This window comes from Acinetobacter sp. GRABPA_MV_2, from assembly GCF_056725885.1.
This window is the reverse complement of record NZ_JBWZNA010000002.1, coordinates 115343-172103: the sequence shown is the minus strand read 5'-3', so window position 1 is coordinate 172103 and position 56761 is coordinate 115343. Positions and strand designations below refer to the sequence as shown.

At 37.0% G+C, this 56761-nt stretch carries 56 protein-coding genes, 4 tRNA genes and 1 pseudogene (2 of these 61 cut by a window edge); 41 read left to right on the top strand and 20 right to left on the bottom strand.

The window, feature by feature from the left end:
- On the top strand, positions 1 to 860 hold the 3' portion of the coding sequence (gene tsaD / locus ACXM0J_RS02615; RefSeq protein WP_086265868.1) for a tRNA (adenosine(37)-N6)-threonylcarbamoyltransferase complex transferase subunit TsaD. Its footprint begins 151 nt before the window's first position; the window shows 860 of its 1011 coding nt (coding positions 152-1011); its start codon lies off the left edge, out of view; it ends in the stop codon at positions 858 to 860.
- 2 nt (positions 861 to 862) lie between these two features.
- Here the strand turns inward: tsaD and ACXM0J_RS02610 are convergent, their stop codons facing one another.
- Together ACXM0J_RS02610 and ACXM0J_RS02605 are read right to left on the bottom strand one after the other, a co-directional pair.
- Positions 863 to 1966 carry a DUF6670 family protein gene (locus ACXM0J_RS02610; protein WP_139841484.1) on the bottom strand — a complete coding sequence of 368 codons (1104 nt, stop codon included), beginning with the start codon at positions 1964 to 1966 and terminating at the stop codon, positions 863 to 865.
- A gap of 103 nt (positions 1967 to 2069) precedes the next feature.
- The gene (locus ACXM0J_RS02605; RefSeq protein ID WP_032052273.1) at positions 2070 to 2951 is read right to left on the bottom strand and encodes an ATP-binding protein; all 882 of its coding nucleotides are present in this window, start codon (positions 2949 to 2951) and stop codon (positions 2070 to 2072) included.
- A 177-nt stretch (positions 2952 to 3128) separates the two neighbouring features.
- Between ACXM0J_RS02605 and ACXM0J_RS02600 the strand changes: the two genes are divergently transcribed.
- The 8 genes from ACXM0J_RS02600 to ACXM0J_RS02565 all read left to right on the top strand — a co-directional run bounded on the left by ACXM0J_RS02600 (position 3129) and on the right by ACXM0J_RS02565 (position 7396).
- Complete coding sequence (locus tag ACXM0J_RS02600; RefSeq protein WP_005073515.1) at positions 3129 to 4637, top strand: DUF3336 domain-containing protein; 1509 nt, start codon at positions 3129 to 3131, stop codon at positions 4635 to 4637.
- Positions 4624 to 5439 (top strand): protein kinase domain-containing protein, encoded by an 816-nt coding sequence (locus ACXM0J_RS02595; protein ID WP_213034449.1) that lies wholly within the window; start codon positions 4624 to 4626, stop codon positions 5437 to 5439. The genes ACXM0J_RS02600 and ACXM0J_RS02595 overlap by 14 nt, the downstream gene beginning before the upstream one ends.
- A 92-nt stretch (positions 5440 to 5531) precedes the next feature.
- Positions 5532 to 5616 (top strand) — tRNA-Leu (locus ACXM0J_RS02590).
- A gap of 55 nt (positions 5617 to 5671) precedes the next feature.
- Positions 5672 to 5745 (top strand) — tRNA-Trp (locus tag ACXM0J_RS02585).
- A 27-nt stretch (positions 5746 to 5772) separates the two neighbouring features.
- Positions 5773 to 5857 (top strand) — tRNA-Leu (locus tag ACXM0J_RS02580).
- 67 nt (positions 5858 to 5924) lie between these two features.
- Positions 5925 to 5998: transfer RNA gene (locus tag ACXM0J_RS02575), tRNA-Trp, on the top strand.
- 439 nt (positions 5999 to 6437) lie between these two features.
- The gene (locus ACXM0J_RS02570) at positions 6438 to 6647 is read left to right on the top strand and encodes a cold-shock protein (protein ID WP_086265869.1); all 210 of its coding nucleotides are present in this window, start codon (positions 6438 to 6440) and stop codon (positions 6645 to 6647) included.
- A gap of 278 nt (positions 6648 to 6925) precedes the next feature.
- Complete coding sequence (locus tag ACXM0J_RS02565) at positions 6926 to 7396, top strand: AnBLUF65 family BLUF photoreceptors (RefSeq protein ID WP_005073517.1); 471 nt, start codon at positions 6926 to 6928, stop codon at positions 7394 to 7396.
- On the opposite strand, the gene ACXM0J_RS02560 is transcribed toward ACXM0J_RS02565, so the two are convergent.
- Together ACXM0J_RS02560 and ACXM0J_RS02555 are read right to left on the bottom strand one after the other, a co-directional pair.
- Complete coding sequence (locus tag ACXM0J_RS02560; RefSeq protein WP_005073518.1) at positions 7397 to 7720, bottom strand: hypothetical protein; 324 nt, start codon at positions 7718 to 7720, stop codon at positions 7397 to 7399.
- A gap of 705 nt (positions 7721 to 8425) precedes the next feature.
- Positions 8426 to 9577, bottom strand: coding sequence for an alpha/beta fold hydrolase (locus ACXM0J_RS02555; RefSeq protein WP_086265870.1), 1152 nt, complete (start codon positions 9575 to 9577; stop codon positions 8426 to 8428).
- 359 nt (positions 9578 to 9936) lie between these two features.
- On the opposite strand from ACXM0J_RS02555, the gene gltS reads away from it, so the two are divergent.
- The gene (gltS, locus tag ACXM0J_RS02550) at positions 9937 to 11172 is read left to right on the top strand and encodes a sodium/glutamate symporter (RefSeq protein WP_086265871.1); all 1236 of its coding nucleotides are present in this window, start codon (positions 9937 to 9939) and stop codon (positions 11170 to 11172) included.
- A 193-nt stretch (positions 11173 to 11365) separates the two neighbouring features.
- A complete protein-coding gene (locus ACXM0J_RS02545; RefSeq protein WP_086265872.1) occupies positions 11366 to 13201 on the top strand; it encodes a monovalent cation:proton antiporter-2 (CPA2) family protein in 1836 nt (611 codons plus the stop codon).
- Between the two features lie 148 nt (positions 13202 to 13349).
- Here ACXM0J_RS02545 and ACXM0J_RS02540 read toward each other — a convergent pair whose 3' ends face one another.
- The 3 genes from ACXM0J_RS02540 to ACXM0J_RS02530 form a co-directional block, all read right to left on the bottom strand.
- Positions 13350 to 14183 carry an SDR family NAD(P)-dependent oxidoreductase gene (locus ACXM0J_RS02540; protein ID WP_086265873.1) on the bottom strand — a complete coding sequence of 278 codons (834 nt, stop codon included), beginning with the start codon at positions 14181 to 14183 and terminating at the stop codon, positions 13350 to 13352.
- A 30-nt stretch (positions 14184 to 14213) separates the two neighbouring features.
- A complete protein-coding gene (locus ACXM0J_RS02535; RefSeq protein ID WP_017386491.1) occupies positions 14214 to 14615 on the bottom strand; it encodes a DoxX-like family protein in 402 nt (133 codons plus the stop codon).
- 197 nt (positions 14616 to 14812) lie between these two features.
- Positions 14813 to 15451 (bottom strand): TetR/AcrR family transcriptional regulator, encoded by a 639-nt coding sequence (locus tag ACXM0J_RS02530; RefSeq protein ID WP_017480795.1) that lies wholly within the window; start codon positions 15449 to 15451, stop codon positions 14813 to 14815.
- 583 nt (positions 15452 to 16034) lie between these two features.
- On the opposite strand from ACXM0J_RS02530, the gene csuAB reads away from it, so the two are divergent.
- From csuAB to csuE, 6 genes are all read left to right on the top strand, one after another.
- Positions 16035 to 16571, top strand: a complete 537-nt coding sequence (gene csuAB / locus ACXM0J_RS02525; protein WP_002049140.1) for a Csu fimbrial major subunit CsuAB — start codon at positions 16035 to 16037, stop codon at positions 16569 to 16571.
- 73 nt (positions 16572 to 16644) lie between these two features.
- Positions 16645 to 17193, top strand: a complete 549-nt coding sequence (locus ACXM0J_RS02520) for a spore coat protein U domain-containing protein (RefSeq protein ID WP_086265874.1) — start codon at positions 16645 to 16647, stop codon at positions 17191 to 17193.
- A 4-nt stretch (positions 17194 to 17197) separates the two neighbouring features.
- Positions 17198 to 17716, top strand: a complete 519-nt coding sequence (locus ACXM0J_RS02515; protein WP_032055540.1) for a Csu type fimbrial protein — start codon at positions 17198 to 17200, stop codon at positions 17714 to 17716.
- On the top strand, positions 17710 to 18543 hold the full coding sequence (csuC, locus tag ACXM0J_RS02510; RefSeq protein ID WP_152684064.1) for a Csu fimbrial biogenesis chaperone CsuC: 834 nt from the start codon (positions 17710 to 17712) through the stop codon (positions 18541 to 18543). The genes ACXM0J_RS02515 and csuC overlap by 7 nt, the downstream gene beginning before the upstream one ends.
- Positions 18540 to 21038, top strand: coding sequence for a Csu fimbrial usher CsuD (gene csuD / locus ACXM0J_RS02505; RefSeq protein ID WP_086265875.1), 2499 nt, complete (start codon positions 18540 to 18542; stop codon positions 21036 to 21038). The genes csuC and csuD overlap by 4 nt, the downstream gene beginning before the upstream one ends.
- A complete protein-coding gene (csuE, locus tag ACXM0J_RS02500; protein WP_032005358.1) occupies positions 21035 to 22054 on the top strand; it encodes a Csu fimbrial tip adhesin CsuE in 1020 nt (339 codons plus the stop codon). Before csuD ends, csuE begins: the two co-directional genes overlap by 4 nt.
- Before the next feature lie 88 nt (positions 22055 to 22142).
- On the opposite strand, the gene ACXM0J_RS02495 is transcribed toward csuE, so the two are convergent.
- A complete protein-coding gene (locus tag ACXM0J_RS02495) occupies positions 22143 to 22376 on the bottom strand; it encodes a hypothetical protein (protein WP_005803604.1) in 234 nt (77 codons plus the stop codon).
- Between the two features lie 412 nt (positions 22377 to 22788).
- Here ACXM0J_RS02495 and ACXM0J_RS02490 point away from each other — a divergent pair, with 412 nt between their 5' ends.
- Positions 22789 to 23880, top strand: a complete 1092-nt coding sequence (locus ACXM0J_RS02490) for a DUF6670 family protein (RefSeq protein ID WP_086265876.1) — start codon at positions 22789 to 22791, stop codon at positions 23878 to 23880.
- 679 nt (positions 23881 to 24559) lie between these two features.
- On the top strand, positions 24560 to 25114 hold the full coding sequence (locus ACXM0J_RS02485) for a TetR/AcrR family transcriptional regulator (RefSeq protein WP_086265877.1): 555 nt from the start codon (positions 24560 to 24562) through the stop codon (positions 25112 to 25114).
- A 64-nt stretch (positions 25115 to 25178) separates the two neighbouring features.
- Here ACXM0J_RS02485 and ACXM0J_RS02480 read toward each other — a convergent pair whose 3' ends face one another.
- The 3 genes from ACXM0J_RS02480 to aspT form a co-directional block, all read right to left on the bottom strand.
- Positions 25179 to 25607 (bottom strand): hypothetical protein, encoded by a 429-nt coding sequence (locus ACXM0J_RS02480; protein ID WP_017398561.1) that lies wholly within the window; start codon positions 25605 to 25607, stop codon positions 25179 to 25181.
- 191 nt (positions 25608 to 25798) lie between these two features.
- Positions 25799 to 27397, bottom strand: coding sequence for a bifunctional aspartate transaminase/aspartate 4-decarboxylase (locus ACXM0J_RS02475; protein WP_002116631.1), 1599 nt, complete (start codon positions 27395 to 27397; stop codon positions 25799 to 25801).
- Positions 27398 to 27453: 56 nt separating this feature from the next.
- Positions 27454 to 29139 (bottom strand): aspartate-alanine antiporter, encoded by a 1686-nt coding sequence (gene aspT / locus ACXM0J_RS02470; protein ID WP_032005367.1) that lies wholly within the window; start codon positions 29137 to 29139, stop codon positions 27454 to 27456.
- A 1005-nt stretch (positions 29140 to 30144) separates the two neighbouring features.
- Between aspT and ACXM0J_RS02465 the strand changes: the two genes are divergently transcribed.
- From ACXM0J_RS02465 to ACXM0J_RS02450, 4 genes are read left to right on the top strand one after another with little or no spacing between them, the layout of a single operon-like run.
- Entirely contained in the window at positions 30145 to 30753 is a 609-nt protein-coding gene (locus ACXM0J_RS02465) for a paraquat-inducible protein A (RefSeq protein ID WP_005068380.1), read from the top strand.
- Positions 30750 to 31559 carry a paraquat-inducible protein A gene (locus tag ACXM0J_RS02460; RefSeq protein ID WP_086265878.1) on the top strand — a complete coding sequence of 270 codons (810 nt, stop codon included), beginning with the start codon at positions 30750 to 30752 and terminating at the stop codon, positions 31557 to 31559. Before ACXM0J_RS02465 ends, ACXM0J_RS02460 begins: the two co-directional genes overlap by 4 nt.
- A gap of 7 nt (positions 31560 to 31566) precedes the next feature.
- Positions 31567 to 33234: a PqiB family protein gene (locus ACXM0J_RS02455; RefSeq protein ID WP_086265966.1), complete on the top strand. Its 1668-nt coding sequence runs from the start codon at positions 31567 to 31569 to the stop codon at positions 33232 to 33234.
- On the top strand, positions 33224 to 33931 hold the full coding sequence (locus ACXM0J_RS02450) for a PqiC family protein (protein ID WP_199976161.1): 708 nt from the start codon (positions 33224 to 33226) through the stop codon (positions 33929 to 33931). The genes ACXM0J_RS02455 and ACXM0J_RS02450 overlap by 11 nt, the downstream gene beginning before the upstream one ends.
- Positions 33932 to 34036: 105 nt before the next feature.
- Here ACXM0J_RS02450 and ACXM0J_RS02445 read toward each other — a convergent pair whose 3' ends face one another.
- Entirely contained in the window at positions 34037 to 34492 is a 456-nt protein-coding gene (locus ACXM0J_RS02445; RefSeq protein WP_086265879.1) for an Rrf2 family transcriptional regulator, read from the bottom strand.
- Between the two features lie 106 nt (positions 34493 to 34598).
- Between ACXM0J_RS02445 and ACXM0J_RS02440 the strand changes: the two genes are divergently transcribed.
- Together ACXM0J_RS02440 and ACXM0J_RS02435 are read left to right on the top strand one after the other, a co-directional pair.
- On the top strand, positions 34599 to 35504 hold the full coding sequence (locus ACXM0J_RS02440) for an NAD(P)/FAD-dependent oxidoreductase (protein ID WP_086265880.1): 906 nt from the start codon (positions 34599 to 34601) through the stop codon (positions 35502 to 35504).
- 21 nt (positions 35505 to 35525) lie between these two features.
- Positions 35526 to 35724, top strand: a pseudogene (locus tag ACXM0J_RS02435) (hypothetical protein); the annotation flags it as partial.
- 59 nt (positions 35725 to 35783) lie between these two features.
- Here the strand turns inward: ACXM0J_RS02435 and uraH are convergent.
- Together uraH and ACXM0J_RS02425 are read right to left on the bottom strand one after the other, a co-directional pair.
- Positions 35784 to 36185: a hydroxyisourate hydrolase gene (uraH, locus tag ACXM0J_RS02430; protein WP_000167347.1), complete on the bottom strand. Its 402-nt coding sequence runs from the start codon at positions 36183 to 36185 to the stop codon at positions 35784 to 35786.
- A 10-nt stretch (positions 36186 to 36195) separates the two neighbouring features.
- On the bottom strand, positions 36196 to 36663 hold the full coding sequence (locus ACXM0J_RS02425) for a GlcG/HbpS family heme-binding protein (RefSeq protein ID WP_086265968.1): 468 nt from the start codon (positions 36661 to 36663) through the stop codon (positions 36196 to 36198).
- Between the two features lie 125 nt (positions 36664 to 36788).
- Here ACXM0J_RS02425 and ACXM0J_RS02420 point away from each other — a divergent pair, with 125 nt between their 5' ends.
- The 10 genes from ACXM0J_RS02420 (at position 36789) to ACXM0J_RS02375 (ending at position 47104) form a co-directional block, all read left to right on the top strand.
- Positions 36789 to 37460 carry a heavy metal response regulator transcription factor gene (locus ACXM0J_RS02420; RefSeq protein ID WP_086265881.1) on the top strand — a complete coding sequence of 224 codons (672 nt, stop codon included), beginning with the start codon at positions 36789 to 36791 and terminating at the stop codon, positions 37458 to 37460.
- Positions 37457 to 38860 carry a heavy metal sensor histidine kinase gene (locus tag ACXM0J_RS02415; protein ID WP_086265882.1) on the top strand — a complete coding sequence of 468 codons (1404 nt, stop codon included), beginning with the start codon at positions 37457 to 37459 and terminating at the stop codon, positions 38858 to 38860. The genes ACXM0J_RS02420 and ACXM0J_RS02415 overlap by 4 nt, the downstream gene beginning before the upstream one ends.
- A gap of 96 nt (positions 38861 to 38956) precedes the next feature.
- A complete protein-coding gene (locus ACXM0J_RS02410) occupies positions 38957 to 39520 on the top strand; it encodes a lipocalin family protein (RefSeq protein WP_000770558.1) in 564 nt (187 codons plus the stop codon).
- A 119-nt stretch (positions 39521 to 39639) separates the two neighbouring features.
- Entirely contained in the window at positions 39640 to 40611 is a 972-nt protein-coding gene (locus ACXM0J_RS02405) for an acyl-CoA desaturase (RefSeq protein WP_086265883.1), read from the top strand.
- On the top strand, positions 40608 to 41870 hold the full coding sequence (locus ACXM0J_RS02400; RefSeq protein WP_086265884.1) for an NAD(P)/FAD-dependent oxidoreductase: 1263 nt from the start codon (positions 40608 to 40610) through the stop codon (positions 41868 to 41870). Before ACXM0J_RS02405 ends, ACXM0J_RS02400 begins: the two co-directional genes overlap by 4 nt.
- Before the next feature lie 21 nt (positions 41871 to 41891).
- On the top strand, positions 41892 to 42683 hold the full coding sequence (locus ACXM0J_RS02395; protein WP_086265885.1) for a DUF1365 domain-containing protein: 792 nt from the start codon (positions 41892 to 41894) through the stop codon (positions 42681 to 42683).
- Positions 42680 to 43879 (top strand): SAM-dependent methyltransferase, encoded by a 1200-nt coding sequence (locus tag ACXM0J_RS02390; protein ID WP_086265886.1) that lies wholly within the window; start codon positions 42680 to 42682, stop codon positions 43877 to 43879. Before ACXM0J_RS02395 ends, ACXM0J_RS02390 begins: the two co-directional genes overlap by 4 nt.
- A gap of 29 nt (positions 43880 to 43908) precedes the next feature.
- Positions 43909 to 44688 carry a DUF1295 domain-containing protein gene (locus ACXM0J_RS02385; RefSeq protein WP_078221117.1) on the top strand — a complete coding sequence of 260 codons (780 nt, stop codon included), beginning with the start codon at positions 43909 to 43911 and terminating at the stop codon, positions 44686 to 44688.
- A gap of 8 nt (positions 44689 to 44696) precedes the next feature.
- The gene (locus tag ACXM0J_RS02380) at positions 44697 to 45743 is read left to right on the top strand and encodes an SAM-dependent methyltransferase (RefSeq protein ID WP_086265887.1); all 1047 of its coding nucleotides are present in this window, start codon (positions 44697 to 44699) and stop codon (positions 45741 to 45743) included.
- Between the two features lie 32 nt (positions 45744 to 45775).
- A complete protein-coding gene (locus tag ACXM0J_RS02375; RefSeq protein WP_078221115.1) occupies positions 45776 to 47104 on the top strand; it encodes a sensor histidine kinase in 1329 nt (442 codons plus the stop codon).
- Here ACXM0J_RS02375 and ACXM0J_RS02370 read toward each other — a convergent pair.
- The 4 genes from ACXM0J_RS02370 to ACXM0J_RS02355 form a co-directional block, all read right to left on the bottom strand.
- On the bottom strand, positions 47101 to 47796 hold the full coding sequence (locus tag ACXM0J_RS02370; protein WP_000526530.1) for a response regulator transcription factor: 696 nt from the start codon (positions 47794 to 47796) through the stop codon (positions 47101 to 47103). The genes ACXM0J_RS02375 and ACXM0J_RS02370 overlap by 4 nt on opposite strands.
- Before the next feature lie 17 nt (positions 47797 to 47813).
- Positions 47814 to 48308, bottom strand: coding sequence for a chalcone isomerase family protein (locus ACXM0J_RS02365; protein ID WP_086265888.1), 495 nt, complete (start codon positions 48306 to 48308; stop codon positions 47814 to 47816).
- Positions 48275 to 48847, bottom strand: coding sequence for a nuclear transport factor 2 family protein (locus ACXM0J_RS02360; protein WP_213034450.1), 573 nt, complete (start codon positions 48845 to 48847; stop codon positions 48275 to 48277). The genes ACXM0J_RS02365 and ACXM0J_RS02360 overlap by 34 nt, the downstream gene beginning before the upstream one ends.
- A 166-nt stretch (positions 48848 to 49013) precedes the next feature.
- Positions 49014 to 49508: a GNAT family N-acetyltransferase gene (locus tag ACXM0J_RS02355; RefSeq protein ID WP_086265889.1), complete on the bottom strand. Its 495-nt coding sequence runs from the start codon at positions 49506 to 49508 to the stop codon at positions 49014 to 49016.
- 137 nt (positions 49509 to 49645) lie between these two features.
- On the opposite strand from ACXM0J_RS02355, the gene ACXM0J_RS02350 reads away from it, so the two are divergent.
- From ACXM0J_RS02350 to ACXM0J_RS02335, 4 genes are all read left to right on the top strand, one after another.
- A complete protein-coding gene (locus ACXM0J_RS02350; protein ID WP_479750195.1) occupies positions 49646 to 50335 on the top strand; it encodes an aspartate/glutamate racemase family protein in 690 nt (229 codons plus the stop codon).
- A gap of 67 nt (positions 50336 to 50402) precedes the next feature.
- Positions 50403 to 50822, top strand: coding sequence for a PH domain-containing protein (locus ACXM0J_RS02345; protein ID WP_086265891.1), 420 nt, complete (start codon positions 50403 to 50405; stop codon positions 50820 to 50822).
- Positions 50823 to 50994: 172 nt separating this feature from the next.
- The gene (locus tag ACXM0J_RS02340; RefSeq protein ID WP_086265892.1) at positions 50995 to 52368 is read left to right on the top strand and encodes a PQQ-dependent sugar dehydrogenase; all 1374 of its coding nucleotides are present in this window, start codon (positions 50995 to 50997) and stop codon (positions 52366 to 52368) included.
- A gap of 27 nt (positions 52369 to 52395) precedes the next feature.
- Positions 52396 to 52830: a GNAT family N-acetyltransferase gene (locus tag ACXM0J_RS02335; protein ID WP_086265893.1), complete on the top strand. Its 435-nt coding sequence runs from the start codon at positions 52396 to 52398 to the stop codon at positions 52828 to 52830.
- A 70-nt stretch (positions 52831 to 52900) separates the two neighbouring features.
- On the opposite strand, the gene ACXM0J_RS02330 is transcribed toward ACXM0J_RS02335, so the two are convergent.
- The gene (locus ACXM0J_RS02330) at positions 52901 to 54103 is read right to left on the bottom strand and encodes an MFS transporter (RefSeq protein ID WP_213034451.1); all 1203 of its coding nucleotides are present in this window, start codon (positions 54101 to 54103) and stop codon (positions 52901 to 52903) included.
- 137 nt (positions 54104 to 54240) lie between these two features.
- Here ACXM0J_RS02330 and ACXM0J_RS02325 point away from each other — a divergent pair, with 137 nt between their 5' ends.
- Both ACXM0J_RS02325 and ACXM0J_RS02320 read left to right on the top strand, forming a co-directional pair.
- On the top strand, positions 54241 to 54813 hold the full coding sequence (locus ACXM0J_RS02325) for a TetR/AcrR family transcriptional regulator (protein WP_086265894.1): 573 nt from the start codon (positions 54241 to 54243) through the stop codon (positions 54811 to 54813).
- A gap of 449 nt (positions 54814 to 55262) precedes the next feature.
- On the top strand, positions 55263 to 56561 hold the full coding sequence (locus tag ACXM0J_RS02320; protein ID WP_086265895.1) for a dicarboxylate/amino acid:cation symporter: 1299 nt from the start codon (positions 55263 to 55265) through the stop codon (positions 56559 to 56561).
- 165 nt (positions 56562 to 56726) lie between these two features.
- Here the strand turns inward: ACXM0J_RS02320 and ACXM0J_RS02315 are convergent, their stop codons facing one another.
- Positions 56727 to 56761, bottom strand: the final stretch of a protein-coding gene (locus ACXM0J_RS02315; protein ID WP_002119766.1) for a hypothetical protein. It continues 169 nt past the right edge of the window; only the last 35 of its 204 coding nucleotides appear in the window; its start codon lies beyond the right edge, outside the window; its stop codon occupies positions 56727 to 56729.

The following is a 56761-nucleotide window of genomic DNA, read 5'->3' as shown; positions in this document are numbered from 1 at the left end:
ATGTTCGTAAATTAATTCCTTTAATGAATCAATTGCTTGAACAAAGTGGTGTAACAAAACAAGAGATTGATGCGGTTGCTTATACGCGTGGTCCTGGCTTAATGGGAGCATTAATGACAGGTGCACTGTTTGGCAGAACTTTAGCTTTTTCTTTAAATAAACCTGCAATTGGTGTTCACCATATGGAAGGTCATATGTTGGCCCCATTACTTTCAAGTCAACCACCTGAATTTCCGTTTGTAGCATTGTTAGTTTCAGGTGGACATACACAATTGATGGCAGCCCACGCTATTGGTCAATATGAACTATTGGGTGAGTCTATTGATGATGCTGCGGGCGAAGCTTTTGATAAAGTTGCAAAAATGATGAGCTTGCCATATCCGGGTGGGCCAAATATCGCAAAACTTGCATTATCTGGTGATTCATTAGCTTTCGAGTTTCCAAGACCTATGCTTCATCAAGGTCTAGATTTTTCTTTTAGTGGTTTAAAAACAGCTGTGTCTGTTCAATTGAAAAAATTGAATGGCGAAAACCGTGACGCTGACATCGCTGCTTCATTCCAAGAGGCAATTGTAGATACCTTGGTAAAAAAATCAGTAAAAGCTTTAAAGCAAACCGGACTTAAGCGTTTAGTGATTGCAGGTGGAGTTAGCGCAAATTTAAGACTACGCGAGCAATTAGAAACTTCTTTGGCGAAAATTAAAGCGCAAGTTTATTATGCCGAACCTGCTTTATGTACTGATAATGGGGCAATGATTGCATTTGCTGGTTATCAACGTTTAAAAGCAGGTCAGCATGATGGTTTAGCTGTAACGACCACGCCGCGCTGGCCGATGACTGAACTTACTATTCCTGAGTAAGATTATTCATCTTCAAAGGCTTGTTGATTTTCGATATCAATATATTCGATGTAACCACGGCCTTGAACTTCATTGCCAAAACAATGACCTGTAAATATATAGCTACTCGCATAACCTCGCCCATGACCATAACGGAATGGGCAGTCAATTTCTGCCTGAATGTTTAAGATAATTTGCTTTGCATCATTTAGAGCGATCCAAGAAAAATATTTTGGAAGTCGCATTTTTTGCCCAGTAGGTGAAACGAAGTCATCAACTTGATGCGAAATAATATCAAAGCTTACATCTGTATAAATTTCAGCTGGCTGGTCCAGATGTCTAATATGCAGGGTATATGCAGCTGTTTGTCCTGCAATATCGGCTTTGGTAAGAAGAAGTTGGGTGGTTTCATTTAAATTGATAATTTGATATGTAAAAAAATCAAGTGGCAGTTTATATGCCTCAGGAATAATTTTATTTGTAATGGAGTGAGGACCCGCTGCTCGTGCATATTCGTAAGTGCAAAGTCCTTGGCTTTCAATGCGTTCTGCTTGATAGTTTAAAAAACCTTTAAACGTTGCCAATAAACTAAAATGATCATAGATTGGTGTTTTTATAAACCACGAAACATGTGAAGTAATATCGATATCAAAGTCGAAATCAAATCCATCATAATGTCCATTAATGTGAATTTGAGGGAACTTCCCTTGAATTGAAATTTCCTGACCTAGTTCTATTAAGCTCCCATCTTTATTAATCTTTGTATCTTCGGGAATGATATAGGCCTTCAGTAAAGCTTGTTCCAGAGCAGCTGTGCTTGAAAAGAATGTAGCTGTTTTCCTAGGATTTCCAGTGATGATGTCATCATGGTCAAATGCAAGTGCACCTGGTGTACCGATTAAAATCATAATATTTAAGTAACGATGCGGCTCTGGTAAAAGCGGGAAAAAGATACCGTAATGTGTCCAGCTATAATATTTTTCGTCAACTCGTGGACGGATGCTATGAGCTTGAGTAAAAGGAAGAGTCGAATATTTTTTTGCTTGGTCTAAAACGCCTTGTGCAAGTAATAAACTTTTACCAAGCGCTTTACTGGCTGTAGAAATTTTTGGCAATTGCTTTTTCATATATAAACCTAAAGAAGGGCTATCTTTGTTTTAGGTTATGAAAAACAACTGCCAAAGCTAAGCGGTTTATAGGCCAAAGCTAAGGCTTTGCGGGACATTTTATTTAATTGTTAGACAAATCTTTTAATGCGTTTAAACCAATCCAATGCTTAGAAAACTGATAAGCCGCTCGACCAGAGCGCTGACCACGCATCTGACACCAACGTAAACTTTCAGCACGAACTTCATCATTGAAAGGCATGTTTGCTTTATCAAGATAATGCTCAACGATTTCTAAATATAGGTTTTGATCCATTGGATAAAAAGATAGCCATAGACCAAAACGATCCGACAAAGAGATCTTTTCTTCTATCGCTTCTTGTGGATGTAGTTCAGTATATTGGGGAACATCGACCTTAGTTACAGGTGTATTTTCATGCATGAATTCTGGTAACAGGTGGCGACGGTTACTGGTTGCATAAATAATAAAATTACTTGAACCTGACTGTAATGAACCATCTAATACACTTTTTAGACTACGGTAATTTTCATCTTCGGCATTAAAAGCCAAGTCATCACAATAGACGATATATTTTTCAGGTCGATTTTGAATGAGTTTTTGAATTTTAGGTAAGTCTGATAAATCATCACGTTCAATTTCAATTAAACGTAATCCCTGAGGAGCATACTCAGTGAGTAAAGCACGAACAATAGATGATTTTCCTGTACCACGTGAGCCGGTTAACAGCACATCATTTGCTGGTAGGCCATTTAAAAATTGCAAAGTATTTTGAATAATTTTTTCTTTTTGACGCTCGATGCCTTTTAAGTCATCAAGATAAATATTTTTTGGCGTATAGATGGCATTAAGTTGCTGATTTTCCCATCTAAAAGCAGGTGCAGTAAAATCTGTTTCTTGTCTAGGCTCAGGCAAGACTTGCTGTAACTGATTTAATACAAGTGATAATGTTTGAACTAAATTGTCCGGTAAATCAATGGTAGCCATGGTAAGTCAATCATGTTAAACAGTGTTTGATAGGATACTAACACCGAAATTAACAGGCTGACAAAAAACTTATTGCCTATACACTTTATCGGTTTTGCAATTGATTGAAATGTTCAGACCGAGCATAGTGTTGTGATGTCTATTCAGTAAAATCATCTGTGAAGATGAGGACGAAATATGTTTGAAAAAATACGAAGTGATATGAATCCACATCAGGCTTACCGTATCAAAAAATTACAACGTCAATTAGACATGGCTGAATCTTATGAAGAATGGAAGTCTTTTGCATTAAAACTAGATGAAGAAACAGGTGTGCAAGAGTGGAAATTTGATAATAGTTCACCTTACTTCGATGCCGAGCTCATTTCCTATCGATACACTTTGCTCAAAAGATATCGTCAGCAACATCGGACATTAGACCTCATTTATTTACTTAAAGAAGGTCTAACCTACGATATTGCAAATATTGGTCATCCAATGCTTTTTGCCGCAACACATGTCGGTACAAAAAAGTTAATTGAAGACTATATTGAAGAAGTTAGCCAAAGCTTGGCTTACATTGCTTCAAGTGAATGCATTACGTTTCAAAGAAAAGAAAAAATAGAGTTTTTTGAAAACTGTGAAAAGGCGTATGGACAACCTGCACTTATGTTTTCGGGCGGGGCGACTTTAGGACTTTTTCATACGGGAGTATGTAAGGCTTTAATTGAACAAGACTTAATGCCTAAAGTGCTCTCTGGCTCAAGTGCAGGGGCAATTATGACAGGTATGCTTGGAACCTCTGCCAGTGAAGATATCCAAAACTTATTAAATGGTGAGCAATTTTTTAGTGATGCTTTTCATTTTAGGAAATTCCGTGAACTCATTAAAGGCAATGGTGGAATTGCCGATGTTCAGTATTTGAAAAAATTCCTCATTGAGAACTTAGGTGATCTTACTTTTGAAGAGGCTTTCAAAAAATCTGGTTTAAACATTAATGTGGCAGTAGCGCCGTATGATGCAACAGAAAATCCAAGAATTATGAATGCCATTATGACACCGAATGTTTTGGTTTGGAGTGCTGTATTGGCTTCATGTGCCGTGCCAATTTTATTCCCGCCGGTACGTTTAACCAGTAAACGTTATGACGGTGAACATACACCTTATATGGCAAATACAAAGTGGGTGGATGGAAGTGTACGAAGCGATTTCCCGCAAGAAAGAATGGCGCGGCTTTATAATTTAAACTATACGATTGCGAGTCAGGTTAACCCACATATTGTTCCATTTATGCAAAATGATGCGGATCGCTTCCGTAAAGACGTTTTAAGTTGGCCTGAAAGAATTTTAAGACGCCAAGGTAAAGTGCTTTCAATGGGCATTATGGACTTTACGCGTCAACGACTTGGTTCTATATCTCCAGTTAGAAGATTGTTAGATCATGGCTATGGCGTAATGGGACAGCGTTATTATGGTGATGTGAATATCATTGCTAAATATAGCCTAAGTCACTATACCTATACTTTGCAAAACCCGCGTCCGCATCTGTTTAAGCGTCTGCAAAGAGAAGGGGAACGTGCAACTTGGCCAAAGATTTCTTCAATTGAGACCCATGCTCGTATTGGTAAGACGATTCAGCATTGTTTAGAAGTTTTGCGTTTTGAAGAAAAGAAACAACAGCCTGAGTCTTATTATGCTGAAGCATGATTTTGCTTCGCATATAGAAAATTTAACATGTGTAACAAAGCCAACAAGTGCAGCGTTAGGGCGGTGTTTATGGACATGTACCATAGATGCCAAGAATTACTGGTTAAAATATCACTTGCCTGAAACCCATGCTCAAAGTGAGCAAGATTTCATGCATGAGCAATTATTTTACGAAGAAATTCACTTTAAAAAACCTGCATGGCTTTTATCCTACAAATTCATTGAGGCCAGTTTAATTCCTCAGCTAGACCATTCTTTGGGTAAGGTTTTAATTTTACCTGATACTGACCTGTGGTTTGGTTCATTCACTCATGAAAGTAATTTAACTAATGTATATCTTAAGATTTGGTTGGCGATAAATAAGCTTGCAGAGCTTCACGAACTTGGCTGGATTCATGGTGACGTTAAGGCAGAACATTTTAGAAAGTTTCAGCAAAAGCCTTATTTAATTGATTTTGAGAAAACGAGACGCATCTTAAGTTGCGATACAGTCATGGATGCAACACCTCGTTATATGGCTCCTGAGTTATTTCAAGGAGGGTGTAAGGGAATACAAAGCGATTTATATGCATTTGGAATCGTTATATATGAATGGTTAACACAAACTCGCTTAAAAGCGGGCAGTTATCGTGATTGGGCAGTCTTGCACTGTCAAAAATTAAACATTCAATTACCCACGCAGTTTTTGATTTTTTATCCCTTACTTGCAGGTTTATTACAAAAACAACAGCAAAATCGGTTTTCAAATGCTGATGAAGCAATAAATTGCTTAAAACAGATTCAAATTGATAAAAATCATTGATCTAGTATCTGTATACAATTTACACGGTTAGTTTTTTTTAGAAAAAAAACACTTGTCACTGTCAGATCTTATCGCTAATATACACAGCCATCGGGGGCGTGGCGAAATTGGTAGACGCACTGGATTTAGGTTCCAGCGCCGCAAGGTGTAAGAGTTCGAGTCTCTTCGCCCCCACCACTTTAAGTTAATAACTTAAAGTTTGATGTAGATGTTAAGTTATCTAGATCTTGGAAGAGGATTGGTGTAATGGTAGCATGACGGTCTCCAAAACCGTTCGTCAAGGTTCGAGTCCTTGATCCTCTGCCACATTTATTTTAAATAAATGTCCCAGATGGGGGCGTGGCGAAATTGGTAGACGCACTGGATTTAGGTTCCAGCGCCGCAAGGTGTAAGAGTTCGAGTCTCTTCGCCCCCACCATTGAAAAAAGCAAGACGATGATCTTGCTTTTTTTATGATTAAATCGTGAGTGTTTAATCATGAATATAGAGGATTGGTGTAATGGTAGCATGACGGTCTCCAAAACCGTTCGTCAAGGTTCGAGTCCTTGATCCTCTGCCATCAAATAAAATAAGGCTCCTATTCGGGAGTTTTTTATTATCTATATTTTTAAAAATAACTTTTCATTCGTGCTCAAGCAATTTTCTAAATAGACATTTTTATAGCTGTTGCTTTCCAATGCTTTTATCACATCATAGATTGTTTTTTAATAAAGCAATGTACTGAATTTCTTAATCTTTTTTTAAGCTATTGTTTTATATTTATTTAACTTAAGTTTTGGAAATTATTTATATAAAAGCCTTGAATACAATTTTATTTCATGTATGATGCTGTTAACTAGAAAAAAGACTTGTTAGTAAATCTTCTTTTAAGTATCGTAGTTTTAGTCATAATCCTTCGTTTTTTAAGATATTAAGCTCAATTTGTTATTCTTTTTTCAAAGTTATGATAGGGTCATTATTTAATGATTCTAAAATATTAGAAATCAGTAGGATATATCATGTCTAATACAGTAAGTGGTACAGTAAAGTGGTTTAACGAAACTAAAGGTTTCGGTTTCATTCAACAAGACAACGGTCCAGATGTGTTTGCTCACTTCAAAGAAATCACAGGTTCTGGTTTCAAAACTTTGCATGAAGGTCAACGCGTAACATTTACCGTTACTCAAGGGCAAAAAGGCCCAAATGCTGTAAATATTATTCCACAATAATATAACAGCAAGTAAAAAAAGCACTTTTTAGTGCTTTTTTTTATTTTAGCTTTTAAAGAAATTTATTGTTCTTTTAGAGCATAAAAAGCCCTCAATAGGAGGGCTTTTTATTTTCTTGTGAATATAAATCATTAGTTATTAAGCTCTTATAGTTAATAATCGAACGTATTTTTAAAATAAACTTTAGAATATGTGTGAAATATAAATTATTAGTAATAGAGATATGGTAGATTAAAAAATCTTTAAATAAAGAAATTTTATATTTCACGGAATTGCTAATGAACGTTCGCCTGTGTTATGCCAGTCAACGGAACGAAAAAAATGAAGACTTGTTGCAAGATTTACGTGATATTTTGACAGAAGCACGAGATTTCAATGATTTGAATCAGATCTGTGGGGTGCTCTATTATGCCGATAATGCTTTCTTTCAATGCTTGGAAGGTGAACGAGAAGTGGTTGAAAGATTATTTGAAAAAATTACAAATGATGAAAGACACCACAATGTTAAATGGTTGTGTACATATTCCATTGAACAAAACTCGTTTCAACGATGGTCAATGAAATATGTACAACGTAATACAAATATCGAATCTTTCTTTCTAAAAATGGGAGAAAGTACTTTTAATCCTATTCGTCTTGATGAGCAAAATTTAAAAGCTTTCATCAATGAATTAGTTATTGCCGAACAAACTAAAATTAACACAGTTAAGAAAGTGGGTATGGTGAATCGTGGGGTGAAACCGTTTTAGCTATTTGGCTATCACGCCAATATGGATGGTCTTGAGTTTAGGTAATATTTTAGTCATGACTAAATATACAATAACTGAACTTGCGAGCATCCATATCACTTCTAAGCTTTGACTAATGACAAACATAGCCCAATAAAAAAAGCTAAATAGGGCGAGACAGAGTCCACTACCTTTAAAATACCAAGTAATAAATATCCCAAACAGTGCAGAAGAGAGAAGAAGATTAATCGTCTCGTTCATTCCTATGTAATTAAAGAAAATAATCAGTAAGCATAAAGCTAACATTGATAGTAAATATACAAATATATTTTTTGCAATAAACATTTTCTATACCCTATCTGATGATTAAAAAAGTATCTTTCCTCTGTTTCCAGAGGAAAGATAGTACATATTAATTTTTGAGATTCTTTTTCTATTATTAAGAATTTTTATATTAATAAAGATGACTTTATCATTTTCTCCAGATCTCTTTATTAATATTCAGCTTTCTATTTAATAGTAAAGAGTGCTTATATGTACTGAAATTAATTATAAGAAAAACAATCATTTGGGTTGTAAGCTTTGGCTTACATAATTGTGAGAGATTACCTACATTTGTATAAATAGTGATCAAATTTTACAAAATTAAATTTATAAAAAAATTGTTTAACAATAACTTAAGTAACTATATTATTTAAATAAGCTTTACATAAATAACAAAAAGTAACATCAACTTTAAGAGGTACTTTTCTTAAAATTTATAAATATTAATAAGAGAAAATTGATCTATTTAAAAAATTTTAACATTTGATAAAATATTGTTTTATTAAGTTGTATTTCTAATAAATAAAATTTATGTGTTGAAGGATTTTAATGTGATTAATAGTGAGGAAATTATATTTATATTTTTGAGTTATCTAGTAATGAGCTGCTTTTGAATTATGAGAAAAAACTACTGTAATATAAATGAAACTAGAATATCAGACTTATAAAATTTGAATTATGGCCAGCATATAACTGGCTACACTGGCTTTACTGCTTTTGAATTAATTATTCTGAACGAGTAGCTAACCAAGTACTCACTTCGGGCCAGACCGTAGTGGGTGCTTGACTACCAGAAACTACGCCCATATGACCACCGGGTACCACCTTAAATGTTTTGTCTTGGCTACTAATTAAATCCATGAGTGGTTTAACAGCATCAGCTGTGACAATAATATCTGTGTTACCACCAACAGCTAACACAGAGCATTTAATGTCTTTTAGATAGGCGGTAAGTTCACCAAATTTAACTACACCTTTAGATAATTCATTATCAATCCAGAAACGGAGAATAATGTCGCGCATGACACCGCCCGGATAGGCCAGCATATTATCGATAAATGAACTTGAGGTTGCATGATCGACAATAAACTCTCGGTTATCTAGATTTTTAAAAAGTTCCCAATATGTTTTCAAATTTCCAATCGGATCCGTTAATTTAAAGCCAAGCGTGTTTTGCCAGCCATGAATATGAAATGCTTCACTTGGTACATGATGGCGAATACGAAACGGCGTATGTTTACGAACCCATTCGGCAGGTTTGGTAAGACTACCGTAAAGTTTCCCCATATAACCTGCTTTGTGTGTGTCGATAGGGGACGCGAGAATAATTAGATTTTTAATATCTTTATCTTTAAACAATGCGGTATAGCAAAGCGAAAGTGCGCCCCCTAAACTCCAACCATGCAAAGAAAGCTGTTGCTGACCGCTGTGTAGGCGAACTTGCTTTAACATCTCTGGCATGAAAACTTTAATATAAGTACCAAAGTTGTATTTTGCTTGGTGTCGGGTTGGTATGCCCCAGTCAATTAAGTAAACATCAAACCCTTGGGCTAAAAAGAAACGTACAAAACTACGAGTAGGGAACAAATCGTAAATGAGCATGTTCACTGCTAGTGGTGGAACAATAACTAAAGGTACGCGGTGTTTAGGAGTAGAGGTATCAGTCTCATTTTTATAATGGCGTAAGGTAATGATTTCATGCTTATGAATCACATCAAAAGGTGTTTTTCCTGACAAAGCTATTTGAGGGCCTCTGAAAAAGAGATCTGATGCATTGATCAGCATGTGAGGTATTTTTTGACCAGCACGTGTCTGAAGAGATTTTGTAATAGATTGTAGCTGTGGAACGTTCTGACGAACTTTAAGCAATAAACTCATTGAATATAAAACCTATAAAGATGTTGCCCAGAACAGTAAAGAGCTGGTCTTTGAAGGATATTAAAGTGAATGATAGAGAAGTTCAGTGACCCAAAAGACAGGATTTTGGTTTAAATATATCAAGCTAGACTTCAATTCTTTATTCGTTCATGAAAAGCAAAAAGAGAAGATAAAAAGTTGAATTGCTTATTTCTTTATGAATATATGAAGCAAATTAGATAATTTAGCTGTAGTTAATAATAGGAAGAAACGATTGCTAGGGTAATTTTGTAAAGTTTGTTTGTGTTTTTTTTACATATTAAAAAATAAAATATAATTATTTTACAATCCATTAGGAATGTAATCGGAAAGTAGTATATATGGAATTTGTTTTTAATGGTTTTTATACACTAATTTCGGCGGTTATCGTCTTATTATTGGGCCGCTTTCTTGTCAATCGTATTGATTTTTTAAAACGTTATAATATCCCTGAACCTGTAGCGGGTGGTCTGGTTGCTGCTGTGATTTCGTTACTTGTCCACACATTGTGGGGCTACAGTATTGTTTTTAGTAGCGAATTACAAACCAGTTTTATGCTCGTGTTCTTTGCTTCAATTGGTTTAAGTGCCAATTTTATGAAGCTTAAAGAAGGTGGTAGTGCTTTAGTTATCTTCTTAATTTGTGTAGCCTCATTTATTGTTGTGCAGAATGCTGTAGGCATGAGTCTTGCGACATTATTAGGTCTTGACCCACTTATTGGTTTGATTGCTGGTTCAATTACCTTAACAGGTGGTCATGGTACAGCTGGCGCATGGGGTGAAATTTTAGAAACCCAGCATGGTATTCAGGGTGCTTTAGCATTAGGTATGGCAAGTGCGACCTTTGGCTTGATTATTGGTGGTGTGATTGGTGGGCCTTTAGCGAAATTACTCATTAATCGTTACAGTCTTGCTCAACCAAAAACCAATGCTGAAATCCAAAATCGTGACACACATCTTGAACAAAATTCAGATGATCTTGCTCCGTTTGAAAATCCGCATCAAGTTCGTTTAATTACTGCCGATAATGCAATTACTACACTGGGTATGTTTGCAGCATGTTTAGCGTTTGCTGAATTTATGACTGGCTTTAGTAAGGGAACATGGTTTGAGTTACCAACTTTCGTTTGGGCACTCGGTGGCGGTGTAATCTTAAGAAACATTTTAGAAAGCGTATTGAAAATTGATATTTTCGACCGTGCGATTGATGTATTTGGTAACGCGTCTTTGTCGCTTTATTTAGCAATGGCATTGCTTTCATTAAAGCTTTGGCAACTTGCTGACTTAGCTGGTCCGCTTGTGGTGATTTTAGGTGCCCAAACACTGACTATGGCTTTATATGCAGCATTTGTGACTTTCAGAGTAATGGGTAGAAATTACGATGCGGCAGTATTGGCAGCAGGTCATTGTGGTTTCGGTATGGGGGCAACACCAACAGCCGTGGCAAATATGCAGGCGATTACCAATATGTATGGTCCATCACATAAGGCTTTCTTAATCGTTCCGCTTTGTGGCGCATTCTTTGTCGACTTAATTAATGCGACAGTCATTCAGCTCATGTTGAAATTTATTGCCTAATATAAAAAAAGCCCGTTAGGGCTTTTTTTATGGGTGTTTGTCCATGAATCTTTGATTCTTATTTATAGACCCAATTTTTATTTTCGGATCATTTAAACCATTTTATTTTTAGGATGCTTTTTCTCAAAACTAATAATCGCCCTTAAACCTCGTTTCACATAGAATAAATGCAGATAAATAAAATGAGAAATGTATGAGCTCAGAAGCACATTCAATTAGCTTGGTTGCCCCCGTGGTTTTATTGGCGGCTGCTGTCATTGCGGTTCCTATTTTTAAACGTATTGGTTTAGGTTCAGTATTAGGTTATTTAATTGCGGGTCTAATTATTGGCCCATTCGGTTTTGCTTTTTTTCAAGATTCCACCGCAATTTTGCATATTGCCGAGTTGGGAATCGTGATGTACCTCTTTGTGATTGGTTTGGAAATGCAGCCGTCACATTTGTGGAGTCTTAGACGCGAGATTTTTGGCCTTGGTACATTGCAGATCATCATTTGTGCGTTGGCTTTAACTGGTGTCGGGCTTTTATTTGGTTTTACGTGGCAAGTTGCTTTTATTGGTGCTGCAGGGTTTGTATTAACCTCGACTGCAATTGTGATGCAGCTCTTGGGTGATCGGGGTGATCTGACTCAACCCCGAGGACAAAAAATTGTAGCCATCTTACTTTTTGAAGATTTACTCATTGTGCCATTGTTGGCTATTGTTGCTTTTATGGCACCGAATCATGTGGTCGAAAGCACATCGGTACGTCTAGAAAATATAGGGATTGGTTTGCTCGCAATTGCAGGGCTTATTGCGGCAGGGTATTGGTTACTAAACCCATTATTTAGACTGTTGGCTGCTGCCAAGGCCCGAGAGGTCATGACTGCCGCGGCTTTACTGGTTGTGTTGGGTGCGGCGTTACTCATGCAAGTCAGTGGTTTGACTATGGCGATGGGCGCTTTCTTGGCGGGTGTGCTTTTATCTGAATCGACCTTTAGACATCAAATTGAAGCGGATATTGAACCGTTCCGAGGAATATTACTGGGCCTCTTTTTCCTTGGGGTCGGCATGTCATTGGATTTATCGGTAGTTGCTCAAAACTGGCAACTGATTGTGAGTGGCGTAATTGCCCTAATGTTTGCCAAAGCGCTCATGATTTATATGGTCGCTCGAGTAACGAAAAGCTCTCATACTGAAGCATTGGATCGCGCTTTACTTATGGCTCAAGGTGGAGAGTTTGCCTTTGTACTATTCTCGGCTGCGCTAAGTGCACAAGTTATTGATAGTATCGTTAAATCTAACTTAACCGCTATTGTTGTGCTTTCAATGGTATTGACCCCAATTGTCGGTATTATTTTCAAACGTTTTACTCAAGCAAAAACAAAGGTTTCATTAGAAAATATCAATATTGCCGACGGGCTAAGTGGTAGCGTTTTAATGATCGGTTTTGGGCGCTTTGGACAGGTTACTAGTCAATTGTTGTTAGCAAGAGGTGTCGATGTCACCATTATTGATAATAATACCGACATGATTCGAAACGCCGAAAAGTTTGGTTTTAAAATTTATTATGGCGATGGTTGCCGTCTAGATATTCTGCATGCATCTGGCGCCGCAACAGCACAAGCGATTGTGGTGTGTGTAGATAGCAAGGAAACGACCAATAGAATTGTAGAACTCGTGACCCATGAATTTCCTTTGGCAAAATTATTAGTCCGTTCATATGACCGTGAGCATTCACTGCATTTAGTTAAACAAAAAGTGGACTTTATGATTCGTGAAACGTTTGAATCTGCAATTAAGTTTGGCGGCGTGATTTTGCAAGAACTTGGTGTGGATGAAGATGAGGTAGAAAGAATTACCGAGGAAATTCGAGATTTGGATAATGAGCGTTTTGAAACTGAAATCGCTGCAGATGACGTCAATGCGGGAGCAGGTATGCAATATACACATACTCATCATCCAAGACCTACAGCACCGTTGATTCGACCAAAACAAGAAGGGCGGATTTTAAATAAAGAAGATACTTCAGAGAGTGAGGGTGTGGATTAGTCATAAAGCTCAGTAATAGTTTTTTAGAAAAGCTTTTACTGAGCATTTTTATTGGTGGAAGTACCTTAAGTTGCTAAATTCCATCCATTGGCCAATCAAATCATTTGACCTTATTAAAGTTAGATTTTATTTATATTCATAAACCCGATTACAAACGCTCTAAAGCCGTACCTTTAACTGGGTTTCTGCGCCAATAATAGGGTTGTAAAAATCTAAGGAAAAGCTTCCAAGGCGTCATCCATGCGATGCGTCGATTAGTTTTCTTGTTTTGAATAATTTGTTTTGCTAAATATGAACAAACAACTTCTGGCGGATCAATCACAAAGAAAAATAAGCGCTTCATCTTTTTCCAGTGTTGTACGTTGCCATTGGTCCAAGACGAAACTAACAGATCGGTTGCGACCATGCCGGGGCTGAGCGTACCAGTTAAAATAGAAGTCGATTTGGTCTCTTTATAAAGTGCTTTGCTAAAATAACTTACTGCTTGTTTAGTGGTCGCATATGGGGTCATTCCCGGACTCCATTCGCCGTTGCTTCCCCAACCTTCCATGTTAAAGATTTGGCCATACCCTTGTCGGAGCATGCCTTTTAGAGCTACTTGCGAACCAAGCATTGTGCCCAAAATATTAGTTGAAACGGCTGCATTTAATTCATCTGACTGAAGGTCAATAAACTCTTTCGTTGGGTGGCAGCTTCCTGCGTTATTAATCCATACATTTACTTGTCCAAAATGCTGAATTGCTCCCTCCCATAAGGCTTGTAAATCTGCAATTTGTGTCACATCACAGCATGAACCAATAAATTTTTCTTTACTAAAATGATTTTCTAGGTGAGTGAGAGCATGCTTAAGATGCTCCGCGTTTCGTCCAGCGATGACAACTGAACATCTCAGATCTAAAAAAGCGTGGGCGAGTGCTAAACCTATACCTTTTGTGCTTCCAGTGATGACTACACAGCCAACTTCACGACTAGATAAACTCATTGAAATCTCTAAATTTTTTTAAAATTAACGCTATTGAGCAGCTTTATGAAAATGAGTTGTTTGCTCTTTTAATAAAAGCAAATAGATAATTGATAAACTTATCATCGAAATATTCATTACGATAGGGTTATAAGGCGAGATAAGTGTAGAAGGTTTTAAAAAGCCAATTAAGAAGAGTAAACCGAATAAACCTAAAATACTTAAATAGTGAATATATTTATGAGTATAAAAAAGAAACAATAAACCAAAAATAATTTCAGCTATACCGCTCGCGCGCCCTGCAAGTTTTGCATACTCAAAAGAAAGTCCGATGGTTTGCCATACAAATATTTCATCAGAGTTAATAAAAATTAGTTTAGGAACCAGTCCTTGATAAAACCACAAGAAAGCGAGCATAAAGCTTATAAATTTTAATGCTTTAGCATTGTCCATTAAGATTCTCTAAAAGATTGAAATTTCAATTTTGATCATTGCGACTATTATGTTTTGATTTAATTTATTCTTCAATAGCTAATAAGATTAGCTTGTTTTTTTTATCATTTTTATAGTTGTTTTTTAACATTAATGTAGGGATATGATAGGAAAATTTTATATTAAAACATAGGAGAAATACTCCTATGTTTTTAATTTTATGGTTCACTAACTAATCTTGATATATTTTTTAAAAGTATATTTCTTAGAAATTGTTTATAGCATTCATCTGTATTTTTGTTTGAATGTTGAACTAAATAACCGTTGAGCTGTGTAATTATAATTATGGCTCTTTCTTTATATTCTTCTGATGAGATTTTATTATGAATAGGGAGTATAATTTTATATATAAGTTCAAAATTATACTTTTGTATCATTGATAAAGAATCATATACATAGGGTAAGTGATCTGAAATAGAAAATACCTCTTTAAATGTATGCGTAATGACCGGTTGTTCTATTTCATATATTATATTAGTGATAATATTCATAAACCGATGCAAGGGTGGCTCATTTGCATTTAAGTTGATTAAAATTTCTATACGCTGTATGTAGTCGAAAATTAATTTATCGAGTAAAGCTTTTAATAAACTATCTTTATTTTGGAAATAATGCTGTAAGGTACTTAAACTAATATTCGATTGAGCTGCAACTCCTCGCATACTAAAACCAGAATAACCTTTGGTAAGAAAAACTATCTCAGCATTTTTTAAGATTTGCTTTACTCTTTCTTGTCCTTTTAGTGTGGTAAAGGACTTCTTTATTTGCATAGTATCAAAGGTATCAATTTTGATCATTATCCAGCCTGTAAGTACTATTTAAAAAAAGGCATTCTAAACCATGAAATTAGAAAAATATAAATAAAATATTTAAATTCTATTAAACTAATTATAGGTCATGTGACCTATAATTTTTTAATATCGGTCATGTGACCTAATCTAAAATTAAAAAATAGGTCGAGTGACTTATTTTTGTCTCTTAAGTAATAGTTAAAATAGGTCGTGTGACCTGTTTAAATAATAATGAGTTTCTTATGATTTTATTGAATCTATAAATTATTGTATTTGAATAAATATTGACTAATTTTTATTTGATAGATGATATTTATTTTCTCTATTTCCTGGACTTTTTTTTAAAGTAGGGGTGGGTATTTAGTTAGGTGTTTTTTTAACTGTTAAAGAAAGAATTTTAAATAAGTAAACATAGTCTTTTTGTAATGTATGTATACAAGTTAAATAATTGTTATTAAATTGTGAAAAGAATCACACAATAGTAAAAGGTAGTTTGTTTTATATATAAAACAAATTGGACATATTTTATTTATTGAGTTTGATTCATTTTGTTCTACAAAACTAATCATTATATATGTAGGTTATGAATATGAAAAACATTCAGAAATCACTTCTTGCAGCATTAATAGTTGCTGGTTATGCGGTAAATACTCAAGCGGCTGTTACTGGACAGGTTGACGTTAAATTAAATATCTCAACAGGCTGTACTGTAGGTGGTAGTCAAACTGAAGGGAATATGAACAAGTTTGGTACTTTAGATTTTGGTAAAACTTCTGGTACTTGGAACAACGTATTAACAGCTGAAGTCGCTTCAGCAGCAACAGGCGGTAATATTTCTGTGACTTGTGACGGCACGGATCCTGTTGATTTTACAGTTGCAATTGATGGTGGTGAACGTACAGACCGTACTTTAAAAAATACTGCTTCTGCTGATGTAGTTGCATATAACGTTTACCGCGATGCTGCTCGTACAAACCTTTATGTTGTAAACCAGCCACAACAGTTCACTACAGTGAGTGGACAAGCTACAGCGGTACCAATTTTCGGTGCAATTGCTCCAAACACTGGCACAGCAAAAGCTCAAGGTGATTATAAAGATACTCTATTAGTTACTGTAAATTTCTAAATATAAAAAGAAATAATTAATTGAGTGGCAGGTTTACTTAAAAGCGAGTGAACCTGTTTTAAATGGAGGGGAGATGATATTTAATCGCGGTTCTATATTTATAATTTCTTATTTTTTAATTTCTTCATTAAATGCGGGTGAAATTGGAGCTAAGTTAACAAATCAAATTGAATTATTACCTTCTTGTTCTATTAATAATAAAGTTGTTGAAAATAATGCGACAAATTTAAATTTCGGAACTGTTGATTTTGGTGAAACCTCAACTGGTTTTAATGGGGTGATCGACGCAAGTTTGATAAATAATGGAAACTCTGGTTCACAGATACAGTGTGCTGGTATTTCTACTGTAAAAATAATATTTGGTTCTGGAAATAATGATAGTAAAGTTCCTGCTTCTTTTTCACAAAATTATTATCATGCATTAAGTAATGGTAGAGATTTTGTTGCTTATAACTTGCTCTATGGTTTAGATAAACAAGTGATTAGAGCGAATGATGCTTTTATTCTTAATGATATGAATACTAAAAAGAATATTGATATTTTTGGTCAAGCCATACACGATGGTGGTCGTATATCTAAGGGTGAGTATACAGATATAGTTCCAATTACAATTGAGTTTTAAGAAAATGAAATATTTTTATTTTAAAGCAATATTATTGCTATCTGTAAGTCCATTTGTATATGCAGTAGATCCTCAATTAAATTCTAGTTTTAAAGTTCAGGCTAAAATTGAAAATGGATGCTCAATAGATAATATCGAACAGAAAATGGATTTTGGTCAGTATTCAGCTTTATCAAAAGATAAAGTCGTTTCTAATATTATAAATAGCAAAGAATCTTGGAATATTCGTTGTACTGAAAGCTTGCCTGTTAGTATTTCTATAGATGGTGGTGAAAATCTACAGAATAATATAAGACGTATGAAAAATGGTTCATCTTCGAATTATTTGCCTTATAAGTTATATAACTCTAGCAGTTTGTCTACTGAATATGTTGTCGGTAATAAATATTTATTGCCTGCCACAACACCTACAAACCGTCTGGCAAATTTTGAAATATATGGTGTCGTTGATTTAGAAAATAATAATGAACCACATACTGCTGGAATTTATAAAGATACTGTTTCAATAATGATTACATGGTGATTTGTATGAACAATTCTGCATTTATTAAAAATGGCATTTTAAAATCTTTTTTATTTGCAAGTACATTATCACTTGTTACACCTGTGATGGCGCAAGCAACTTTTTTAATTTGGCCTATTTATCCAAAAATTGAAGCCAATGAAAAAGCAACAGCGGTTTGGCTTCAAAATACCGGCAAGACCGATGCGATGGTGCAAATTCGGGTGTTTAAATGGAATCAAGATGGCTTAAAAGATAACTATAATGAGCAATCCGAAATTATACCAAGCCCGCCTGTAGCTAAAATTAAAGCAGGTGAGAAGCATATGCTTCGTTTAACCAAAAGCGCCAATTTGCCAGATGGCAAAGAACAGTCATATCGGTTGATTGTAGATGAGTTACCGATTCGCCTTTCCGATGGAAACGAGCAAGACGCTTCTAAAGTGAGTTTCCAAATGCGTTACTCAATTCCGTTATTTGCCTATGGAAAAGGTATTGGTAGTGGTTTAACTGAAGAGAGCCAAAAAGCGAATGCAAAAAATCCTTTAGCCAAACCCGTTTTACAGTGGTCCGTCCGCAACAATGACAAAGGCCAGTCTGAGCTATATTTAAAAAATAATGGACAGAAGTTTGCTCGTCTTTCGGCACTTAAAACTTCAAAAACTGGCAATGATATTTCTTTAGGGAAAGCTGCTTTTGGCTATGTGTTATCGAATAGTACCGTGAAGTTTGCTATTGATAAGTCGACTGCAAATGAATTGTTAAAAACTTCTAAAATTTATGGTGTTGATAGCTCTGGCATAAAACAAGAGTTGATCGAAATCACAAAAATGGAGGATCCAACATGATCCTTCGGCATAATAATTTATGCAAAAGTATTTTGCTAATTTTGTTGTCGGGTGGATGCTTAAATATTCCAAATGTTGCTGTTGCTGGCGATTTGCCTCCACCACCAAAAGATATTAACGAAATTAATCAATTGTTTAAGCTATATCTAGACTTGGTTGTAAACCAATATTCAGTTCAGCAGGTTGTGCCTGTCATTGTTAAAAATGATGAGTACTTCATACAAAAAAACAAGCTGATCGATGAGTTAGAAATTCAAATTCCTCAGGAGCTACTGACAAACATCGAGACCGCTTTAACCAATCAAGATATCTTAACTTTGGGGTTTAGTGGTGATGCAAGTGACTGGATATCTTTAGATAAGTTGAAAGACGTAAGCTATGAATATCAATCATCAAACCAATATTTTAAGCTTAACTTTCCACCTGCTTGGATGCCGACTCAAGTTTTAGGTAAAGACTCATGGTATAAGCCTGTCGTTGCTCAATCTGGTATAGGGCTGCTCAATAACTATGATTTTTATACTTATAGACCCTATCAAGGTGGTTCAACCAGTAGTTTATTTACTGAGCAGCGTTTTTTCTCTCCGTTAGGGGTTATTAAAAACTCTGGTGTCTATGTCAAAAATCAATATAAAAATGAAGGTAACGCCGAGTCTTTAGACAATGATGGCTATCGTCGTTATGACACATCTTGGCAATTTGATAACCAAAATAACGCTACATCTTTTGTACTAGGTGACATTATTACCGGTAGTAAAACGACTTGGGGAAGTTCTGTCCGTCTAGGTGGTTTTCAGGTACAGAGAAATTATTCAACTCGACCCGATTTAATTACCTATCCATTGCCACAGTTTATTGGGCAAGCCGCGTTGCCAAGTACAGTCGATTTAATTATTAATGGTCAAAAGACCAGTTCAACAGAGGTACAGTCTGGGCCGTTTATTTTAAACAATGTTCCTTTTATTAATGGTAAAGGGGAAGCCGTTGTGGTCACGACCGATGCAGTCGGGCGTCAGGTTACAACAGCGGTCCCATTTTATATTTCTAATACTTTGCTCAAGCCCGGCTTATTTGATTACTCATTGTCTTTAGGGAAAATCCGTGAAGACTACGGACTTAAGAACTTTTCTTATGGAAAATTTGCAAGTGCAGCCGATGCCCGTTATGGGGTCAATGACTGGTTTACCGTAGAAGGTCGTACAGAACTTTCTTCAGACTTACAGTTATTGGGTGCAGGGTCTGTACTCAAGCTTGCAAACTTAGGTGTGCTGAGTGCTTCTTTTAGCCAAAGTAAGGCCGATAAGTCTATGTCTGAAGATCGAGCTAAAGATTTAGAGGGTAATCAATATACGGTCGGGTACAGCTATAATCGTAATCGGTTTGGTTTTAGTATTAACCATAACCAGCGCGATGATGAATATACCGATCTTTCACGGCTGCAATATAGCAATTTAATTTCGGTCAATAGCAATAAAAGCTTAACGGCCAATACTTACTTTGCGACCAAAAACTCAGGCACATTTGGCGTCGGTTATATTAATACTAAGGCGAATGACTTTAAAAACCGCTTCTTAAACTTGTCATGGGCACCTGTTTTACCGACTTATATGAATGGTGTGACCGTTTCATTAAGTGCCAACCGTGACTTTATCGAAAAAGAGTGGAGTGCTGCATTTCAGCTTTCGATACCACTGTTCCAACGAAACGCGACTGTGAACTCGGGTTATGCATTTAATAAAGAGGGCGATACGGGTTATGTTAATTTCAACCGTTCTGTGCCGTCTGAGGGCGGTGTGGGTGTCGACTTGACCCGACGCTTTAATGAAAATAGTGAAGATTTAAATCAGGCACGTGTCAATTACCGTAATGGTTATATCAATACCGACTTTGGTATGTCTGGAAACCATGACTATAACTATTGGTTTGGTCTATCTGGTTCACTTATTTATATGGGGGGGGAGATATTTGCTTCAAACCGTTTAGGCGATTCTTTTGCATTGGTCGATACCAACCAAGTACCAGATGTTTTGGTTAGATACGAAAACAGTTTAATTGGTCGTAGTAATAAAAAAGGCCATATTTTTGTGCCATCGGTGACGCCTTATTATTCGGGTAAATACAGCGTCGACCCAATCGATTTACCTTCAAACTTTACAATCACGCAAGTTGAACAACGTATTGCTGCTAAACGCGGCTCGGGTGTTGTGATTAAGTTCCCAGTTCATCAGTCTATTTCTGCTAACGTTTATTTAACTCAAGCAGACGGCAAACCGATGCCTGTTGGTTCAGTCGTGCATAGAGCTGACCAAGAGTCGTCTTATGTGGGAATGGATGGAATTGTCTATTTAGAAAACTTGAAACCCAACAATACCGTAACTGTTCAACGTTCAGATCAGAGCGTATGTAAGGCAGATTTTTCTGTAGATGTAGAACAAGCCAAGCAACAAATTGTGGTGGTTAAGCCTGTTACGTGTCATGAGGTATCTTTACCATGAAAATAAAAACAAAAAAATTACTCAGCCATTTATGTATGTTTTCTGGACTGATGTTGGCTGGAAATTTGGCTCATGCTGCATGTAGTGTGAGTGCTTCCGGTTCATCTACTATTTCGGTTCCGTCTATTTACCTAATGGAAAACGGTGAGAATTCTTCACAGTTTAATTCTGGTTTGTCATGTACAGGTTTTAGTCTGGCTTTAGCAAACATGACATATCTAAAATATCGAGTTGAACAAATGTCGAATTCGTTTACCAATGCTCAAACCGGAGAAAAGCTCAATGCTGTTATTTTAGATAGTAACAATGAAATCATTAGCTTAGGCCAAGAAAAAGACATGAGTAGCTTTACACTGGTCAATCTTTTTAGCGGGCCAGATGGTAATTTGCCTTTTTATATACGCCTTCCGGCTGGGCAAAGCGTATCACCTGGTGTTTATCAGGCTGATTCACCGTTAAAAGTAAAATGGTTCTATTCGGTACCAGGGGTTGCTATTGCCGGAATCGGTATATTCTTTGAAAGCCCAGGATTTAAACGCGGGGTATTGGGTATCGGTTTTAACTGGGGAACTGGAACAGACTCGCTTGGTTCACTGTCAATTACTGTACTTCCGGACTGTCGAATTTTAGCTCAAGACGTAAACTTTGGTACAGCAGCGTTTGCTTCCAAGCTTGAACCTGTCCAGTCTTCTATGGGAATACGATGTTCTGTGAATACGCCGTATTATGTCAGTTTAAACAATGGACTTTCCCCGCAAAATGGCGACCAACGAGCTATGAAGTCGCAAACGGGTAATACATTTTTAAAATACGATATTTTCAAGAACTCATCGAATGATCGATGGGGAAGCGGTAACGAGCGTTGGTCGAGTTTAAATGCAACGATTAACCCAGGCGTACATAATGGAGTAACTCAGCAGAATTATGTGTTTACCACAAAAATTGTTGATGAAAACGCAGATACAGTACCAGCGGGAACTTACCAAGACACGGTCACGGTACAAGTCGAGTTTTAAAGACTATTTGCTTTTTATAAAAGATAAAAGCTCAGTTCATGGGCTTTTATCTTTGAATAAATTATTAGATTTTCAAATTTTATAAAACTTATTCCAGTTCCAATTCATTATCATCTTTTGTAATTTTAATTTTTAACTTCTTATATTTTCGCTTATTTGGATCTAGGGCTGAATTCATCACTTCATCTGCAAAAGGCGGGCACTGCATCAATTTTGCATAAGCCCTATAGCCGATGCGTATTCGAGTAGGCGGGCAATCGGTTCTTTTTGAGTAGTATTCAATGAGTGAGTTCAGTTCTTGTAATAAAGTTTGCTGTTCCATCATACATACTTAACAATTAGATGACTTAAGCATAATAGACTTGGCCGTTTAGCGGAATATGCCTTTAAAATGTACAGCTATATAAATTGTGATGTAGTTCTCTAAAACACATATTTTATGTATGAAGTTTGTTTAGGAGAGATTTTAGATGTTTTTTTAATCGGATTGTCATAAAGAAAGGCTAATTTAGACTCATAACAAAAATGATGAAGATTGTTGCGAACAATAAAATCAAAAGCAATTTTCACAGACGTGGTCGTGAGGTAATTAGGGCTAATTCGAAAGAGTTGGCTTTTTTGTTTTAGTGCATTTGCTTAGATCAAGATGTCCTTTATTAACATTCAATTGCAAATAATCAAGTTCTAATATGGAACTTCATTTTTTAAGTAGATAAAAATAAAGGATCTTAAAAATGTTAATCTCAAGCGATAGATTACCAAAGAGTTTTAAAGACAAAGCCCATCAAAAGGTTGCCAAACTTTCAGGCTCATTGTTGGGAGCTGTTACACCAGAGCGACAAGCAACATTGCCAAAAGAGTTTGAACTCAGTCCTCATACGCTTTATAAGCGCTTTGGTAGTACACATTACGGGGTCATGATTCCTGACTTACCTGAACCCTTTCGATATTTATCTTGGGCTTCGGTATTAGGTTATGTGGGATTTACGATTACAGATACCAACTATCAAATGTCTAAAGATGGAAAAGGGGATACAGCTTCTTTGGTACATGGAACAGCATTATCGACAACGCCTGAGGCCTACAGAACATTTTCAATCAAAAATGATATCAAGTTTAACCAAACCCCTTTTGGGATTAATTTTGACAATCAAAGTGTCATGCATGAGGATGGTGATGGATTTATATTAATTACTAAAAGAGAAGATTTAGAACTAGAACTTCATTTAAAGCCTACCAAAGCTATTTCATGGTTTGCCTATAGTGCTTTTTATAAGCATTTTAGTGTCTTGATGCATTATGACGGCTACATTAAACAAAAAGGCAATAGTGAGAGTATTAAAGGGCTTTGTACGCTTGAGTCTTGGAAAGCTGTAGCGACCTCAATGCTCAAAAACAAATGGTTAGTTGAGAATATTCAACTTCCTGTAAAAGTCTTTAGCTATCAAGTTATTAATATTGACCATGAACAGCAGTTATTACTGGCTTTTATTTGCTATGAAGACCAACCCATTTTGACTTCTGTTTACTATCGTCATATTGATGGAACATCAATTCAATACAACGGCGATATACTTTTTGAAGTAACCACTCTTCAAGAAGAACCTCAGATTACACCTGATGGTTTTCCAATGAATTTACCAAATACTTTTCGCTGGGCTGCTTATCACAACAATCAAAAGGTTCTAGAAATTTCAGCACAAGTAGACACTCCATATTGTTTTGGATTGGCTGCTGGTTTCGTTTCTTCATATACATGGCAAGGCGAATTCTATGATCAGCCATTAGTAGGAAGGGGCTATCTGGAATATATTGACCGAAGATAAAATCGTTTTAAAACTTAGTTGTTTATCTACAGCTTTAAGCGAACTAGAAAATATCTGTTTTATAAACTCAATTTAACAATAGATTTTAATTATTTATCCTTACTTTTTAATGATCTATTTTAAAACAGATGTCATTTTGTGTGCTTGACTGCAATAGGGTTGGGCACTATCCTTTGCCTGCTGGCCTACATTGCTAGCGGGTTTTAGCAGACCCTACTTAACAAAGACGATATACGAAACCTAGTTTTGTGTATCGTGAACTCGTTCGCCCCCTTTTTCTCTATGGTAGGGCGGAAGGGGGACACCTTCGGGTGTGCTGGTTTCTTTGTTGCCAGTCTGCTAACCCTCTTTCGTCCTGCCACCATCATTTAGCAGTGATCGGTAGGATTTCTTGTATTAACAAAGGAGTCCGCTATGCGTACTAATGCTTTTTCTTTATTGGCCTTTGCCAAATTCTTTCTATCCATACCGCTTAAACAGTCTTTAAAACGATGTAATCGACTTTAGGTTTCTACACCTTAAGAATCGTTACGACTAAAACATAGCAACAATAAACCAGAGATAGGTGAGCACACCATTATTGTGCGGTTTTTGCATGCCTGTATTTAGCACTCATTTTAAGAGTGACGGTATTTCTATCTCTTCTATTTACAACAAAAAATTATTTTAAGCGGTATACATGAAAAATTTAGAAGTTTCATTTAGAGCAACGCGAGCGCTTAACACGGCAGCAGATTTATTTAAACAATACGGCTTCAACAAAGTCGGGGTGGACCGAATTGTTAGTGAGACTAAAATTTCTAAAGCCACTTTTTACAACTACTTTCACTCAAAAGAAAGATTAATTGAAATGTGTTTGTTGGTTCAAAAAGAACACTTAAAAGAAAAAGTGAGAGCGGTAAGTGAATCTCGTCAATATCCAGATTTGGCGCTTAAGCTTAGACAAATTTACCTTTTACATGCGGACTTAAAAGGGGCGTATTACCTGTTGTTTAAAGCGATTTTTGAAATTAAACAGCTTTATCCAAACGCTTATCAAACCGCAATTCGCTATAGGCGATGGCTTAAAAATGAAATTTTCTGGGTTCTGCGAGAATCTAAAAAAAGGGCTACGTATGAAGAATCAGATATTTTTGTATTTATGATTGATGGTGCGATTTTTGGACTTTTAGGTTCAAGCCAAAATGAAGAACCTGATCAGTTGCTAGATTACTTTTTAAAGGTAAATGCTTAATAAGCTATTAAAACCCAAGCTATTGAGTTTGGGTTTTAACTAATTGAGTAACAATAAAAATATTCTAAACACCGAGTAATGTAATGCCGTCATATTCATTCTCAGCTTTCTCAAGGAATTTTGTAATTTCTATAATCATGTTTAGTGCTTGTGGCTTAAAAAAACTGAAGTTACTTGCAAACAATTCTGTTTCTTCTTTAAAAATTAGCTTTAATGTTTTATCGTATGTATCTAACTGATTTATAAATGAATGAAGTTCATGTAAATCTTTTATAATATCTTTGAGGTTTTCAGAATTAATAAAAGTAATTCCCCAATGGAAAAACTTTTCTTTATCTCGATTAAAGAAATTTTCAACTAGTGAAAAAGCCACTTCATCAATAGCTATAGAGCCCACACAATCGTTATTTCTTCTTAGATCCAAAGGTATAATTTGAATATTTAAAGAGCCTACTAAACCAGAAACGAATTTAACATCGAAATTAATTTTCATATTAAATGGATGAATAATTTAAGTTTTATGTTTCTAAGGTTAACTATTTATATTCAAAAATTCTAGTTGATTAGATAAATATATTGAATGTAAAGCTGCACTGTAAATTTTTGAATTGAAAAACTGAAATAGTAAATTAAAGAACAGAAAGGAAAAAGTGAGGCTGCTAGAGCCTCACTGTATATAGGTGCTTATTTGCCTTTTTTAGTTTTTAAATATTCTGCATAAGCTTCATCTGCAAAGCGTCTTAGAGAATCACCAATTGCAGCATATTGATATTCATTCAGGTTAGCTAAAGATGCACGGGCAGAAGGGTGCTGTACACCGAAGCCAGAACCGGGTAATAAAACCACACCTGTTTCATCGGCAACTCTAAATAATAGCTCGGTCGGATTTTTATTTTTCATAACCCAATCGGCAAACTCATCTCCATAGAGAGTCCGTGATGTGTTTTCAAGGTTGACTAGGGTGTAGTAGTCCACAGCATTTGGATCTGTTGGAACCTCGACACCAAGCTGTCTATAAAGTGCTGCATCGCGTTCACGAACAACAGATTTAACAGCTTTTTTATAGCTTTGGCGTGAGTCCATCATATTAAATAGTGCAAATAAAACCATTTGAACTTGCTGCGGGGTAGACAGACCAGCGGTATGGTTCAAAGCAACATTTCGGCTATCGGCAACTAAGCGGTCAATAAACTTAATGCTTGCTGGGTCGGTAGTTAAAGATGAATAGCGCTCTTCAAGCTCTTTCTTCTCTTTTTTCGATAAGTTCGCAATTTGTTTATCAAGCACATTGTTATTTGAAAGTGCAATGACACCAAGTCGCCAACCAGTCGCACCAAAGTATTTAGAGAATGAATAAACCAAAATTGTATTGTCAGGACAGATTGCAAAAAGTGATTTGAAGTTATCTGCAAACGTACCGTAAACGTCATCGGTCAAAATAATCAGATCAGGGCGTTTTTTGACGATATCGGCCAAAATCGCAAGTCCTTCATCACTCATTTTCACCGATGGTGGGTTACTTGGGTTGACTAAAAAGAAAGCTTTAATAGACGGATCTTCTAACTTTCTAAGCTCCGATTCTGGATATTGCCAACCGAGTTTAGGGTCGGCTTCAATCAATACTTCTTCAAGCTGGTAGTCATTGAGTTTTGGAATCTCAAGATATGGTGTGAAAATAGGGCTACCAATGGCAATACGGTCGCCATTTTTGATAATTTTATTTTCTTTTAATGAGTTAAAAATATAGGCCATTGCGGCTGTTCCGCCTTCGACCGCAAACAGATCTAAGTCTCTTTTTTGCATGCCTTGTACGCCCATTTCCCTTAAGACGTACTCTTTAATAATTGTTTCACTCACTCGAAGCATTCGGTCTGGTACTGGATAGTTACAGCCTAAAATCCCTTCAACCATTTCAAGTAAAAAAAGATCTGGGTCTAAGCCTAACTGGTCGCGCACATAAGACACGGCTTTACCTAAAAAGACCACACCGGGTTTGTCACGGTTTTCCAAAATGAAGTTATCAAAACGTGACTGGAGTCCAACGGGGCGCGGGAAGCCACCTAAACCTTCCGGCATATAGGAAAATGAAAATTCGGATTCGGTCGCAGAAAACAAACCCAGCTGAAAGAAAGCTCTACGTGGGATGGTAGCAAGAAAGTTTGGATTACCACGACCAGCATTTAGCATCATTCGGTCAGTTCTGCTTTGAGCTAATTCTATTAAATTATCTTTTAGTTCAAATGGGCTGAGTTTTGCGTATTTAGAATAATCGACTTTCCCCATGGGATGTCTCCTTAATTATAGTGGGATGAATAAAATTTCTAATTCAATGTATAAAATCAGGCCAAGCCTACGATCAGTGGTCCGAGTAAGGTTAAGAACACATTTGCTAGGGCATAGGTAATTGCAAATGGAACGGTCGGAATCGAGTTTCCTGCTTTGTCTAAAATTGCACCAAATGCAGGGTTTGCACTGCGTGAACCAGATAGTGCACCTGCCATTACTGCAACGTTGTCATAACGCAGAACATAACGAGCAAAGAGCATGGAAAGTAGGAGTGGAACCAGTGTTACCACAACTCCAATCATAAAGAGTGAAAGACCACTTTCTTTAATGGTTTGAATAGCTTGTAAACCTGATTGTAAGCCGACAGCAGCAACGAAGCCTGCAAGACCCAAATCTTTAAGAAGCTGTGAAGCCGCTAAAGGCATATTGCCATGCACCTGATTTCGACTTCGAATCCAACCAAACAGAAGACCTGATAGTAAAGCACCGCCACCAGCACCAAGAGTTAATGGCACATCACCCAAACGAATCACAAAAAGACCAATCACTAAGCCAACCACAAGGCCTGCACCATGGAAAATCCAGTCCGTTTTTAAACTTTCAGGTAGGGCTTTACCTGCTTCTTTCACCAAGCGGTCGAGGTCGCTTTTTGTTCCGTATACAGTGACCACATCGCCTTGTCGTAGAACAGTATCGTCACTTAAAGGTTGTGGCTCATCCTTACGCTTAATCGCAAGTACATAAATACCGTGCTTTAAATACGCAGGCGTATTGGCCTTAATGTCTCCTAAGGTACGGTTGAGATATTTGGAATTTCTTAGGATGACATCGCTGGTATCCATAATCATTTCCATACCTTGCGATGACTGTAATTCGCTACCGATTTGCTCGGCAACTGAAACCACACTGGCACGGCGACCAACCAATAAGATGACATCGTCTGTTTGTAAAGTTAGCTCGGGAGCGACATCAATAAACTGATCTTTACGTTTTAACCGTTCAATCGTAATACTCGGCTCTTTTGCTTCAATTTCCGCAATAGTTTGGCCATTGGCTTGTTTAACTTTATAAATACGGCCAACAATTTCGGGCATTGCCAGTTCTTGGCCTGGGGCTAATTCAAAAGCACCTTTTAGCCGCTCACTCTGAGCTTTTAAAGCATCGTCGTGAATTTCTTTACCCATAAATTTAGGTAAGATATTCACACAGACAATAATTGCTCCCAATGAACCAAAAATGTAAGTGACCGCATAGCCAATCGCGACATTTGCTTGAAGTCTTTGAATTTCTGCGAGTGGGAGATCGAGTCTAGAAATTGCATCTCCCGCAGTCCCAATAATGGCTGATTGAGTCATGCCGCCCGCAGCGAGACCCGCAGCCAAGCCTTTATCGAGATGAAAAATTTTAGCCATCACTAAAACAGTGACTAAACCACACACTGCCATGAATACTGCTAATAAAATTTCTTTTATGGACTGTGGACCCAGTGATTTAAAAAACTGAGGGCCACTTTCAAAGCCTACTGCGTAAATGAAGAGAGCAAATAAAATTGCTTTAACGCCGTTATCGACAGGTACGCCAATAAGACTTAAAACAACTGCGACGAGTAAGGAGCCTGCGACTCCGCCAAACTGAAACTTTCCAAACTGGAATTGTCCAATCCAGAAGCCTATTGCGAGTGATAAGAACAATAATATTTCGGGGCTGTGCTTTAAAACACCTTGTAACCATTCAATCATTTTGATCTCACTTTTATTATTAGATCTATCTTTAATATATAAATTTATTTATTTTTCATTTTTAAAATACAATATGAAAATTACTTAAGCAAACCTTTAAGTTTGGTGGTTTTCTTAAGTTTAATTATAAGAATTAATGAGTTTAAAATGCTTGTGATCCAAGGGGTGGTGGTAATTCTGAGTGTTTAAATCAACTATTAATTTTTTAATCATAGTTAAAATTTATTTACAATAATATAAAGAATATTTTATGAAATTAAAGCGTCTTGCTTATATCTAATCTTGAAAACAAGTTTTTAGTTTGTTGATATTTAAGTGATTAATTTTTAATTGTTAGGCTGGTCCTAATTTTTATATAAATTAAAAAACAATCTACTTAAAATTAATTTTTTGATAATTATGTCGCATAAATTAATTTTTAATATATTTAAATTAATCTTTATAATGATATTTATTTTTAAAGAAAAATATAAGATTTGAAATTGCCGTTCTTAAATGGAATGTATATTTGAATATGAAAGTGATTAATATTTTTATTTTATATCTTAATTAAAATTATCATATTAAAAAGAGAGGGTTATGGTTATTAAAAAACTTTAACTACTCTATGACCGCTCATATTTTTAAGTAAATCTCTGTCCGCCTCTATAACCAACACGCTATTCTTTTGTACTGTTTTCCCAATGACTCACATGCCGTACTGTTCAGAAATGCTAATTTTTTGATGGTTTCGTCCTGTCACATGCTGATCTCATATATTTTGGTCATAAAACTGTGTTATCTCAGCTTAAGCCTTTGACTTTTAGGTTCTATTTTAATTTGGCCACAGAATTTGTACAGATTATTCAGCAGTTTCAATAATATATTGAACAGTACACGGTAATTTTCATCTCAAAATTTATGATGACTTGGATAGTTTTTCGATTGATTTATATTTTAATTTACCTTAGTAATAAAAAGAGTTTTGTGTGACACAGTTAAAACTATAAATCTCAGAGTATAACTATGAAGCTTAAAGAATTAGCAGGTTGTGAGGAATGCGATACTGTCTATCGTAGAACCCCGCTTGCTTATGGAAAAAGAGCTTATTGCTTATGCTGCGGTGCTGAACTCTATCGGCACACCAAACCTTTTTCGACGCTGTTGGCTTTAATCTTAACGGCGTTGATCGTATTTGTTATTGCCAATAGCTTTCCTATTGTAAAAATTGAATTGCAGGGCAACATCTCTGAAACCACCTTACTTGGTGCGGTCTGGGTAATGTTTCATTATGATCGGGCTTTTGTTGGCATTCTTATTTTAATCACCACTTTTATTGTGCCACTTTCCTATCTTTTATTACTCTCCTATGTGTTGGGCACAGTAAGCGTATTGAAGAAAAGACCCACATTTTTAGTATTTGCCTTACGTACACTTTATTTTATGAGAGTGTGGGGAATGGTTGAGGTGTTCTTAATTGGAATCTTGGTCACGCTTGTGAAGTTAATGGGAATGGTGTTGGTGATTCCCGAGATTGCGTTATGGGCATTTGCGATTTTAAGTGTATTGTTGGTCTATATTACTTCCATAAAGGTGAGTGATATATGGAACGAAATTGATAGGTCACTGCCATGAAAACGATAAAAAATGTGACCCCAACACAAAGCTCACAGCAAGGGGCAGCGCTTAAGCAATACCCACGAGCCAAAGATCTCTCATTAATTGTCTGTCACTGCTGTGGCGTCGTAAATTCTGCTCAAAATGAAAAGAGACGACTCAACCAAAGCCATCAGGTGTTACGTTGTATTCGTTGTAATAGCGTGCTGCATTCACGTAAACCAGCGAGTTTAAATCGAACTTTTGCTTTAGTGGTGGCTGCGACCATTCTCTATATTCCAGCCAATGTACTTCCAATGACGGTGACTGACTCACTGTTGGGTAGCCAGCAAGATACCATCATGAGTGGGGTCATTTACTTTTGGCAAAGTGGAGACTATCTGGTTTCAGCGGTCATTTTCATGGCCAGTATTTTTATTCCCATGCTAAAGCTACTGATTTTGTATTTTTTATTGGTGGCGGTATATCTTCAACAATCGTCAGCATGGAAGTTTTTACCTGAGCAATGCGTTAAATTATATCGAGTTGTCGAGTTTATCGGCCGTTGGTCAATGATTGACGTATTTGTGGTGGCACTCTTAACAGCGCTCATTCAGATTCAGTCGCTTGCTACGATTTTAGCAGGGCCGGGTTCGATCGCTTTTGGTGCGGTTGTGGTGTTAACCATGTTTGCATCTTTAAGTTTTGACCCACGACTTATTTGGGATAACTTCTACGCATCTCAAAATACAAATAAACCTTCTACTTTTGCCTCAAACAAAACCAAGATTATTCAGGCTGAACACCCGCCGTTGAATAATGATTCCATTAATCCCAGTCAATAAAAGAACAATGAGTATGTCTGAAAATGAAATAACCCCTGGTAACTCAGATCGTCGTGATCCAGATGTTGAACTGGATAGCGTGAATGATTTGCCAGAACCCCAAGAAAAGAAAAGTCGGTGGAAGCCTCTTTTAATTTGGCTCATTCCATTGATTGCTCTTTTAATCGCGCTTTCATTAGCGATAAAAGCGCTCTTGTCTCACGGCCCGACCATTGACGTATCTTTTAGGACGGCTGAGGGATTGGTCGCAGGTAAAACAACGGTTCGTTATAAACAGGTGGATATTGGCGTAGTACGGCAGATTGATCTTTCAGAAGACCGTTCACACGTGATTGCCAGAATTGATTTGCGTAAAGATGCGAGTAACTTTGCCGCAAAAGATTCACGGTTTTGGGTCGTGCGACCTCGGATTGGGACGAGTGGGGTTTCAGGAATAGACACATTATTGTCAGGTTCATATATTGAAGTGGATGGTGGTAAGTCGGAAGAGAAAAAGCTCGAATTTACTGGCTTAGAAGTACCGCCAGTGATTACTTCCGATGTACCGGGCAAAGAATTTTTCTTAAATGCAGATGACTTGGGGTCTTTAGATGTCGGTTCTCCAATTTATTATCGTCGAATTAATGTGGGCCAAATTACAGCCTATAAATTGTCTAACGATGGTAAAACTGTAGAGCTACAAACTTTTATCCGTGCACCATATGATAAGTTTGTCACCACCGACGCACGGTTTTGGCAGGCGAGTGGTATTGATGTGAGCTTGAATGCTTCAGGATTTAGTTTAGATACTCAATCGCTGGCAAGTATTGTCGCGGGCGGTATTGCTTTTGGAATTCCTGAAAGTTCGCGTGCTACCACAGCGGCAAATCATAGTCGCTTTAATCTGTGGGATTCGAAAACTGAGGCATTAAAAGAACCGGATGGACAACCTCGTGGTGTGATCATGTACTTTGATCATTCATTACGTGGACTGTCTGTTGGCGCACCAATTGATTTCATGGGCATTGAAATTGGTAATGTTAAATCGATTAATGCAGAGTTTTATAACAACTATAAGCAGATTCGTATGCGTGTTGAGGCGGTCATCTATCCGTCACGCGTTGAGAATAGGCAGGCACTCAATCCAAACAGCAATATTTTCAAAGATTTTGTTGAACATGGATGGCGTGCTCAAATGAGAACAGGCAACCTTCTCACGGGCCAAAACTATATTGCCCTAGATAAGTTCCCTAAAGCTAAGCCAGCCACATTACAAATTTTGAGTGATGACCGTGTGGTGATTCCAACTACACCAACCGAACTGAGTGGCTTACAAGCACAAGTTTCTCAGATTGCTGACAAGTTAACCAAATTCCCGTTAGTTGAGATTGGGCAAGATGTACGTAAAACGCTCAACAATATGAACACAGCCATTGAGTCTACCGACAAACTGGTTAAACAGTTAGATGGAAAAGTTGCACCTGGTTTACAAGCAACCTTAGACGATGTTCGTAAAACTGTAAGATCGTCAGAGTCTATTTTGTCGAGCGATGCGCCGTTACAACAAGACGTACGTAAAGCATTGCAGCAAATGACACGTGCGGCTGCTTCATTACAGTTAATGGCAGACTATATTGAGCAACATCCTGAATCAATTATTCGTGGTAAGACACCAGAGACCGATGATGAAAAATAAAAACACTCTATCTTTTCAACATCCTAAAGCAGCCAACTGGCTGCTTGGGAGCGGCCTGTTTTTAACGGCTGTTGCCATGACGGCATGTTCGAGTTCGCCAACGCCAAATTATTATACGATGTCCCCTAAAATTACTGCGGCTACAAAATCAACTGTGCAGGTGATTGAGGTATTACCCGTCGGGATTCCAGACCGATTGGACCGTGCGCCTTTGGTACTCCAAGACAGTAGTGGTAAGTCTACGGTGTTAAACAATGAACGCTGGACATCGACCATGGGTACGCAATTACGCGATACCTTGTCGGCGGGTTTACAGCAAAAATTAGGGGCAATTGACAGTTATAGCAGTGGGCTAGCTGGAAATAATCAGCCTTTATATCGAGTTTCTACAGACTTTTCTCATTTTGATATTGTAGATAAAAGCTATATTAATATTGCGGTGTCTTGGGTAGTGAAGCGTCAAATACCGCCCACTCAATTAGAGTCAAATAATGCAAAAGTCATCACGAATGCAGGATCTCAGCTCAATTGTCGAATTGCTTTTAAGCAGCCAATTGATCAGAAAACTAAAAAGATGGAAGGTATTGTGAATGCTTCAAGTGAAGCAATGACTCAAATCATTAATACGGTTTCTTCTTCAATTGTAGCGCTAGATTCAAACAAAAAATCCGTTATTAGCAATGGTGTTTGTTCTTAATATTAAATCTATACACGTTTTATCCGGTTAAATGCCGGATAAAATTTGATAACTCCATCCGGTTTTGAGTTCTTTAGTTGTTGGTTAAAAGCTGTGAGGAAAAATTTACTCATGTGAGTGTTTTAAATCCCATCCTTTTTCAATACAAATTTGATCAAATGATCTTGCAAGATCGGCTAGGGTAGTTTCTTTTAAACGTTGAATCAAAATCGCGTGTGCAGCTTGAATACTTGTATCTAGAGCTGCATTGACGACTTGTTCTACAGCACATTCCGGATTTTTTCTTTCATTGCCGATTGCAAAAATTGTAGGTTCACCAACAGCCTTATAAATATCAAGAAGCGTAATTTTTTCTATATCTCCTATTAAGTGCCAACCACCGCCAGGCCCTTTCTCTGATTGTACAAAGTTAGCCTGTTTTAACCCAATCATGGTACGACGAATAACTACAGGATTAGTTGATAACATTTTGGCAATTTCTTCAGAAGTAAAACTGCGATTTTGCCTCGCCATGTGTAAAAGCACATGAAGTATTCGGGAAAGTTTATTGTCTGTACGCATAAGCACAAAAAAACAGCGCGATCAATAGAATGTATAAAATGTAACATGAAAAGTTGCAAATTAAAATAAAAGGCATTAATGTAACTTCATAAGTTACTTATTGAGGGTGAATAAAATGCTGTATGACGTTGCGATTATTGGTGGCAGTTATGCGGGTTTATCAGCAGCAATGCCGTTGGCCCGTGCACGTAGAAATATTGCGATAATTGATGCAGGGCAAAGAAGAAATCGTTTTGCTGAATATTCTCATGGATTCCTTACCCAAGATGGAACTCAAGCTAATGAAATTGTTGAAATTGCAAAAAAACAATTAGAAGTTTATAGCACTGTTGAATGGCAAAATGGGAGAGTTAAAAAAATTGCAAAAATAGATGAAGGTTTTTGTATTTGTATTGATGGAGTGTATTCCATTCAAACTAAAAAAATTATTATTGCGGCAGGAGTTAGTGATCAGTTGCCAGAAATAGCGGGTTTGGCTGAAAGATGGGGGAAAACGGTTTTTCATTGTCCATATTGCCATGGATACGAGTTAGAAAAAGGAAAAATCGGTATTTTGGCCACGTCAGAACACAGCTTACAATTGGCGATGATGCTGCCTGATTGGGGCCCAACCACGCTTTTACTTAATGGAAATGATCAACTCATTCATACAGAATGGCATACTTCCTTACAAAAACGTGGAGTGATTGTAGAGCCATGTGTTATTCAGGAAATCAGAAGTGAGGCAGAGATTGTGTTTACCGATGGAAAGGTTATTGCTCTGGATGGACTGTTTATTCCAACACGTACATATATTACTCAACCTTGGCTGGCCGAGCTTGGATGTGAAGTCGAAGACACGCCGTTTGGACAAATAATCAAAACAAACGCGACAAAAGACACCACGGTAAAAGGGATTTTTGCTTGCGGTGATATTGCACGTTTAGGTGGTTCGGTTCCATTCGCAGTTGCAGATGGAATGATGGCAGGGGTAAGCGCTCACCGTTCGCTTATTCTTAATGGTTCATCGTAAATTAGGAAAACTGCATTCTCTAAGATCATCACTAATGCAGGATCTCAGCTCAATTGTCGAATTGCTTTTAAGCAGCCGATTGATCAGAAAGCTAAAAAGATGGAAGGTATTGTGAATGCTTCAAGAAGCAATGACTCAAATCATTAATACGGTTTCTTCTTCAATTGTGGCGCTAGATTCAAACAAAAAATCGGTTATTAGCAATCGTGTTTGTTCGTAAAACGCATCGTTTTTAACCAACCCCTTTATTTGTGAACAACAGATAAAGGGGTTTTATTTTTAGTTGCCTCTATAAGTTGAATAACCGTAAGGGCTAAGTAATAAAGGAATATGGTAGTGATTTACGCTTCCATCGACTTTAAAAATTACTGGAACCTCGGCAAAAAAAGTTTGTTGTTTGTTCTTCTTAAACCAGTCTTCAGTTTTAAAGGTAACTTTATAAACTCCTTGCTCTAGTTTTTTATTTTCTGGATAGAGCGCAGTAATACGACCATTTGAATCGGTCACTTGCTGATTGAGTTTAACCCACTGGTTATTGGTATTTTTTTCTAAAACCACTTCAACTTGAGAAGAGGGTAAACCCGTCTCTAGGTTTAACACATGCACACTTAGTGGATTAGTTTGTGCAAATGTAGCTGAAGCTATAAATAATGAAGATAAAGCAATAAATGATTTAGTCATGATGAACTCCTTATGAATGAAAAACGGTTTCAATGGCTTTGCTTGCGCATTGATTGTCATTCTGTGCGCCGCCAGCACCCGCAACTCCAATAGCACCGATCACTTGGTTCTCAAAACGGACAGGTACGCCACCGCCTAACAAAAGTAAATTTGCTACGGTAGTTAAATTTTTTGCATCGGGGTTTTGGTTACTGTTTTGGCTTAAAACTAAGGTCGATGTTTTGGTAGATAACGCGGTATAGGCTTTTTTCTCGGCAGCCATTAAGTTATGCGGGCCCACCAACTCATGCCGTTCGGCAGTTAATGGATTACCACCGCGATCTACAACAACAACCGCAATGTTTTGATTTAATTTTTTGCATGCCTCTTTTGCACTGTCGGCTAGCAGGTGGGCAGTTTGAAGATCTAACGAATAAACTTGATTCAAAGCAGGGGGCTGTGCAAAAGTACTATTACCGAATAGCACGGCTGATAACATCAGCCAGTTCAATTTTTTCATGATGATTGCCTCTATGTCGCTTTGAAAATCTTAAACAAATTGCTTAATTTCAAGCATGACAATCACATTACAAAGTTGTCATCTTTCAAATGAGTCTCTACAAAATGCGTATCCTTATTATTGAAGACGAGATCAAGATCGCCACTTATTTGGTCAAAGGATTAAAAGAGTCTGGATATCAAGCGGAGTGTGTTCACTTAGGGCTGCAAGGTTTGGAAATGCTAAAGAGAGAACAATATGACTTGCTTATTCTTGATGTCATGCTGCCGGACATAGACGGCTGGAGCGTATTACAAGTCCTACGCCAGTTTTCAAAAATTCCGGTGATTTTTTTAACGGCGAAAGATCAGGTGATGGATAGAGTGAAAGGGTTAGAGTTGGGTGCAGATGATTACTTGGCTAAACCATTTTCCTATATTGAATTGTTGGCACGTATTAAAAGTCTGTTAAGACGACAACAGTATCTGCAAGAAAACGAGTTGTCTATTAGTGATTTAAAAATGGATGTGGTCGGCCATAAAGTATGGCGTAACGGAAACTTAATTGAACTGAGTAAAACCGAATTTAATTTGTTGCGTTATTTATTGCTCAACAAAGAGCAAATTGTGACACGCAGACAAATTGGTTCCGAAGTTTGGAATATTAACTTTGACACTGATACAAACTTTATTGATGTAGCTGTACGCCGTTTACGAAGCAAAATTGATGAGGGATATGAATTAAAACTTATTCATACCATACGTGGCTTGGGCTATAAAATTTCGGTTAGCTTATGAACTTTAAATTTCTACGTTCTCTTGAAGTCCGTATTACATTACTGGTCACGCTTTGTTCTGCCTTAATTTTATGTTCAGTCGGCTTTATGACCTATTTGGGTATTAACCAGATTTTATTAAAGCAACAAGATAAAGCTTTAGCAGACAGAATTAACCGTTTGGAAATTTTGCTACAAGATAGCGAAAATGTAGAGCAAATCATTGCGCGGCCTAAGCTGTATCAAAACATGCTTGGCAATCAAGACAACTTATTTCTGCTTATTCATAAAGACAAAACTTTAATTAATATCAATCCGCTTCACATTCAACTACCTGAACTTGCACAGCGCGACAGTCTTCAATTTCAAGATTTAGCTAACAACTCATATCCAACGCGCATTGCTTGGAAATCCATAAAAATTAATAACGAACCTTATCTGCTCATTGCAGGTAAACAATGGTCGGAACGCATTAATATTCTTTTACCTTTTCAAGAAAGTCTCTTGATGTATGTGGTCGGGGGCGTGTTTGCGATCTTTGTGCTTTGCATTTTAGTGTGTCATTTAGGTTTAAAGTCGCTACAACAGCTTCGCAAGCAAACTCATTCTATTAACGTAAATCAGCTACAAAAACGGTTAAACCTCCCAAATTCACCTTTAGAAGTTGATCTGCTTTCAAAAGATATAAACCACATGCTTGAGCGTATTGAAAAGGGCTATACGCAGCTCAACCGTTTTTCTGAAGATATCGCTCATGAGTTCCGCACACCTTTAAATAATCTGATTGGGCAAACCGAGATTGCTTTAACTGGCGAACGTTCGGTTGAGCAATATGAAGATTTGCTGGTGTCTCATTTAGACGATTACCACAGATTAAAACGCATGATTGATAGCATGCTTTTCTTGGCAAGAGCCGATCAGAAAATGGTGCTTGTAAATAAACAAGAAATAAATATCCAAGATGTTATTGATAGGTTATGCCAGATTTTTGAATATCAGGCCGAGGAACAAGACTGTCATTTTAGTTTTAACTTAGAAGCTCAAACGTTATTTGCAGATCCTGAGCTTTTTCAAAGAGCCGTTTATAACCTGATTTTAAATGCGTTGGTTCATGGTGGTGACAAGCGAACTATTTATATCGCAACAAAACATAAGATGATTGAGCATAAGCAATGGGTGAGTCTGACTGTGGTAACGGGTGGTATTTCAATTGCTGAACATCAACTTGAGCATCTTTTTGAAAGATTTTACCAATGCCATTCAAGTCGAAGTGATGAGAATCAAACAGGTGGATTAGGTTTGTCGATTGTTGCTTCAATTATGGATCTACATCATGCCCGCTATCGAGTTTATAACACCGTCGAGGGTGTGTGCTTTGAGCTTGATTTTCCAGTTGCAGATGCACTAAAGAAATACAATTAAATCCTTATTAATGTTGCTTAATTTTTAAAATTCACACTTTGTTCACAGCCCTCTGACGTATGTTTAAACGTATGAAATAAACAGAAGAGGGCAATCATGAAATTATTATTTAAATCACTTGTCATCAGCAGTAGCCTTGCGGCGGTCAGTTTAATGCTTCCTTTGAGCACCTTTGCAGACACCAATACTAAACCTGTCGCTGTTGATTCTATTGATATTAATAAATACGCAGGTAAGTGGTATGAAATTGCGCATTTACCGATGTTTTTTCAGCGTAATTGTGTAGCCAATACAACTGCAAACTATTCTATTAACGCGGACAAAACCGTTGGTGTTTTAAATAGCTGTACGACAAAAAAAGGCGAAATGATCTCATCTGAAGGAGTTGCTTATCCGCAAAATGAAGGCAACAGTAAATTGAAGGTGAGCTTTTTACCTTCTGGTCTTAGATGGATTCCTTTTACAAAAGGCGATTACTGGGTTTTAAGAGTTGACCCAAATTATCAGGTCGCTTTAGTGGGTGGCCCAAGCCATAAATATTTATGGATTCTTTCTCGTAGCCCTCAACTTGATGAGGCGACATATCAATCTTATCTGCAAACCGCAAAAAGCTATGGCTACGACGTTTCTAAACTCGTTAAAACAACACAGTCTAAATAGTGAAATGCTGGTTGCGTAGATGCTTATATTTATCTCGTAACCGAGTGAACTTCACATAAAATTCATTGCGCATTTTCTAAATTAGAACCAAAAGAAATGCTTTAGATCAGGAAGAATCAATGTCTAAATTTTTTCTGCGCTGGATCGATAGCTGGTCAGATTCAGAAAATGCGCAAGTGGGTGCTTCTAGCGAATATGTCATTGAAAAGAAAATTCAATGGTTAAGAATTATTCCTTTTATTTTATTACATATCGCTTGTTTAGCTGCATTTTGGGTGGGCGTATCTTGGTTTGCTGTGATCTTCATGCTGGGGTTTTATTTTCTTCGCATGTTTGCAATTACTGCTTTTTTCCACCGCTATCTTTCGCATAAAACTTTTCAGACATCACGTATTGTTCAATTCATTTTTGTACTGATCGGAACCATGAGTGCGCAGCGCGGACCTTTATGGTGGGCAGCCCATCACCGTTATCACCATCACTTTACCGACACCGATCAGGACCCGCATTCAGCAAAAGCAGGCTTTTGGTATTCGCATGTAGGCTGGTTTTTAAATGAGCAAAATTTTGCTACTCGAAAAAAAGTCATTAAAGACTGGTTGAAATATCCAGAACTGATTTGGCTAGACCGATTTAGTTTGCCTATTGTGATTTTGACGGCCTTAGCAATTTATGGTTTAGGTTCGTGGCTTGCACAACATTTCCCTGAGTTGGGTACCAATGGCTTACAACTTTTAGTGTGGGGATTTGTGATTTCCACTGTTCTATTAACACATGCAACCTTGTGTATTAATTCACTCGCTCATCGTTATGGCTCACGTGAGTTTAACACCCCAGATGATAGCCGTAATAACTTCCTACTTTCTTTAATTACCTTGGGAGAAGGATGGCACAACAACCATCACTTTTACGCAGGCAGTGTGCGACAAGGTTTTTATTGGTGGCAGATTGATATCACTTTTTATGTGCTCAAACTGATGTCTATATTTGGTTTGGTGTGGGGGCTAAAGCCAGTACCAGACAAGGTTTATCAATATAAAAAGATTAAAAATTTATCGATAGAAAAAATTGAAAACGGTGAAGTGTTATGAAAATTGCCATTATTGGTTCGGGCATATCTGGACTTTACGCGGCTTGGAGATTGTCAGAACTACATCAAGTCACTGTGTATGAAAAAAATAACTATTTTGGCGGTCATACTGACACTCACGAGCTAGAGATAGAAGGCACTAAAGTCGCGGTAGATAGTGGTTTTATTGTGTTTAATGACTATAACTATCCGTTATTTGCCAACATGCTTAAAAAATTAGGCGTAGAAACTCAAAGCAGCGATATGAGTTTTTCAGTGAATAATCTGGTCAGTGGACTTCAATATAATCCTTCAAAAAAATGGTCGCTCTTTGCCCGTCCGCAAAACTTTTTAAACCGAAAATTTCTGCAAATGCTCTCAGATTTGCTGCGTTTTTATGATGACAATAAAGATATAGATGTGGCAGATATTGATCCTAATTTATCGATTGAAGAGTATTTGGACTTTCACAAATATAGTCATGAGTTCCGTTATGAGCATCTTTATCCGATGTGCGGGGCATTATGGTCGGCTCCGGTTGAGCAGGTAGGGCAAATTCCATATCGATTTGTCGTGAGCTTTTTTCAGCATCACCGCATGCTACAGCTAAAAGAGCGGCCACAATGGCAAACAGTCAAACATGGTTCGGCAAGCTATATTCGTGCTATTCAAAAGAAATGCCGATCCATTGAGTGGAAATTTGCAGAAGTAAAAGCTGTGAGTCGTTTACCAGAAACTGTGTTGATCGAAACCGTTGAAGGGCAAGCACAATATGACTGGGTGATTTTTGCAAGCCACGCTGACGATAGCTTAAATTTAATTAAAGATGCGTCAGAACTTGAACAAGAAATATTAAGCCAATTTGGTTATCAAGATAATCGAATGGTCGTCCATCGTGATTTTTCAATTATGCCTAAAAGCCGTTTGCAGTGGGCAAGCTGGCATGTACATGTAACACCAACTTCTCAAGTTCAAAACGAAGTGTCCGACATACATTATGGTTTTACTTACTGGATGAATAATCTGCAGAATTTATCCTGTGTTACGCAAATTTTTTCTACTTTAAATCCGAATATGAAAATCAAAGCCGAAGACATTTTGGTTGAGCGGCAATACCGACATCCCGTATTTGATGCAAAAGCGATTCAAGCTCAATCTCGTTGGCACGAAATTAATGGGCAAAATCGTACTTCATTTTGTGGAGCATATTGGGGCTGGGGCTTTCATGAAGACGGCGCTCGCAGTGCAGCACGAGTTGTTGAGCAACTCTTAGCTTTATAAGAATAAATAAGGAGCTTTCAAATGTTATTAAATAAACTTGCTATCGCTCCTGCGCTTATTCGTCATCGGCGTTATAGCCCTAAACCGCATGAGTTTACATCGACCTTAAATTATTTATGGTTCGATCCAGATCAATTAGTTGATATTACAAAAAATTGTTCACTTTGGTCGACGGATCATTGGAATGTATTAAAGCTATCTAAAAATGATTTTTTAAACATGTATCACGGTTCTATAAGGGATAGAGTAGAGAAAGCGATACTGCAAAATAATCACTTACATCTTCGGTCAGACTGGCAAATTCGTGTCTTGGCTTTGCCTCGTTGTTTGGGTTTTCGGTTTAATTCGGTCGTATTTTATTTTGTTTTAAATAAAGCTGGAAAACCGTTATTTATTCTGAGTGAAATCACCAACACCCCATGGAATGAACGAAAAGTCTATACACATGACTGTATAAAACAACAAGGGCAGGTGGGTGATTATCAGAGTTTTGATTTTAACTTTGAAAAATCATTTCATGTTTCGCCGTTCATGCCCATGCAGTTGATTTACCTTTGGCGATTTAGTTTTTCAGATCAGCAGAATGTCATTCACATGCAGCTTTTTGAAGAGCAAAAAAAAGTCTTTGATGCCACTATGCGTTTTGAGCTTGTGCCCATCACATTTCCTTCACAGCAATATCGATATGCTCTTATAAACAGCCTAGCGCCTTTTAAAATGTTGTTTTCAATATATTTAGAGGCATTTAAGTTGTGGCGAAAAAAAGTTCCATTTTATCGTCATCCTAAAAAGATCAAGGTAGATAAGACATGATAAAAACATTTCTTTATGGTGAAGATGACTCACTACCGTTACTGCTCAAGAGTCTTCTCAAACTACGTCATGGACAGATCACTTTTCAGGGCGCGTGGAATGGGACGGTCGGTGAAGTTTCAGACTTACATGCTGTGATTGAAGTTCACAATCCTTTATTGATGGATCTTATTTTAAAAAATGGTGTTTTGGGAGCAGCAGAAGGCTACATTCGTGGTGACTGGAGCAGCGAGAACCTTGTCGAGTTGATTCAGATCTTGGCACGTAACCGAGCAGTATTGGACCAAATTAACCAGAATGTTATTGCTCAAGCGAGCCAGTTTTTTCTTAAAGCTTGGTATCAAAATCGAAAGAATTCTATAAGTGGTAGCCGTAAAAATATTGCCGAGCACTACGACTTAAGCAACGACTTTTTTAAATTATTTTTAGATCCGTCTTTAATGTATTCGAGCGCTGTTTTTGAAAATGAAAACATGACCCTCGAAGAAGCATCTGATTTAAAAAAAGAGATCATTTGTAAAAAGTTAGATTTAAAACCACTAGATCATTTGGTTGAAATTGGAAGTGGATGGGGGGGTTTTGCAATTTATGCAGCCCAACATTATGGCTGTAGAGTAACCACCATTACCATTTCACAAGCTCAATATGATGAAGCGGTTACTCGTGTAAATGAAGCTGGCTTGGCACATCGAATTGATGTGCAACTTAAAGACTACCGTTTGCTCGAAGGTAAATTCGATAAGCTGGTTTCAATTGAAATGGTTGAGGCGGTTGGGGCGCAATATTTATCGACATACTTTGATCAATGTAAAGCACTATTAAAACCGAAAGGGTTGGTATTTATTCAAGCCATTACTATTGAAGATTTCCGGTATAAAAAAGCATTAAATACAGTTGATTATATTAAGCGCTATATTTTCCCAGGTAGCTTTATTCCTAGTGTGAGTGTATTAACTAAAACTGCTTCTGAGAGTGGTTTAAGGTTAAAGCATTTAAATGATATTGGTTTAAGTTATGCGCAGACACTTCATCACTGGAGAGCGCGTTTTTTAGCGGCGCGGGAACAAGTATTGGCTCTAGGTTTCGATGAAAACTTCATTCGCATGTGGGATTTCTATTTATGTTATTGCGAAGGTGGTTTTAAAGAAGGCGTGATAAGCAATGTTCACTTGTTGTTTGAAAGTACCAGTTACTAAATCAAACAGCTCAAGTAAGGAGGCTGCTCATGTTTTGGAATTTACTGATTCTAGATTTAATGATCATGTTGCTGAGCTGGCTACTTGCCACTCTAAATGGCCGAGCTGGAATAGTAGATGCTGCATGGAGTTTCTGTCTGGCAGTAAACATTATTGTGTCTTCTTTACTCATTTCAGTTGCCCCGGTTGAAGTGCGTCTTTTTATCGGTATTTTTAGTGGTTTATGGTTTTTAAGATTATTTTGGCATCTGTTAAGACGTTATCAATCTGAACAAAAAGAAGATGGCCGTTACGCGAGCATGCGTAAAGCGATGGGTAAGTTTCAGCATATTGGCTTTTTATTCTTTTTTATCTTTCAAACACTTTTAGTGCTTTTGTTCTTTTTGCCGATGTGGATGCTCCTCAATGTAGAGGCAACTGAATGGAGTAGTGGATATAAAGTCGCTTTAGTAATTGCTGCTGTCATCATGGTAATTGCTTTCATTGGAGAGCAGCTCGCTGATCAGCAGTTATACCGATTTAAATTAAATCCAGATCATCATGGCAAAACGATGGATCAGGGTTTATGGCGTTATTCACGTCACCCTAATTATTTTTTTGAATGGTTACATTGGTTTGCCTACCCAATTATTGGTTTAGCAGCAGGCCAATATGTATTGTGGATTTATCCGTTACTGATGTGGCTATTTTTATATTACGTCACGGGTATTCCATTTAGTGAAAAACAAGCAATTAAAAGTCGCGGTCAAAATTATCTTGATTATCAACAAAAAACATCAATGTTTATTCCGCGAAAACCCAAAAAATAGGTGCGCATATGGATTTTATTGTTCATCAGTCTTTGAAAATTGTTGAAAGTGGTGTGATTCCAGATCATGCAATTCGAGCTGCAATTCGTGCTTTAAGTAAAAAGCGCTTAATCCAAGAAGGCCGTTATGACCCTGAACAAGGGGCGCAGCGCTACATGGATGTGCTTAATATGCTGAAGAAGAGCGAAATCGCCGTTGAAACGGATAAGGCAAATGAGCAGCACTATGAATTGCCGACCGAGTTTTTTCAGGCGGTGCTTGGAAAAAGACTCAAATATAGTGCGTGTTATTTCCCGACTAAAACCACAACTTTAGATGAGGCAGAAGAGTTGGCTCTTCAGATTTATTGTGAAAGAGCACAACTTAAAAACGGTCAACACATTTTAGAGTTAGGCTGTGGATGGGGCTCTTTAACTTTGTGGATGGCAGAAAACTATCCACGCTCACAGATTACGGCTGTTTCAAATTCTGCAACGCAGAAAAAGCATATTCTTCGGCAAGCAGAGTTGAGAGGTTTAACCAATGTTGAAGTGCTCACCTGTGATGTGAATGTACTTGAATTAGACCAAGACAAGTTTGATCGTGTTGTATCGGTCGAAATGTTTGAACACGTTCGTAATTACCAACGTCTTTTTGAAAAAATTCAGGGCTGGTTAAAAGCAGACGGCTTACTTTGGTGTCATATTTTTTGCCATCGCTTTTTACATTATCCTTTTGAAGTGAAATCAGATTATGATTGGATGTCCAAGTATTTCTTTACTGGCGGTTTAATGCCTTCGACTTCGACTTTTTTGCATTTTCAAGAGCATTTAGAGTTGGCTCAACAGTGGCAGTGGTCGGGTGAGCATTATATGAGAACGGCAAATGCTTGGCTTGATAACATGGATAACCAAGAAGTCGAACTGAAGCCACTGTTTAAAAAAATCTATGGAAAAGATGCCAATATTTGGTGGCAACGCTGGCGTATTTTCTTCATGGCTTGTGCTGAGTTATTTGGTTTTGAGCAAGGTCAAGAATGGGTCATTGGTCACTTTTTATTTAAAAAGCGATCATAGTAATTTCTATAGCCTATCCCGGCGATAAAGATATGATAAAAACTCGACATGATGGCAAAGCGAGTCATCCATTAGCCCAAATGTTCAATCGATATTACTGGTTGCAGATTGGTCTGATTGCATTATCGATCGTGGTCGGGTTGGCTTGTAGTGCTTGGGTGATTAAGGGCTCTTTACTTAAAACCGCTTTAGAACAGGAAATGGAGCATTACTGGTTACGCATAGAACGTAATCCAAATGCTGATTTACCAGATACTAAAAATTTATATGGATATCGGTGGAATACACAGGTCGCGCCTCAACCTTTTCGGGGCATGCATTTAGAGAGTGGCGTGCACAGAGTATTCGTTGATGGTAAAGAACGAATGACGGTCTATGGTGAGCGTAATGGTCAGCATGTTCTATTGGTATTTGGCGAAAGTAATGTTAATAAACTGATCTGGTTATTTGGTCTTGCTCCACTGATGTTCAGTTTATCTGTTTTATATAGCTTTTTGTGGTGGTCAAACCGAAGAGCAAGACGCTATTTTTCTCCAATTACGCGCTTAGCGAATGCTTTAGAAAATATCGATTGGGCACATCAAGACACTCAAGCATCTCCTTTTAGAGATATTAATACCAATGGCAACATGGAAGCCGAATATCTCAAACAAGCTTTAGAAAAATATCATCAGGTTTTAAGTGATTTTATTCGACGCGAAAGAGAATTTACTGGAGATGTTAGTCATGAGTTACGCACTCCACTCACCATTTTGAAAGGTAATGTTCAACTGTGTCAGGCGAAATATGGAGACGATAAATCCTTAGTCCGTCTTCACAATACAATTGAAGATATGCAGTTGCTCGTTGATACCTTACTTGCGATTGCACGTAATACGGTACAGAGCTTGCCATCTGAGAAAAATTTATTATCCAAAACAGTAAAGGATTTAGTTGAAAGTTTAGAAGTGATGAGTGTGAGTAAAGGAATACATATTAGTATTCATCCAGACTCAGCTGAACAGCCACGCTGGTTATATCCTTCTATGACTCAAATGGTTTTAAGCAATATTTTACGTAATGCGCTTAACTATTCTCAAGGTTCACAAATCGACATTATTCAACAAAAAAACAGCCTGATTATTGCAGATAACGGAATTGGAATTTCTTTACCTAACGATGTAAAGGTGCAAGAGCTCAGCGACACACAACTTTCCTTAAAGGCTAAAGGTCATGGCATTGGTTTGCAATTGGTACAAAAGCTTTGCAAGCAATTAGGATGGCGAGTGGAGCTGTTTGATCGGCAGTACTATTTAACCACTCATCCTGAACTCGATTTGGAGCCAACCACAGGCTTAATTGTCGTGGTGTATTTAAGTTAAGTCGCGGAGTCTTCCAAAGCAATTTTTAAACCGACACCTGCCACTGTATGTAATAGTTTAGGATCAAAAGGTTTATCAACCATTTTTCTTAAGTTATAAATGTGACTGCGTAACGCATCGCTTTCAGGTTCTTCGTCGCCCCATAATTCCATCATCAGTTCTTGCTTGGTCACCACTTTTGGAGACTGACGCATCAAAATTTTTAATAGTTTAAATTGAATAGGGGGTAACTCAATATTATTTCCGGCACGAACCACGGTTTGAGTTGCGCTATCAAGAATTAAGTCGTGGATTTGAATTTTATGATGAGTGACTTCACCAGCTGCTCTTTTTATTAATGCACGAATCCGCATCACTAGTTCATTAAAATCAAAAGGTTTTACCAAATAATCATCTGTGCCAGCAGTAAAACCTTTAAGTTTGTCATCTAAAGTATCTCTTGCTGTCAGCATAAGAACGGGAATATCAACGCCTTGTTCGGTGCGTAGCCAGTTGCATAGGTCATAACCCGAGCCATCAGGCAGATTTATGTCGAGCAACAAAAGATGATAATGCTGCGATTTGAGAAAAGTCCGTGCGGCATCTAAGTTACGTGCATGATCGACAACATAACCATGCACTTCAAGAAATTCGCAGACTGTTGCTGCAAGTTCAAAATGGTCCTCAACCATGAGGATAAAGTGATTACCCATGAGATTTTATTAAGCCATTAATTTAATAGTTGTTGTTTTAATTTAGCATTAAATGGTTCGCTACCAAACCAGATTTTAAAATATTGATTTGCACTCGGATTGTTCAAAGAGCCGAGTAGCTTCTGGTTTAATTTTAATTCTAGTTTTTGATTTTCATGTTGATAATAGAGACTATAGAGATCTCCACTCTTAATTGGCCTATATAGTTCATTAATATGATTAAGCGGGGATTTCGCATCAAAGCCGCTAACATTTTTCTTCAAAAAGTGGGTTGCTGCGCGTTTAAATGCCCACTCGGGAATATCTCTGTTATAGCTAAAGTCCATTTTGATGCTTTGGCTTTGCCAATTTTTTAAGCAATCTTCAGCAAAGTAACTGACATTTCCCACTTTTTTACTCGTAACCATTAAAGGCGCTGAACTGCATTTTTTCAATTCAGCCGCATTGGCTTGAGATACGATTAAGATTCCTAGAAATATCAAGATTCGACTTTTTTGAACGGCAATATCCATTTATATACTCCTCCAAATATGGGTAAAGAACGGTAGAGGCCATTCGCTGGATCCCAATAATCTTGCTGGAAAATAATTTTTTGTTGGTCATTAATCTTAATTTGACTAATTCCATAAGAAGCCATCGTTTTTGAGCGACCTAACATTTTAAAGTCATAGGTCATGTACCAATGAATATAGGCTGTATCTTGGTGATGAGTTGCACTAATGAGTTTTACGGTGACATTATTCACTCGGGCATTCATGCCTTCAAAATGCTTAATCAGATCTTTCTTTTGAGAGAACTGCGAGAGTGTATCGTTGATATAGAGCTGATCAGCGTAAAGATTGCTAGCATTATTCACAAAAGAAGGAGTACCGAGCGTATTAAATGCAGCGACAAAACGATTGCCGAGATCTAGCGCCTGTTGGTCATCTAATTCTATACCAGTAATTTTTTGTTCAGCTTTGCCATAGTCACCTGAGTAACTAGGCACACTTTTACAAGCTGTTAAACCTACCAAAGTAATCAACCCTAGGGCCGTAGTTATAATTTTCATGTCGATATCCAAGCCAACTTTATAAGATCAAATTAAAGAGCTGGTCGTGAATTTTGCGTGAATTCTTATATTTATGATTTGGATTTAATGCTGGTTTTCTTGAAGCCAATAGATCTTCACTAACTTAAAGTTTTTTATAGTAATGCTTTATTTTTTATCAAAGAAATTACAGATCTTTTTTGAAAAAGATAACGTCCATATTCATGTAATTAGATGAGTTTGTTTTTTCAAAACCAAGTTTATTTAATAAGTTGTGGGCAGGTAAATTATCTTTTTCTGAAAAAGCGATCACATGCTTAAAGTTTCGATTTTGCATGTCTTCTAGTAATTTAAGTGAAGCTTCAACAACATAGCCTTTATTTCGTTCACTTTTAATAAGTCTAAAACCTAGTTCAGCTTCTGCTTTGCCATCAACCTCACAAGTTTCAAAACCACAATAACCAATAATTTTATAGGTATCTTTTAAGACGATAGCCATTTTGCCAAAATTATGATTTTTATAGTGCTCCAAAATTTCTAAAAAACGATCAGTTGCTGCCTCAGTTGATAAGGCACCATGAGGTGAAAAAGCCATAAAATCTTTGTCTTGAAACATCTCCAACATAATAGGTAAGTTTTCTTCAAGGAATGGCCGTAAAATTAAACGTTCTGTTTCTAACATAGAGTTCTTATTAAATAGTTTAAAAAATTATAGCTTATAAGATGAATAATAATTCAATAAAGAAAGCAATTTTATTCTAGCTGCGCTTTACCCATAAGAGATATAGATAAGTTTTGCATAAATAGAAGGATTCAATAATGAAAACAATCGGCTTATTAGGCGGAATGAGTTGGGAATCTACAGCGCTTTATTATCAACAAATCAATAAAATGGTTCACGGTAAATTAGGAAAATTGCATTCTGCTAAAGTGATTATTAATAGTGTTGATTTTGAAGAAATAGCAGCCTTACAAGCGAAAGGTTTATGGCAAGAAGCTGGCGCATATTTAGCTGAGCAGGCGCTAAATTTAGAAAAAGCAGGGGCAGATTGTATTTTGGTGTGTACGAACACTATGCATAAAGTTGCTGCACAGATTGAAGATTCATTTACCGTTCCTTTCTTACACATTGCCGATGCAACAGCAAAAGAAATTTTGAGTCAAAACATTGGTAAAGTTGCACTGTTAGGGACAGCTTTTACAATGGAGCAAGATTTTTATAAAGCTCGATTGCAGGATTATGGAATTGATGTCGTTATTCCAAATGAAGCCGACCGAAAAATAGTCCATAGCATCATTTATGAAGAACTTTGTTTAGGTGTGATTAATCCTGATTCACAGCAAAAGTACATTGCTATTGTAGAGAGGCTCATTGCTGAAGGGGCTCAAGGAATTATCTTAGGTTGTACCGAAATTTGTATGTTAATTGGCGAGCTTAAATTCTCGGTTCCTTTATTTGATACCACCACTATTCACGCAAAAGAGGCGGTAAGTTTTAGCTTAACTTGAGAAAATAAACTAATTAAATGAGAATGAATAAATTATTAGAATTTAATTTAGAAATGGAGGATAACTTTTGAAATTTAGATCAAAAATTGATTGGTGGCTTTTATTAATATTTGTTGTGATCACTGCCAATATCGTTATGAAAATTTATGAAGCAAATTATCATTATTCTTTAGCTTCAAATTTTCCGTACCTTGTCATTTATAGTTTAGTCATTCTGGTTATTTGGCTTCCAGTCTTTAACACGTATTACGTAATAGAAAACAACACTTTAATTATTACGAGTTTAGTGTTTCGATGGAAAATTAATATTAATGATATTACTCGCATAGAACCTACTCATAATCCACTTTCCTCTCCAGCATTATCGCTAGATCGGCTTAAAATTTATTATATGAAAGATAGCAGAGTGGCTACAGTAATGATCTCGCCAAAAGATAAAGAGGGTTTCTTAAATATGCTACGCAATAATCCTAACGCTAAGTATTAATGTGTGGTTGATAAATAGAGTCTTTTAAATGTCTAGAAAACACTAGTTATGTATTAAAATTTTGAAAATATAGACGGTAATCCTTAGTTTGGTTAAATAAATAAACTATAAGTCTCTCTTCTAAAGCATTACCCTGTGCTTATTGCGAAAAAATAAGAAATGGAGATAAAAGATGCTTACACGTTTTTTAATGCCAATTTTAGGCACTACAGTTGTAGTTCTTGTTGCAGGATGTGCTTCATCCTCTCAATATCCAATTATCGATAGTTATGGGCCAGAACCAAAACTTCCTGAACCAAAAACAAGCTTATTACCGACCGTTAATATAGCCCCAGCAGAAGGTTGGCCAAATGGCGCTATGCCAACTCCAGCAGAAGGTTTAAAGGTCAAAGCATTTGCTAAAGGACTTGAACACCCTCGCTGGCTTTATGTATTACCAAATGGCGATGTATTAGTTGCTGAAACAGATGCACCGCCTAAACCCGAAGACAGCAAAGGTATTAAAGGTAAAATCATGTCTTTTGTGATGAGACGTGCAGGCTCATCTCATCCAAGTGCAAACCGTATTAGCTTACTTCGTGATACTAATGGAGACGGAGTTGCTGACCAGAAAACGGTATTTCTTCAAAATTTAAATTCTCCATTTGGTATGGCATTGGTCGGTAATAACTTATATATCGCTAATACGGATGCACTGGTGCGTTTCCCTTACCAAGAAGGGGAAACTCAAATTACAGCCAGTGGAACTAAAGTATTGGACTTACCGGGTGGTCCTTTAAATCACCATTGGACCAAAAATGTGATTGCTAACCCAGCTGGAACCAAGCTGTACATTACCGTTGGTTCTAATAGTAATGTTGCTGAAAATGGTTTAGATCAAGAAAAAGGTCGAGCACAAATTACAGAGTTTGATATTGCAAGTGGTCAGTCACGCCCATTTGCAACCGGCCTACGTAATCCAAATGGTATGGCTTGGCAGCCTCAAAGTGGAAAACTTTGGACGGTGGTTAATGAACGTGATGAAATTGGGAGTGACTTAGTACCCGATTATATGACATCGGTTCAAGACGGCGCTTTTTATGGCTGGCCTTACAGCTATTATGGTCAACATGTTGATGTGCGAGTAAAACCACAAAATCCGGAAATGGTTGCTCGTGCAATTAAACCCGACTATGCGCTAGGTAACCATACTGCCTCATTAGGTCTTACATTTTATACAGCCGAACTCATGCCGCAATTTAGAGGAGGGGCATTGATCGGTCAGCATGGTTCTTGGAACCGTAAGCCTCACAGTGGTTATAAAGTCATTTTTGTACCATTTAGAAGTGGACAGCCCTCAGGTCCACCGCAAGATATTTTGACTGGGTTCCTTAGCGATAAAGGCAAAGCATATGGTCGTCCTGTGGGTGTAGCAATTGATTTCTCAGGTGCTGTGTTGGTTGCAGATGATGTCGGCAATACGATCTGGCGTGTTTCACCAGTTGCTGAGACGACTTATGAGAGTCCAACCCAGCAATCCATTAGTAGTTCAGTGACTCAACCTTAAAAAGGTTGGACAAAATAGGTTTATTTTATGCAAATATTACGGTTATCTGATTATCCTCAATACAAAGAAATGGTTGCACAGTGGTTTTCTAAAAAATGGCAAATCCCTGTGGAAGCCTATCTTGATAGTATCCAGATTTCAATTGAACAAAAGCATGCTATTCCACAGTGGTACATTGTTTTAAATGAAAATAAGCATTTAATTGCTGGAGCGGGAGTCATTGATAATGACTTCCATGAGCGTAAAGATTTAACACCAAACTTATGTGCTTTATTTGTAGAAGAGAACTATCGAAATCAAAATATTGCAAAACAAATTTTAGATTTTGTACGTAAAGACTTGAGTAATCATGGCATCCAAACACTTTATTTAATAACAGACCATACCGAATTTTATGAAAAATGTGGTTGGCAGTTTTTAACGTCGGTAAAGGATGAGGAAGGCGAGATGGTACGTATGTAGCAGATACTTTTTAATAGAATTTAAAAAGCATCTATAAAAAATAGCCTCAATAGAGGCTGTTTTTTAATCCTTATTTACTTTTAAAGTTTTTAAAAATCAGAAGAAGGGCAACAAGCGATAGTAAGATAATAAAACAAATATAACTATTGGCTGTATGCATGAGTCCAACTTTTCCAACAAAATAACCAGCTAAAATTGCAGGAATACTAAATGCCAAGTAACTTTCAACAAAAAATGCAGCCATAAGACCTGCACGTTCTTCTGGTAAAGCTAGAGGCATTACTGTGCGGATTGCGCCCATAAAAGCTGTACCAAAACCAACTCCGGTAATAATAGAACCGAGAAATAAAACTACTGCACTTGTAAGATTAATTGCTAAAAATAAAACAGTTGAACCAATAGCAATTGAAAGAGTACCTGTTAATAAAATACGGTAATTTGTCGACTTCCTAAGCGTTAATATACCAGCTGCACCTGAGAGTGCTAGCGCCATGAAGGTGATTCCGTTTAACCACGCTGAAGATGTCTCGAAAATTTTTGCCAGTAAAGAGGGCATGAGTGATAAGAAGAAACCACTGACCATCCAAAGAGCAATATTAATCGGACTAATACTCAATAAAGCACTTTTTGTTTGTGGCGGAATAGCCATATTAGGTTTTAAAGAGGCAAGTGCACCCGATCTTTTCTGGGCTGTCTCTGGAGTAAAAAAACTTAAAATGAGTTCACAAATAAGAAGAAGACACAAGAATTCAAAAACAAGCTGTAATGGTTGGGCAGAGAATTGCAAAATAGAACAAGTTAGAAATATACCAACAGCCATGCCGACCATTGGTGCGATACTATTAATAAGCGAACCCTGAAGCTTACTAAAATCTAAAATTGCTGCACCTATAGCCGAGACAGCAAGCCCTGTAGCAATTCCTTGTAAGCCCCGTGCAATAAATAACATCGAAACATCTGAAGCAAATAAGAAAAAGCTCATCGAAATAATTTGCAGAAAAATGGCTGCAATAATGACAGGACGGCGTCCAATATAGTCAGATAAAGAACCAATAATCAGTAATGAACCCAGCAGAGTAAAAGCATAAGTTGCAAAAATTAAAGTCAAAGTGACAGGTGAAAATTGCCAAAGCTGTTGGTATAGACGATAAAGTGGAGTCGGTGCACTAGACGCCGCCATAAAAGTCATGAGCGTGATTGTATTGAGTGTCAATGCACTTGCACTATCTAACTGAAAAACTGATCCAGACCGTTTTGAACTTGAATTGTTCATATAAGATGAATAACATAAAAGCGAATATTTAGCTTTTATACATTATTTTTACACTAAAGCAAATCCTTAGCTTTAGTGTATTTTGTATATAGATATAAATATTTATAAATTTTTTGATCCCTTTACAGAGTTTATAAATGGCAAAAGTTGTTACTGGCTTACGTCCTGGTGGTCGTAGTGAAAGAATTCAAACTGCGGTGCATCAAGCGGTAAAAGAGCTTCAAAAAACCTTTGAACAGAGCCAAATTACTATACCGATGATTGCTCATGAGGCAGGAGTAACACCTTCAACAATTTACCGCCGTTGGGGGGATATTAATCAGCTATTTTCAGATGTAGCCCTAAATGAACTTAAACCTGATATGGAACCAAAAGATTTAGGTTCATTTCAGCTGGATATCACTGCATGGATTGAACAATATTTTGAAGAGTATTCTTCTGAAGTAGGGCAAACATTACTACGAGATGTACTATATACAACTGATTCTTCAAATGCTCGAAAATGTGAAACTCTAATTATGCAGCAACTCGATATTATTCAAGAAAGAGCTAAATCGCGTAATGAACCCACTATAAATAATGAAGAAATTATCGAGGCTGTTATTGCACCTATGCTATTTCGAATTTTATTCACTGATCGAGCTTTAAACCTAGACTATGTTCATACTTTATTAGCACAGTTATTTAAAGCACATTCTGATTTTATTTAATAGAAAACAGCATGTGAATCTAACTGTTTTTTAAAATAGTTAAAATCTTATGTTGATTATAAAATCATATATCAATTTTACTTATTATTTTTAAATTAAATCCTCATAATTTATAATTTATATGTTTTTTGTAAAATCATTTATTTAATAAATGATGGTCCTCTAAGGCACAATTAAGTATCTATAGCTGTTTTTGTGCATAATTTTAATTAAAATATTTAATTTAAATAATGACTTATGGATAATTTTTGTTGGATTCTTAATTTAAAAAAGGGGCGGATAAGCATGATATTTATATGATTTATTACATGATTGTTGAATTTTACATTTTTTAAATTTATAACACAGCCTGTTTTTTATTCTTTACAATGGCTTTTCCTTGATAAGGCGGCTTGTGGTGCGCGCTTTATATTTTATTTTTTTATCCCCATCGAAAAGGTATTTAGATAATGGATTTCAATACCCTTGACCAAGAAACGGTACAGAAAAAGCAGAAGTTTCACCAAATTTTGTATGTACAGGTCATCTTTGCAATTATTTTGGGCATTTTAATTGGTCATTTTTACCCAGAACTTGGCGAAAGTTTAAAACCGCTTGGTGATGCATTCATCAAGATCGTTAAAATGATTATTGCCCCCGTCATCTTTTTAACTGTTGTTACAGGCATTGCCAGTATGACAAACATGAGCCGAGTTGGCCGTGTAACTGGTAAAGCTATGCTTTATTTTCTTACCTTCTCAAGTTTGGCGCTTGTGGTTGGTATGGTTGTGGCAAATATTATTCAACCGGGTAAAGGTCTCAATATTGATCCAGCTACTTTAGTCAACGATAAAGTCAATACTTACGTTGAAAAAGCGCATGCGACAAATATTACCGACTTTTTTATGAATATTATCCCGCAAACGTTAGTCAGCCCTCTGGCTGGTGGCGAGATTTTGCAGGTTCTATTTGTAGCGGTGTTATTCGGTATTTCGTTAGCTGCATTGGGCGACCGTGCACGTCCGATTACTGATTTCTTAAATAACTTAACAGCGCCTGTTTTCTACCTTGTTGGTATGTTAATGAAGCTTGCTCCAATTGGTGCTTTTGGTGCAATGGCTTTTACTATTGGTGCATATGGAATCGAATCGATTGGTAATTTATTACTGTTAATTATGACGTTCTATATTACGGCGGTGTTATTTGTCATAGTGATCTTAGGGGCGGTAGCTCGTTATAACGGCTTCTCAATTATTCACTTAATTCGCTATATCAAAGATGAACTTTGGTTAGTTTTAGGGACCAGTTCTTCTGAAGCAGCTTTACCATCTTTAATGGATAAAATGCAAAAAGCTGGTTGTGAAAAATCGGTGGTAGGTTTAGTTATTCCAACAGGTTATTCATTTAACCTTGATGGTACAAATATTTACATGACTATGGCGGCTTTGTTTATTGCACAAGCATGTAATGTAGACTTATCAATTACTGAGCAAATTGCATTGCTTCTTGTTGCAATGGTAAGTTCAAAAGGTGCAGCAGGGGTGACTGGTGCAGGCTTTATTACTCTGGCTGCCACTCTATCGGTTGTACCCGCTGTTCCTGTAGCAGGTATGGCCTTAATTCTTGGTATTGACCGTTTTATGTCTGAATGTCGTGCATTAACAAATTTGGTTGGTAATGCTTGCGCAACAATTGTTGTAGCACGATGGGATAAAGCTTTAGATAAAGATCTTTTAGACAAAGCTTTAAAGAACCCTAAAGCAGAATAATCTTATAAAAAATCTGTAGCTGAGGGTAATTTGGGAGAGTAGCCCTGCTACAGATTTTTTGTTTAATTTCTAACAATATATTTTAATTAAACCAATCTAAAGTTTTGCAATATTACTTATCTTTCAAAAAAGACAATACTGTAATTAAAATCGAGTCGTAAAAAATTATGCTTTTAAGTGATCCTCAAACTCTTCACCTA

What these genes read in the sequence shown, in the direction of transcription:
- ACXM0J_RS02610 (WP_139841484.1), bottom strand. Translation starts at nt 1,966, where the DNA reads ATGAAAAAGCAATTGCCAAAAATTTCTACAGCCAGTAAAGCGCTTGGT.
- ACXM0J_RS02605 (WP_032052273.1), bottom strand. Translation starts at nt 2,951, where the DNA reads ATGGCTACCATTGATTTACCGGACAATTTAGTTCAAACATTATCACTT.
- ACXM0J_RS02600 (WP_005073515.1), top strand. Translation starts at nt 3,129, where the DNA reads ATGTTTGAAAAAATACGAAGTGATATGAATCCACATCAGGCTTACCGT.
- ACXM0J_RS02595 (WP_213034449.1), top strand. Translation starts at nt 4,624, where the DNA reads ATGCTGAAGCATGATTTTGCTTCGCATATAGAAAATTTAACATGTGTA.
- ACXM0J_RS02570 (WP_086265869.1), top strand. Translation starts at nt 6,438, where the DNA reads ATGTCTAATACAGTAAGTGGTACAGTAAAGTGGTTTAACGAAACTAAA.
- ACXM0J_RS02565 (WP_005073517.1), top strand. Translation starts at nt 6,926, where the DNA reads ATGAACGTTCGCCTGTGTTATGCCAGTCAACGGAACGAAAAAAATGAA.
- ACXM0J_RS02560 (WP_005073518.1), bottom strand. Translation starts at nt 7,720, where the DNA reads ATGTTTATTGCAAAAAATATATTTGTATATTTACTATCAATGTTAGCT.
- ACXM0J_RS02555 (WP_086265870.1), bottom strand. Translation starts at nt 9,577, where the DNA reads ATGAGTTTATTGCTTAAAGTTCGTCAGAACGTTCCACAGCTACAATCT.
- gltS (WP_086265871.1), top strand. Translation starts at nt 9,937, where the DNA reads ATGGAATTTGTTTTTAATGGTTTTTATACACTAATTTCGGCGGTTATC.
- ACXM0J_RS02545 (WP_086265872.1), top strand. Translation starts at nt 11,366, where the DNA reads ATGAGCTCAGAAGCACATTCAATTAGCTTGGTTGCCCCCGTGGTTTTA.
- ACXM0J_RS02540 (WP_086265873.1), bottom strand. Translation starts at nt 14,183, where the DNA reads ATGAGTTTATCTAGTCGTGAAGTTGGCTGTGTAGTCATCACTGGAAGC.
- ACXM0J_RS02535 (WP_017386491.1), bottom strand. Translation starts at nt 14,615, where the DNA reads ATGGACAATGCTAAAGCATTAAAATTTATAAGCTTTATGCTCGCTTTC.
- ACXM0J_RS02530 (WP_017480795.1), bottom strand. Translation starts at nt 15,451, where the DNA reads ATGATCAAAATTGATACCTTTGATACTATGCAAATAAAGAAGTCCTTT.
- csuAB (WP_002049140.1), top strand. Translation starts at nt 16,035, where the DNA reads ATGAAAAACATTCAGAAATCACTTCTTGCAGCATTAATAGTTGCTGGT.
- ACXM0J_RS02520 (WP_086265874.1), top strand. Translation starts at nt 16,645, where the DNA reads ATGATATTTAATCGCGGTTCTATATTTATAATTTCTTATTTTTTAATT.
- ACXM0J_RS02515 (WP_032055540.1), top strand. Translation starts at nt 17,198, where the DNA reads ATGAAATATTTTTATTTTAAAGCAATATTATTGCTATCTGTAAGTCCA.
- csuC (WP_152684064.1), top strand. Translation starts at nt 17,710, where the DNA reads ATGGTGATTTGTATGAACAATTCTGCATTTATTAAAAATGGCATTTTA.
- csuD (WP_086265875.1), top strand. Translation starts at nt 18,540, where the DNA reads ATGATCCTTCGGCATAATAATTTATGCAAAAGTATTTTGCTAATTTTG.
- csuE (WP_032005358.1), top strand. Translation starts at nt 21,035, where the DNA reads ATGAAAATAAAAACAAAAAAATTACTCAGCCATTTATGTATGTTTTCT.
- ACXM0J_RS02495 (WP_005803604.1), bottom strand. Translation starts at nt 22,376, where the DNA reads ATGGAACAGCAAACTTTATTACAAGAACTGAACTCACTCATTGAATAC.
- ACXM0J_RS02490 (WP_086265876.1), top strand. Translation starts at nt 22,789, where the DNA reads ATGTTAATCTCAAGCGATAGATTACCAAAGAGTTTTAAAGACAAAGCC.
- ACXM0J_RS02485 (WP_086265877.1), top strand. Translation starts at nt 24,560, where the DNA reads ATGAAAAATTTAGAAGTTTCATTTAGAGCAACGCGAGCGCTTAACACG.
- ACXM0J_RS02480 (WP_017398561.1), bottom strand. Translation starts at nt 25,607, where the DNA reads ATGAAAATTAATTTCGATGTTAAATTCGTTTCTGGTTTAGTAGGCTCT.
- ACXM0J_RS02475 (WP_002116631.1), bottom strand. Translation starts at nt 27,397, where the DNA reads ATGGGGAAAGTCGATTATTCTAAATACGCAAAACTCAGCCCATTTGAA.
- aspT (WP_032005367.1), bottom strand. Translation starts at nt 29,139, where the DNA reads ATGATTGAATGGTTACAAGGTGTTTTAAAGCACAGCCCCGAAATATTA.
- ACXM0J_RS02465 (WP_005068380.1), top strand. Translation starts at nt 30,145, where the DNA reads ATGAAGCTTAAAGAATTAGCAGGTTGTGAGGAATGCGATACTGTCTAT.
- ACXM0J_RS02460 (WP_086265878.1), top strand. Translation starts at nt 30,750, where the DNA reads ATGAAAACGATAAAAAATGTGACCCCAACACAAAGCTCACAGCAAGGG.
- ACXM0J_RS02455 (WP_086265966.1), top strand. Translation starts at nt 31,567, where the DNA reads ATGAGTATGTCTGAAAATGAAATAACCCCTGGTAACTCAGATCGTCGT.
- ACXM0J_RS02450 (WP_199976161.1), top strand. Translation starts at nt 33,224, where the DNA reads ATGAAAAATAAAAACACTCTATCTTTTCAACATCCTAAAGCAGCCAAC.
- ACXM0J_RS02445 (WP_086265879.1), bottom strand. Translation starts at nt 34,492, where the DNA reads ATGCGTACAGACAATAAACTTTCCCGAATACTTCATGTGCTTTTACAC.
- uraH (WP_000167347.1), bottom strand. Translation starts at nt 36,185, where the DNA reads ATGACTAAATCATTTATTGCTTTATCTTCATTATTTATAGCTTCAGCT.
- ACXM0J_RS02425 (WP_086265968.1), bottom strand. Translation starts at nt 36,663, where the DNA reads ATGTTATCAGCCGTGCTATTCGGTAATAGTACTTTTGCACAGCCCCCT.
- ACXM0J_RS02420 (WP_086265881.1), top strand. Translation starts at nt 36,789, where the DNA reads ATGCGTATCCTTATTATTGAAGACGAGATCAAGATCGCCACTTATTTG.
- ACXM0J_RS02415 (WP_086265882.1), top strand. Translation starts at nt 37,457, where the DNA reads ATGAACTTTAAATTTCTACGTTCTCTTGAAGTCCGTATTACATTACTG.
- ACXM0J_RS02410 (WP_000770558.1), top strand. Translation starts at nt 38,957, where the DNA reads ATGAAATTATTATTTAAATCACTTGTCATCAGCAGTAGCCTTGCGGCG.
- ACXM0J_RS02405 (WP_086265883.1), top strand. Translation starts at nt 39,640, where the DNA reads ATGTCTAAATTTTTTCTGCGCTGGATCGATAGCTGGTCAGATTCAGAA.
- ACXM0J_RS02400 (WP_086265884.1), top strand. Translation starts at nt 40,608, where the DNA reads ATGAAAATTGCCATTATTGGTTCGGGCATATCTGGACTTTACGCGGCT.
- ACXM0J_RS02395 (WP_086265885.1), top strand. Translation starts at nt 41,892, where the DNA reads ATGTTATTAAATAAACTTGCTATCGCTCCTGCGCTTATTCGTCATCGG.
- ACXM0J_RS02390 (WP_086265886.1), top strand. Translation starts at nt 42,680, where the DNA reads ATGATAAAAACATTTCTTTATGGTGAAGATGACTCACTACCGTTACTG.
- ACXM0J_RS02385 (WP_078221117.1), top strand. Translation starts at nt 43,909, where the DNA reads ATGTTTTGGAATTTACTGATTCTAGATTTAATGATCATGTTGCTGAGC.
- ACXM0J_RS02380 (WP_086265887.1), top strand. Translation starts at nt 44,697, where the DNA reads ATGGATTTTATTGTTCATCAGTCTTTGAAAATTGTTGAAAGTGGTGTG.
- ACXM0J_RS02375 (WP_078221115.1), top strand. Translation starts at nt 45,776, where the DNA reads ATGATAAAAACTCGACATGATGGCAAAGCGAGTCATCCATTAGCCCAA.
- ACXM0J_RS02370 (WP_000526530.1), bottom strand. Translation starts at nt 47,796, where the DNA reads ATGGGTAATCACTTTATCCTCATGGTTGAGGACCATTTTGAACTTGCA.
- ACXM0J_RS02365 (WP_086265888.1), bottom strand. Translation starts at nt 48,308, where the DNA reads ATGGATATTGCCGTTCAAAAAAGTCGAATCTTGATATTTCTAGGAATC.
- ACXM0J_RS02360 (WP_213034450.1), bottom strand. Translation starts at nt 48,847, where the DNA reads ATGAAAATTATAACTACGGCCCTAGGGTTGATTACTTTGGTAGGTTTA.
- ACXM0J_RS02355 (WP_086265889.1), bottom strand. Translation starts at nt 49,508, where the DNA reads ATGTTAGAAACAGAACGTTTAATTTTACGGCCATTCCTTGAAGAAAAC.
- ACXM0J_RS02350 (WP_479750195.1), top strand. Translation starts at nt 49,646, where the DNA reads ATGAAAACAATCGGCTTATTAGGCGGAATGAGTTGGGAATCTACAGCG.
- ACXM0J_RS02340 (WP_086265892.1), top strand. Translation starts at nt 50,995, where the DNA reads ATGCTTACACGTTTTTTAATGCCAATTTTAGGCACTACAGTTGTAGTT.
- ACXM0J_RS02335 (WP_086265893.1), top strand. Translation starts at nt 52,396, where the DNA reads ATGCAAATATTACGGTTATCTGATTATCCTCAATACAAAGAAATGGTT.
- ACXM0J_RS02330 (WP_213034451.1), bottom strand. Translation starts at nt 54,103, where the DNA reads ATGAACAATTCAAGTTCAAAACGGTCTGGATCAGTTTTTCAGTTAGAT.
- ACXM0J_RS02325 (WP_086265894.1), top strand. Translation starts at nt 54,241, where the DNA reads ATGGCAAAAGTTGTTACTGGCTTACGTCCTGGTGGTCGTAGTGAAAGA.
- ACXM0J_RS02320 (WP_086265895.1), top strand. Translation starts at nt 55,263, where the DNA reads ATGGATTTCAATACCCTTGACCAAGAAACGGTACAGAAAAAGCAGAAG.